This window comes from Psychrobium sp. 1_MG-2023 (assembly GCF_030689115.1).
Taxonomy (GTDB): Bacteria; Pseudomonadota; Gammaproteobacteria; order Enterobacterales; family Psychrobiaceae; genus Psychrobium.
In genome coordinates this window covers 57,672-98,213 of sequence record NZ_JAUYVJ010000013.1, presented here as the reverse complement: position 1 = coordinate 98,213, position 40,542 = coordinate 57,672, and the positions used below count along the sequence as shown (strand labels likewise).

At 41.0% G+C, this 40,542-nt stretch carries 38 protein-coding genes, 1 other RNA gene and 1 pseudogene (1 of these 40 cut by a window edge); 22 read left to right on the top strand and 18 right to left on the bottom strand.

The annotated features are described in order from the left end of the window. Positions 1–164: 164 nt before the first annotated feature. Complete coding sequence (locus Q8W26_RS08980) at positions 165–560, top strand: hypothetical protein (RefSeq protein ID WP_101215164.1); 396 nt, start codon at positions 165–167, stop codon at positions 558–560. A 93-nt stretch (positions 561–653) separates the two neighbouring features. Here the strand turns inward: Q8W26_RS08980 and ssrA are convergent. Continuing rightward, positions 654–1,007, bottom strand: a transfer-messenger RNA (tmRNA) gene (ssrA, locus tag Q8W26_RS08975). A 79-nt stretch (positions 1,008–1,086) separates the two neighbouring features. Then, positions 1,087–1,569, bottom strand: a complete 483-nt coding sequence (smpB, locus tag Q8W26_RS08970; protein ID WP_101215165.1) for an SsrA-binding protein SmpB — start codon at positions 1,567–1,569, stop codon at positions 1,087–1,089. A gap of 202 nt (positions 1,570–1,771) precedes the next feature. Here smpB and Q8W26_RS08965 point away from each other — a divergent pair, with 202 nt between their 5' ends. Together Q8W26_RS08965 and Q8W26_RS08960 are read left to right on the top strand one after the other, a co-directional pair. Then, a complete protein-coding gene (locus Q8W26_RS08965; RefSeq protein WP_101215166.1) occupies positions 1,772–2,203 on the top strand; it encodes an SRPBCC family protein in 432 nt (143 codons plus the stop codon). After that, a complete protein-coding gene (locus Q8W26_RS08960) occupies positions 2,196–2,543 on the top strand; it encodes an RnfH family protein (protein ID WP_101215167.1) in 348 nt (115 codons plus the stop codon). The genes Q8W26_RS08965 and Q8W26_RS08960 overlap by 8 nt, the downstream gene beginning before the upstream one ends. Positions 2,544–2,617: 74 nt before the next feature. On the opposite strand, the gene Q8W26_RS08955 is transcribed toward Q8W26_RS08960, so the two are convergent. From Q8W26_RS08955 to Q8W26_RS08945, 3 genes are all read right to left on the bottom strand, one after another. Then, complete coding sequence (locus Q8W26_RS08955; RefSeq protein ID WP_101215168.1) at positions 2,618–2,986, bottom strand: outer membrane protein assembly factor BamE; 369 nt, start codon at positions 2,984–2,986, stop codon at positions 2,618–2,620. Positions 2,987–3,076: 90 nt separating this feature from the next. Next, positions 3,077–3,814 (bottom strand): UDP-2,3-diacylglucosamine diphosphatase, encoded by a 738-nt coding sequence (gene lpxH / locus Q8W26_RS08950; RefSeq protein ID WP_101215169.1) that lies wholly within the window; start codon positions 3,812–3,814, stop codon positions 3,077–3,079. 128 nt (positions 3,815–3,942) lie between these two features. Beyond that, on the bottom strand, positions 3,943–4,434 hold the full coding sequence (locus Q8W26_RS08945) for a peptidylprolyl isomerase (RefSeq protein ID WP_101215170.1): 492 nt from the start codon (positions 4,432–4,434) through the stop codon (positions 3,943–3,945). A gap of 202 nt (positions 4,435–4,636) precedes the next feature. Between Q8W26_RS08945 and cysS the strand changes: the two genes are divergently transcribed. The 4 genes and pseudogenes from cysS to Q8W26_RS17925 form a co-directional block, all read left to right on the top strand. Next, positions 4,637–6,019, top strand: a complete 1,383-nt coding sequence (gene cysS / locus Q8W26_RS08940) for a cysteine--tRNA ligase (RefSeq protein ID WP_101215171.1) — start codon at positions 4,637–4,639, stop codon at positions 6,017–6,019. 191 nt (positions 6,020–6,210) lie between these two features. Then, a complete protein-coding gene (locus Q8W26_RS08935) occupies positions 6,211–6,927 on the top strand; it encodes a DUF3581 family protein (protein ID WP_101215172.1) in 717 nt (238 codons plus the stop codon). A 216-nt stretch (positions 6,928–7,143) separates the two neighbouring features. After that, positions 7,144–7,689: a PAS domain-containing protein gene (locus Q8W26_RS08930; protein ID WP_101215173.1), complete on the top strand. Its 546-nt coding sequence runs from the start codon at positions 7,144–7,146 to the stop codon at positions 7,687–7,689. Positions 7,690–8,474: 785 nt separating this feature from the next. Further along, a pseudogene (locus Q8W26_RS17925) lies at positions 8,475–9,185 on the top strand (methyl-accepting chemotaxis protein); the annotation flags it as partial. A gap of 157 nt (positions 9,186–9,342) precedes the next feature. Here the strand turns inward: Q8W26_RS17925 and Q8W26_RS08920 are convergent. After that, complete coding sequence (locus tag Q8W26_RS08920; protein ID WP_101215175.1) at positions 9,343–11,445, bottom strand: prolyl oligopeptidase family protein; 2,103 nt, start codon at positions 11,443–11,445, stop codon at positions 9,343–9,345. A gap of 161 nt (positions 11,446–11,606) precedes the next feature. Here Q8W26_RS08920 and metA point away from each other — a divergent pair, with 161 nt between their 5' ends. The 8 genes from metA (at position 11,607) to mmsB (ending at position 21,908) form a co-directional block, all read left to right on the top strand. Beyond that, positions 11,607–12,545 (top strand): homoserine O-succinyltransferase, encoded by a 939-nt coding sequence (gene metA, locus Q8W26_RS08915; RefSeq protein ID WP_101215176.1) that lies wholly within the window; start codon positions 11,607–11,609, stop codon positions 12,543–12,545. Positions 12,546–12,673: 128 nt separating this feature from the next. Then, entirely contained in the window at positions 12,674–14,545 is a 1,872-nt protein-coding gene (locus tag Q8W26_RS08910; RefSeq protein WP_101215177.1) for a diguanylate cyclase domain-containing protein, read from the top strand. An 11-nt stretch (positions 14,546–14,556) separates the two neighbouring features. Further along, positions 14,557–16,344, top strand: a complete 1,788-nt coding sequence (locus Q8W26_RS08905; RefSeq protein ID WP_305473128.1) for a diguanylate cyclase domain-containing protein — start codon at positions 14,557–14,559, stop codon at positions 16,342–16,344. A 191-nt stretch (positions 16,345–16,535) separates the two neighbouring features. Then, positions 16,536–17,720, top strand: coding sequence for an acetyl-CoA C-acyltransferase (locus tag Q8W26_RS08900; protein WP_101215179.1), 1,185 nt, complete (start codon positions 16,536–16,538; stop codon positions 17,718–17,720). 70 nt (positions 17,721–17,790) lie between these two features. Then, positions 17,791–18,948: an acyl-CoA dehydrogenase family protein gene (locus Q8W26_RS08895; RefSeq protein WP_101215180.1), complete on the top strand. Its 1,158-nt coding sequence runs from the start codon at positions 17,791–17,793 to the stop codon at positions 18,946–18,948. Positions 18,949–19,042: 94 nt separating this feature from the next. Beyond that, positions 19,043–19,819 (top strand): enoyl-CoA hydratase, encoded by a 777-nt coding sequence (locus Q8W26_RS08890; protein WP_101215181.1) that lies wholly within the window; start codon positions 19,043–19,045, stop codon positions 19,817–19,819. After that, positions 19,819–20,946 carry an enoyl-CoA hydratase/isomerase family protein gene (locus tag Q8W26_RS08885; protein WP_101215256.1) on the top strand — a complete coding sequence of 376 codons (1,128 nt, stop codon included), beginning with the start codon at positions 19,819–19,821 and terminating at the stop codon, positions 20,944–20,946. The genes Q8W26_RS08890 and Q8W26_RS08885 overlap by 1 nt, the downstream gene beginning before the upstream one ends. 74 nt (positions 20,947–21,020) lie before the next feature. Then, positions 21,021–21,908, top strand: coding sequence for a 3-hydroxyisobutyrate dehydrogenase (gene mmsB / locus Q8W26_RS08880; RefSeq protein ID WP_101215182.1), 888 nt, complete (start codon positions 21,021–21,023; stop codon positions 21,906–21,908). Between the two features lie 84 nt (positions 21,909–21,992). Here mmsB and can read toward each other — a convergent pair whose 3' ends face one another. From can to recN, 11 genes are all read right to left on the bottom strand, one after another. Continuing rightward, the gene (can, locus tag Q8W26_RS08875) at positions 21,993–22,649 is read right to left on the bottom strand and encodes a carbonate dehydratase (protein WP_101215183.1); all 657 of its coding nucleotides are present in this window, start codon (positions 22,647–22,649) and stop codon (positions 21,993–21,995) included. A 154-nt stretch (positions 22,650–22,803) separates the two neighbouring features. Then, positions 22,804–23,775, bottom strand: coding sequence for a lipoyl synthase (gene lipA / locus Q8W26_RS08870; protein ID WP_101215184.1), 972 nt, complete (start codon positions 23,773–23,775; stop codon positions 22,804–22,806). Continuing rightward, positions 23,768–24,418: a lipoyl(octanoyl) transferase LipB gene (gene lipB / locus Q8W26_RS08865; RefSeq protein WP_370694272.1), complete on the bottom strand. Its 651-nt coding sequence runs from the start codon at positions 24,416–24,418 to the stop codon at positions 23,768–23,770. Before lipB ends, lipA begins: the two co-directional genes overlap by 8 nt. A gap of 26 nt (positions 24,419–24,444) precedes the next feature. After that, positions 24,445–24,714, bottom strand: coding sequence for a DUF493 family protein YbeD (gene ybeD / locus Q8W26_RS08860; protein ID WP_101215186.1), 270 nt, complete (start codon positions 24,712–24,714; stop codon positions 24,445–24,447). 176 nt (positions 24,715–24,890) lie between these two features. After that, complete coding sequence (locus tag Q8W26_RS08855) at positions 24,891–26,060, bottom strand: serine hydrolase (protein ID WP_370694271.1); 1,170 nt, start codon at positions 26,058–26,060, stop codon at positions 24,891–24,893. Positions 26,061–26,237: 177 nt separating this feature from the next. Then, positions 26,238–27,029 (bottom strand): septal ring lytic transglycosylase RlpA family protein, encoded by a 792-nt coding sequence (locus Q8W26_RS08850; RefSeq protein WP_101215187.1) that lies wholly within the window; start codon positions 27,027–27,029, stop codon positions 26,238–26,240. A 5-nt stretch (positions 27,030–27,034) separates the two neighbouring features. Continuing rightward, the gene (gene rodA / locus Q8W26_RS08845) at positions 27,035–28,156 is read right to left on the bottom strand and encodes a rod shape-determining protein RodA (RefSeq protein ID WP_101215188.1); all 1,122 of its coding nucleotides are present in this window, start codon (positions 28,154–28,156) and stop codon (positions 27,035–27,037) included. Further along, positions 28,143–30,062: a penicillin-binding protein 2 gene (mrdA, locus tag Q8W26_RS08840; RefSeq protein ID WP_101215189.1), complete on the bottom strand. Its 1,920-nt coding sequence runs from the start codon at positions 30,060–30,062 to the stop codon at positions 28,143–28,145. The genes rodA and mrdA overlap by 14 nt, the downstream gene beginning before the upstream one ends. A 112-nt stretch (positions 30,063–30,174) precedes the next feature. After that, positions 30,175–30,645, bottom strand: a complete 471-nt coding sequence (gene rlmH / locus Q8W26_RS08835; protein WP_101215190.1) for a 23S rRNA (pseudouridine(1915)-N(3))-methyltransferase RlmH — start codon at positions 30,643–30,645, stop codon at positions 30,175–30,177. Continuing rightward, positions 30,645–30,986, bottom strand: a complete 342-nt coding sequence (rsfS, locus tag Q8W26_RS08830; protein ID WP_101215191.1) for a ribosome silencing factor — start codon at positions 30,984–30,986, stop codon at positions 30,645–30,647. The genes rlmH and rsfS overlap by 1 nt, the downstream gene beginning before the upstream one ends. 110 nt (positions 30,987–31,096) lie before the next feature. Beyond that, positions 31,097–32,761, bottom strand: coding sequence for a DNA repair protein RecN (gene recN / locus Q8W26_RS08825; RefSeq protein WP_101215192.1), 1,665 nt, complete (start codon positions 32,759–32,761; stop codon positions 31,097–31,099). 295 nt (positions 32,762–33,056) lie between these two features. Between recN and Q8W26_RS08820 the strand changes: the two genes are divergently transcribed. Then, on the top strand, positions 33,057–33,407 hold the full coding sequence (locus Q8W26_RS08820) for an MmcQ/YjbR family DNA-binding protein (RefSeq protein WP_101215193.1): 351 nt from the start codon (positions 33,057–33,059) through the stop codon (positions 33,405–33,407). A 95-nt stretch (positions 33,408–33,502) separates the two neighbouring features. Here Q8W26_RS08820 and nadK read toward each other — a convergent pair whose 3' ends face one another. Beyond that, entirely contained in the window at positions 33,503–34,399 is an 897-nt protein-coding gene (gene nadK, locus Q8W26_RS08815; RefSeq protein ID WP_101215194.1) for an NAD(+) kinase, read from the bottom strand. Between the two features lie 217 nt (positions 34,400–34,616). On the opposite strand from nadK, the gene grpE reads away from it, so the two are divergent. The 6 genes from grpE to Q8W26_RS08785 all read left to right on the top strand — a co-directional run. After that, positions 34,617–35,216 (top strand): nucleotide exchange factor GrpE, encoded by a 600-nt coding sequence (grpE, locus tag Q8W26_RS08810; RefSeq protein WP_101215195.1) that lies wholly within the window; start codon positions 34,617–34,619, stop codon positions 35,214–35,216. Positions 35,217–35,321: 105 nt separating this feature from the next. Next, on the top strand, positions 35,322–35,576 hold the full coding sequence (nrtS, locus tag Q8W26_RS08805; protein WP_305473127.1) for a nitrate/nitrite transporter NrtS: 255 nt from the start codon (positions 35,322–35,324) through the stop codon (positions 35,574–35,576). Next, positions 35,569–36,462: a methyl-accepting chemotaxis protein gene (locus Q8W26_RS08800; protein WP_101215196.1), complete on the top strand. Its 894-nt coding sequence runs from the start codon at positions 35,569–35,571 to the stop codon at positions 36,460–36,462. The genes nrtS and Q8W26_RS08800 overlap by 8 nt, the downstream gene beginning before the upstream one ends. A gap of 314 nt (positions 36,463–36,776) precedes the next feature. Next, positions 36,777–38,693, top strand: coding sequence for a molecular chaperone DnaK (gene dnaK / locus Q8W26_RS08795; RefSeq protein ID WP_101215197.1), 1,917 nt, complete (start codon positions 36,777–36,779; stop codon positions 38,691–38,693). 201 nt (positions 38,694–38,894) lie between these two features. Next, on the top strand, positions 38,895–40,025 hold the full coding sequence (gene dnaJ, locus Q8W26_RS08790) for a molecular chaperone DnaJ (RefSeq protein WP_101215198.1): 1,131 nt from the start codon (positions 38,895–38,897) through the stop codon (positions 40,023–40,025). A 52-nt stretch (positions 40,026–40,077) separates the two neighbouring features. Next, positions 40,078–40,542 carry the 5' portion of a M48 family metallopeptidase gene (locus Q8W26_RS08785; RefSeq protein WP_101215199.1) on the top strand. The gene runs 342 nt beyond the window's last position, so only the first 465 of its 807 coding nucleotides appear in the window; its start codon is at positions 40,078–40,080; its stop codon lies beyond the right edge, outside the window.

Genomic DNA, 40,542 nt, shown 5'->3' with positions numbered 1-40,542 from the left:
AGCACCTTATTCTTTGAGAATACACAGACTTGAATAACATCTTTTGCCAAATCGACACCAACTGTAGTATTGTTCATCTTTTGAGACTCCAAATTATATTTAATAACAATTGCTTGATAAGTATAGCAATTGGGAGAGGGAGTCTAATTATCTGTTAGGTGAATATGAGAAGCGTAATCGCGGTCATAGTTGGCGCGTTAATTTATTATATTTCATATCACGGTTCTATTGGTGTGTTATATGACATCATTGGTCTAGTCTTTACAGATCAAGCAAGTCAAAAGGGGTTCGTGCGCAGTCCCATTTTTGATGACATTGCAGCATTCAGTGGGTTTATACTTCCGACTATAGTATCAGCTACATTTCTTGGCCTTATGCTCAAAGAACAGCATGCTAAATTTTGTGTCATAGTTTGTGGTTTATATTCCATAGCTCTATGGGCTGCACTGGCATTCTTTTTCGGTGCTGGAAGCGAAATCTGGCTTTCTGATCTAGTAGCTCCGCTGTCAGCATTACCAATTGCTTGGTTTGTTTTTAGTTTGGTGAAGCGCAGTGCCTAAGCTGTTAGAAGGGTGTTATCCTAAGAATTGAAAAAGCCCCGTCACTCATAGAGCGACGGGGCTTTTTAAGGTCTGCGGTAACAGACCCGAATGTGGTGGAGGCGGCGGGATTTGAACCCGCGTCCGAAAAACCTACATCCTCGGTACTACATGCTTAGTCATGTCTTTTAGTTAACCGCAGCTACTCCGACAGACAGGATTAACTTTGGCGAGCCTGATTAGTTTTAACGTTTCAACTACAGACGAAGTTTCCACGCGATCCTGTGTTGGGTGACTTTCCGAATCTCTGCGCACAAGAAACACCTGAGTGGAAAGCTAGCGGCCTAAGCGGCTAGAGAGTACTGTTCGTCGTTTGCGAATAGTTTAAGTGCGGCTTTTTACGAGGCCAACCGCCCCTCGGCATGCACCTTGGGTTTCAAGAATCTCGTCGAATCCTAAATCGCCCCCAAAGCGATAACTTCATTCTACGCGCTGCACTGCAATAGAGCAACCATAGAAATGGCTAACTGAGTGATTTATGCCCAGTTTAGCGTAATGAGTCTTTCATTACGCGTGATTTTTCACGTTCCCAGTCGCGAGACTTACCGTCTTCACGTTTATCGTGTTCTTGTTTACCTTTACCTAGGCCGATTTCGACTTTCGCCCATGGCCCTTTCCAGTATAAATTCAAGGCGATAATCGCAAAACCTTGGCGTTCAACTAAGCCTTGAAGCTTGTCAATTTCACGACGATTTAATAATAAACGACGTGGACGCTCCGGATCACAATGGACATGGGTTGAAGCCGTGTTCAGCGGTGTAATGTGACAACCTAACAATAATGCTTGACCGTTTTGAATGATCACATAGGCATCGGATAAGTTCACCTTACCAATGCGCATTGCTTTAACTTCCCAGCCTTGTAGCTCTAGTCCGCCTTCGGTTTTCTCTGAAATTTTATACTCGTGGGTCGCTTTTCTATTTTTGGCAATGTTGCCGCCACCCGGTTTTTTACCTTTATGCTTGGCCATATAACTCTTTTTACTCGATTAACACGACGCATTTAGCGATTGAAAAGTCATGGAATTGTCCATGAGAAAGGCATCAAAGCGTCTTAAAATTGGGTTAAGTTTACCAGTAAATGTTAGTCAAGCAAGGGATTTAGTGATTGAGCCGCTTTAAGCATTTGAGGTGGCTATGGTATGATAGCGCCGAATGACAAAGGGAAGAAAAATGGCTCAAGTTAATCGCAGTGCTTTGGTGATGTTTAGTGCTGCTCAAATGTATGATTTAGTTAATGATGTTGCATCATATCCGCAGTTTTTACCCGGTTGTGTTGGCAGTAAAATTATTTCTGTTGATGGTAATGTGATGACCGCGAGTGTCGACGTTGCTAAAGCGGGGATTAGCAAGACCTTTACCACCAGTAATACCTTGGTGGCGAACGAGCGCGTAGATATGCGTTTGGTTGATGGCCCGTTTAAGTCGCTACAAGGTGGTTGGCAGTTTACGGCGCTTGATGATAATGCCTGTAAAGTATCACTGGATTTAGAGTTTGAATTTAGCAACAAGTTAGCTGAAATTGCCTTTGGTAAGGTGTTTAAAGATTTAGTGATTAATATGGTAGCGGCGTTTACTGAGCGAGCAAAGGTTGTTTATGGCTAACCAAATAAGTGTACTGGTGGTTTACGCGCTGCCACAGAAGCAAAAAGTGATTGAGTTGAGTGTCGATGAACAGCTGACGGTGGCCGAGATTATCGCGCAATCAGGCATTGAACAGCATTTCCCACAGGAAGATTTTACTAAGCCCAAAGTTGGGGTGTTTAATCGTAGTGTGAAATTAACCGATACTTGTCGTGATGGTGACCGTATTGAAATTTATCGCCCGCTGATTGCCGATCCTAAAGCCGCGCGTTTAAAGCGTGCTGAGAAAGCGAAAGAAGAAGGACGCGCCGATAAAATCACTGGTGGCCGTGTTAACGCGAAACGCAAAAAAGAAGAATAGCGGTGGCGTAAACTACCCTGCCAATAAAAAGCCGCTTCATTTTGAAGCGGCTTTTGTGTGTGTGCTTGAGTTATTTATTTCTCGATTGGCGTATTAAAGTCTTCACTGACTTTGTAATCACCTGCCGCAGTAACTAATTTGTTGCCTTTAAAGGTTAAAATCAATTCTCGATATGTAATTTCTGCATTACGGCCTGATTTAAAGTGATAAACATAACGCCATGTATCACCACCAAAAGTGTCATCAACGACAGGGCGACCGATTAAGTAAGCGACTTGTTCTTTACTCATTTCGATACGCAATTTATCGATATCTTTTTGTTCTAGAAAGTTACCTTGAGGTAAATCTTGCTTGTAAACTAACCAGTCAACAAAGGCACAAGACGGTAATGTAATCGCTAGTGATGCTACAAACAGTAGCTTAGATAATGGCTTAAGACTCATTTTTCCTCAATTTATAACAACGCTGTGTAGAACTTGGATGGCATAATAGCCATTGGGTTCCCTAAAGTAAATTTTATTTATGGGATTTACTTAATCGTTGGCTAAAAATGCTTGATTGATTAAGCTCATACCTTGCGGGGTCACTTCTAATAAACTGCCTTGTTCATACCAGTCACCCAGCACGATACGCTCGAACGTTTTGCCTTCGACATCGAAATTGTGACGGTTCGGGCGATGAGTGTGGCCATGAATTAATAAATCAACATTGAATGTTTGCATTTCACTTACCACTTCACTTTGCGTCACATCCATAATAGTTTGTGATTTTTCTTTATTATTTTCTTGTGAACGTTTTCGTGCATCATTGGCCAATTTTTGACGATAAAACAGCGGTAGGGACAGCATAATGGCTTGCCACCATTTTTTTCGGCTCTTTTTTCTAAATTTTTGGTAGGCAACATCAAGAGTACATAAACTATCGCCATGCATGATCAGCGCGTTGTGACCATAAAGGTCTATGACCATTTTTTCAGGCAAAATAGTCATACCACTGGCTTTAGCAAAACGTTTGCCAACGGTGAAGTCGCGATTACCATGAATAAAGTAAACTGGGACACCAGTATCGGCGAGCTGTTTAATCGCGGCCGCTATCTGATAATTAAATGGGTTGGGGTTATCGTCGCCAAACCAAACTTCGAATAAATCACCTAGAATATATAGCGCATCAGCACCAACGGCGTTATGGGCAAGAAAGTGACAAAATAAATCGCTAATGTCGGTTCTGTCGTCACTTAGGTGTAAGTCGGCTATAAATAAGGTTTTTGGCATGAGATAAGATCTGTGGCTTAAAATAAAGAAGGTGCTAATACCAATTCCATTAATGATCTGGTCACTTAATTAACGAAATTGGTATAAATAGGATAATTTAGCACCTTGAGGCAGAGGTTTGCTAGCGCTTAGCTTAATTCTGCTTTTTCGATGATTACTTCATCAACTGGCACGTCTTGATGGTAGCCGTAGTTACCTGTGCTTACCGCTTTAATCTTATCGACAATGTCCATGCCTTCAACGACTTGAGCAAATACACAGTAACCCCAACCTTGAGTAGACTCATTTTGGAAGTTTAGGAAGTCATTGTTAGACACGTTAATGAAAAACTGTGCGCTTGCTGAATGTGGATCTTGTGTACGCGCCATTGCTAGGGTACCGATTTTATTCTCAAGACCGTTGTTTGCTTCATTTTTTACTGGGTCGCGAGTCACTTTTTCTTCCATACCAGAAGCGAAACCACCACCTTGAACCATGAAGCCATCGATGACGCGATGGAAAATAGTACCGTCGTAAAAACCATCTTTAACGTATTGTTCGAAGTTTGCTACTGTTTCTGGTGCTTTGTCAGCAAAAGTTTCAATTTTGATCTGACCGTGGTTTGTTGTAAGTGTAATCATGATTACTAGCCTTAAATAAATTTAAATTCGGCCTAATTTTACCTTGTTTCTCTGACTTGGCAAAGCCGCTGCTTGAATTAAGGCCTAAAATTGTCCTTTTCTATGAATTTTTACTGATATTAGCCGCTAAACAATTGAGGCAGTGCGGGGCAGCTGATAAACTTGCTTTTTTCAGATTCTATATTCAAGGAAATATTTCCAGATGCTATCGATTTACAACACGCTTACGCGCCAAAAAGATGTTTTTAAGCCCCTTGTTCCCGGCAAGGTTGGTATGTATGTGTGTGGTGTAACGACTTATGATTACTGTCATATTGGTCACGGTAGAACTTATGTTTTCTTTGATACTATCGTTCGTTATCTACGTTTTAGCGGCTACGACGTGACTTATGTGCGTAACATTACCGATGTTGATGACAAAATCATTGCCCGTGCTAATGAAAATGGAGAGACCATTGGTGAGCTGACTGAGCGTTTTATTGCAATTATGCATGACAACTTTAAGTCATTGAATATGGTTGAACCGGACATTGAGCCGCGTGTATCAACTCATATTGATGAAATTATCGCGATTATCGAGCGCTTAATTGAACGTGAACACGCTTATGTGGCTGACAACGGTGATGTGTTGTTCTCGGTGCCAAGCTTTGCGGATTACGGTAAGTTAAGTGGCCAAGATCTTGATAACCTGCAAGCGGGTGCCCGTGTTGATGTGGTTCAAGATAAACGCAACCCAATGGACTTCGTATTATGGAAAATGGTTAAGCCGGGTGAGCCGAGCTGGAGTTCACCGTGGGGTGATGGTCGTCCGGGTTGGCACATTGAATGTTCTGCAATGAATGCCAAGCACTTAGGTGAAACCTTTGATATTCATGGCGGTGGTTCTGATTTAACCTTCCCACATCATGAAAATGAAGTGGCGCAATCATGTTGTGCTCATGGCACAAACTACGTAAATACCTGGATGCATTCAGGCATGGTGCAAGTGGATAAAGAGAAGATGTCTAAATCTTTAGGCAACTTCTTTACCATCGCTGATGTACTTAAAGTGTTTGATGCTGAAACGATTCGTTTCTTCTTATTAAATGGTCATTACCGCAGTCAGTTGAACTATTCTGAAGACAATTTACACCAAGGCCGCGCTGCACTTGAGCGCTTATATACGGCATTGCGTGGTGTAACACCCGCTGAGACAGTTGATCGCGACAGTGATTATGTAACACGCTTTAAAACGGCGATGGATGACGACTTTAATACCCCAGAAGCATTACCGGTGTTATTTGAGCTGGCAAAAGAGATTAACCGTTGTAAAGAGGAAGATGAGAAGAAAGCAGCTGAGCTTGCGGCTATCTTAATTGAGCTTGGTAGCGTTCTAGGTGTGCTACAGTCAGACCCTATTAGCTTTTTACAAGGTGATGCAAGCGAGTCAGATGATGTTGCTCAAATTGAAGCATTAATCGTTAAACGTAACGAGGCGCGTGCTAATAAAGATTGGGCGGCGGCCGATGCGGCGCGTGATGAATTAACCGCTTTAGGGATTGTGTTAGAAGACAGTGCTGGTGTTACCAGTTGGCGTCGCCTATAAACTGGCTAAGTTTATGCGTTAAAATGGAGGCTCTGATGCCTCCTTTTTTGTTTTTGGCGCTTAATAACTTATATTAATAACAGCTGCTAATCAGTTGTGCGCTATTAATATGAGTTGATTGAGCGGTTGAAAGGGGGGCTTGTGTTAATTTGCGCTAATCCCGCCTTTATGAATCTATTAAGAATTTTTCTATGAATATCAATGAATTTTACTCTAGCACGCCGGCTATTGATAACGGCTTTTGTTTTACTCGTGAGCAAGCAAGTCACTTTGCTAAAGATATCGCTGGGGACTTTAACCCGCTGCATGATATCGAAACGAAAAAGTTTTGTGTGCCGGGGGATTTATTGTTTTCTATTGCGCTGGCTAAATTGGGCGTGAGTAAAAAAATGCAATTTACTTTTTCTGGCATGGTAACAGAGGGTGTTAACTTAGGCTTTTCTTGCCAAGAGGCGGATGAAATCAGTGTGGTTGATGAAAATGACAAAGAGTATTTATCAATTAGCCGCAGCGGCGAGTTGAATAAGGAAAGCGAGCTGGCCAGTTCATTGGCTGAGCAATATGTTGCGTTTTCGGGGCATACATTCCCACATATATTAGTACCGTTAATGGAGCAAGAGAATGCGATGATCAATCCTGCGCGTCCTTTGGTAATTTATGAAAGTATGTCAATTGATTTAGAGCGCTTAGATTTTGTCAATCCAACGTTAGAAATTACCGAGACGAAGCTGGAAGTTAATGGTAAACGTGGTCGTGCCACATTACAATTTTGCTTTAAAGTGGGTGATGAAGTTGTAGGCCATGGTGAAAAGAAAATGGCATTAAGCGGTTTACGCGAGTTTGATGCTGCTGTGATTAATGATGTTGTTGTTGATTACGATAAACGTAAACAAGCGTATTCTGCTTAGGCACGTAACCTTAAATAACAGAGGGTTATTGTCTAATAATAGCCCTTATTTTTTTATAAATAATACAAACACTTTCAAATTACAATTCTTTAAATGATAATCAATATCATAAGTTGATGCAGATCAACTGTGCTTCAATCCGCTTGCGCTATTCGTATATTGTTTAATGCTAATTGAGTAATATACACATCATTCAATAGTCTTAAGTTGTAATCTATGCGTGGTCAGGTAGTTGCTCGTGAAGAGCAAGTCTTGTTAGATCAAGATGAATTTATTGTGAGTAAAACTAACTTAAAAGGAGAGATAACTTATGTTAATCGAACCTTTATGGAGATCTCCCTTTTCGCCGAGCATCAAGTGATGCGCCAAAACCATAATATTATTAGGCACCCTGATATGCCCAGAGGTGTGTATCGAATGATGTGGGAGCAGTTAAAACAACGGCAAGAATTTTTTGGCTATGTTAAAAACCTTTGCTCTGACGGGAGTTATTATTGGGTTTTTGCCAATATTACTCCTGAGTTTGATGAGCAAGGTAAACACTGCGGCTTTTTATCCGTCCGTCGCAAGCCACCAAGTGCAGCCGTTGAAGTGATTAAACCTATCTACCAAAAGATGTGCAGTATAGAAGCGAGTACGCCCAATAAAAAGCGTGGTGAAGAGCTATCACTAGCTTATTTTGAAGAAGAATTAGCCGAGCGAAATTCGCTATATCAGCATTTTGTGATTGATTTATTTCAAGAAAATGGCGGGGCAGAATGATGGTTACTAAGCGTAAGTCTTCACGTATCTCAAAAAAACAAAAGTCGTATACAAATATTCCTCTGTTACGCACTCAAGTGGCTTGGGCAATGGGGCTGATTAGCACAATTGGTGGCGCTATGTTTGCTTATACTTGGTTGAGTACAGGCTTTAATTTATTGGTGTGCTTGGGCCTGATGATACTTATTGCGCTATGTCTGCTTACTTATCAACGATTTAATACGTATTTAATGACATTAGATTTGGTTAACGGGGTCTTAATTAAAGCAAATCAAGGGCAACTGGGTTCACGGGTGACAGGAACGAAAGGATTAGGTGAAGTTGGAAAAATAGCCTGGGAACTTAATGAGTTTATGGACATTCTAGAAAATTACTTTAACGAGGTTAATACCTGTTTTGAGTATGCGGCTAGAAATGATTTTTCCCGCCCTACATTCCCAACAGCGTTACCGGGGCTATTAAAATCGTCTCTTGAACATATCAATCGTTCATTGGATGCGATGCATGACAATGTACAGTTTATTTCACGTAACGAGTTAACCAGTAAACTGTATTTGCATAATACTGAACATTTGATTAAAGATTTACAGGGAAGCCAGATGGACTTAAACCGAGTCAATGAACAAATCAATCAAGTGGGTTTACTCGCTGTTGAAAATAATTCATCGGCTAAAAATACTAAAATTGCGGTGGACAATATTTCTTACTCCTTGAGCACTATTACTGATAATGTGACCGAGGCATCTGAGGTGGTGAGTGTTCTCAATCAGGATAGTAGTGCGATTTCAAAAGCACTATCAACCATCACTTCAATTGCTGATCAAACGAACTTACTAGCATTAAATGCCTCGATTGAAGCGGCACGTGCAGGTGTTCACGGAAGGGGTTTTGCCGTGGTGGCTGATGAGGTGAAAGCGTTGGCCTTGCGGACAAAAGAAACTGCAGATGAAATTGCGTTAATTATCGGCTCATTTTCAGAGCGTGTGAATACCATCACTGCCCAAGCTGAACAATCTATTGAGCTCACGTCAAAAGCTAATGGGCTGATTGACGATATGCAAACAAGCATTTCGACTTTGCTTCATACGGCTGAACAAACTACTGGGTTTGCAGCCGCCGCTAAACGGCAAACTGCTGGTTCATTGAGTAAAGTTGACTTAATTGTGTATAAACAAAATGCGTATCGCGGACTATCCAATTCAGAAGAACAAGGCAGCATTGATTTATCGCTTATTGATCATCGCGATAGTTTGTTTGGCCAATGGTATTATGGTGAGGGCAGCGATACTTTCAGTGAGACACAGGCTTTTGCGCAAATAGAGCAACCGCATATTAACTTACATCAGACTGTACATCAGGCGTTTGCAATGTTGCAGCAAGATTGGCAACAAGATAAAAGTGTCCGTAATGCAATTATTGATGAAATTGCGCAAATGGAACAATCGAGTGATACATTATTGCAAGCTATTGATGAAATGGTCCTTGAGCAAGCCTAGCGATAAGCTATGCCCAACACTAAATGACCGCTGAGGTGGATTAGGAAGCGCTCTTAGAATTGACAACCTGTTAGTATTCAAGTGTAGCTTTCAATAAAAAAAGCCGATTAAATACATTAATCGGCTTTTGGTTTAGTTTAAACATTTCTAATAAGAATTAGTTTAATTGCTGCCATAAGTAGCTATAGATTAAGCTATACATTTCAGCTTTTTGAGTATTGTCAGCAGCGCCAGCATGACCACCTTCCATGTTTTCGAAGTAGTAAACATCATGACCTAAGTCTTGCATTTTAGCTACCATCTTACGTGCGTGAGCAGGGTGAACACGATCGTCTTTAGTTGATGTCGTGAAGAACACTTTTGGGTAGTCCGTTTCAGCATCTAGATTATGGAATGGTGAGTAAGTTTTGATGTAATCCCACATTTCTGGTTTGTCCGGATCGCCATACTCAGCAGCCCAACTTGCACCAGCAAGCAGCTTGGTATAGCGCTTCATATCAAGCAATGGCACTTGACAGACAACAGCATTGTAAAGGTCTGGACGACGAGTAAATGCAGCTCCCATTAGTAGACCACCGTTACTGCCACCTTGAATACCTAAATGGTCAGGTGAAGTGATTTTACGGTCGATAAGGTCTTGCGCAATGGCTTCAAAGTCTTCATAAGCTTTATGACGATTTGTTTTTAGTGCTGCTTGGTGCCAACGAGGACCAAATTCACCACCACCACGGATGTTAGATAGGATGTAAACTCCCCCTTTTTCTAACCAGTTTTTACCTAAAGTCGCTGAGTAGCTTGGTTTTAATGAGACTTCAAAACCACCGTAACCATATAGTAAAGTTGGGTTTTTACCATTTAAGTCGATGTCTTTTTTCATGATGGCGAAATAAGGAACTTTAGTGCCATCTTTTGAGGTTGCCCAAAATTGTTCCGTCACTAAATCATCGCTGTTAAATTGTGATTTTTGTGCTTTTAACTGGGTTAGTTTTCCGCTGTTGCCATCAACTTTGTACAGTGTACTTGGCTTAAGGAAACTGGTGTAGTTTAGGAAAAAGTCATCACTGAGTTCATTGGTGTTAAAGACGCTAATGCTACCTTTGTCATCAATGTTTACTGGGTTTGAATTCCAGCTGCCTTGTGATTTGGTAAAACGAAGGACTTTAGATTTTACATTATCTAATACAGTGACCAATAACGCACTTTTAGTCGTACGAATTGAAGAGATTGATAAGCTATCAGAAGAAGCGATTAGCGTCTTGTATTGCGCGTTACCCTTTAAAATTGCTGTTAGAGGGGCGTGAATAACACTGCCTTGGGTAAAGGTTTGGCCATTTACGGTCCATGGGCTTTTTAGTTTGATGAATAGTTCATCGTTTAAGAAAGCACTTAAACCAGCGTCTTTAGGGATAGGTAACTGTACTTTCTTTCCATTATCTAACACAAACACTTTGCTTGAATAGAAAGATGTTGCATCGTAGATAACATCTACAGTGGTATCGCCACTGCGCATGCTGTAACCGCTAGCAGCAACTGAAGACTTTTCTGATTGGTAAACTTTTTGAGCACTTGAAAGTGGTGTGCCACGTTCCCAAATTTTAACGATGGCTGGGTAGCCTGAATCAGTCATGCTGCCAGGACCGAAGTCTGTGCCAACAAATACTGAGTTTTCATCACGCCAGCTGATATCACTTTTCGATTCTGCTAGTTCAAAACCGCCTTCAACAAAGGCTTTTTTACTAATATCAAACTCACGTACGACAACGGCGTCAGTACCACCTGGTGATAGCTTAACTAAGCAGCGGTTGTAGTTAGGGTATAGACAGTTCATGCCTTTATACACCCAGCTTTGTCCATCTTCTTTAGCTAATGCATCAACATCTAAAATAGTTTCCCACTTTGGGTTGGCCGTCTGATACTGTTCAAGTGTTGTACGGCGATAAATACCACGTTGATTATCTTTGTCAGTCCAAAAGTTATAGAGGTAATCACCGTATTGAGTCGCATAAGCAATACGGTCATTTGAGTTTAATAGTGTTAATGTCTCTTTAACACTTTCTTTATAAACTGTTGATGATTTTAATTGGGCAAATGCCACTTCATTTTGTTGGTTAACCCAATCTAATGCTGCTTTCCCTTCAACTTCCTCAAGCCACTGGTATTCAGCATCGGCTTTCTGGATAATTTTTTTCTCTGGCGTACTATTACACCCAGCAAGTACTGCAGTGGTCAGAGCCGCTACAATTAATGGTTTTTTATTCATTATTATATTCCTAGTAAAAACAGTGCATAGTTTGAATATTTGGTATAAACAATGCAAAAAGGATTTGTTTCAAAATATGTAATTAATTTATAGACGTCTAGATGTCTTTGCTGTAAGTTTGCAGTTAATAATTGATTAACAATGTACAAGGGTGTTGTGTTATGCCGATTAATATTCCCGATTTGATACCAGCAAAAAATGTTTTACGTGGCGAAAATATTTTTGTGATGAGTGAAAGCCGCGCAATTAGTCAGCAAATCCGGCCAATGAAAGTTTTATTGTTAAATCTAATGCCAAATAAAATTGAAACGGAAACTCAATTGTTGCGCTTACTAGCAAATACTCCGTTGCAGGTTGATGTTGAATTTTTACGCATTCACAATAAAGAATCAAAGAATACCCCTCAAGACCATATGAATGCGTTTTATCGTGATTTTAACGATATTAAAGAAACAAACTTCGATGGTTTGATCATTACAGGAGCACCCCTTGGGCAAATTGACTTTGATGATGTGAGTTATTGGGAACAAATCAAGGCGGTGTTTGATTGGTCACAGCGGCATGTGACATCGACTTTATTCTTGTGCTGGGCGGCTCATGCTGCGTTTTATCATTTATATGGCTTAGAGCGCCGCATTCGAGATGAAAAGATTGCAGGGGTCTTTTTACATCAACGTAGTAAGAGTCATGACCCGTTACTACGTGGCTTTGATGATGAATTTTGGGTGCCTCACTCAAGGTTTGCGCAAATGAATGTGAGTGACATTGGAGGGCACCCAGAGCTAGAGATTCTGGCAGACTCACCCCAGGCGGGAGCTTACCTTGTTGTGAGCAACGATCGTCGCAACTTATTTGTACTCGGTCATCCTGAATATAATGTCACAACTCTTAATGATGAATACCATCGTGATGTAGCAGCCGGTGAGTCTCCTGATTTACCTCAAAATTATTACCCAGAGGATAATCCAAAAAATTCACCTAAAGGATGTTGGCGCAGTCACGCTAACCTCTTGTTAACAAATTGGTTAAATTATTATGTTTATCAAATTACACCATTTGATCTTAATGACCCTGAATCTAGGACTCCTTGGGAAAATTAACCAAGGCAAATACAGTTAAAAGCTTGATAGCTCTCCCCCTCAATGTGGTATAGTAGCTCGATTCAGCCGTGTAGTTGGCTGATAGTGTTAACTATAATCATGGAGGGTGAGCTATTATAAACGTTGCAATGCATTTTTTTCCCCGCAGCTCAGCATGTGCCTTTCTTTTTCTGATGTTTTTAACTGTCGTAATTGGCAGTGAGCTGATTCAGCCTGCCAATGCCAATGAACCCTCTCAAAGTATTAATTCATCGAGCGCAAAGGAGCTGTTACAACAGCTTATCGCTAATATTGATGCCTCTCCCGATACCGCGGAGTCTTTAATTGAGCAATTAGACTCATCCTATGCCAATTTACCCAAGCCAGAGCGGGCAAAATATTTATTACTAAAAGCAAAGTTCCATATTAGCCACGAGCAATTCGATAAAGCAATATTAGTATTAGAGCAGCTTACATTTTTTAATTTACCTGTTGCTAGTTACTTTAGAAGTCTGTATTTGCAGACACGTGTCGCATTGCATAAGCAGCAATATAAAAAAGCGTTTACGCTTTTGCTTGAAATTGAACAGTTAGAGCTTAATTTAATTTCAAAAGATCACCGCCTTGATTACTTGATGTTGGCGACGAAACTGTATGCCATCGTTGGCGAAGAAGAAAAATCATTAGCTTTAGCAATTGAAGCTAAAGCAGTGGCAGCAGCTTCTACAGATCGTGACTGTGTATGCAGTACTGAGGTGTTGTATACAAACACGCTAGCACACTTCAATAAATTTGAACTGTTAAAGCCTGCCGCACTAAACGCGCTGATTTCGTGTCCTAATAATGAGCGGTATCTTATTCAACGAGCCCATCTATTTGTTGATCTATCGTATTGGTATCGCGATAAAAAACGCTGGCTTGAACATATAGCTTGGTTGGAACAAGCTGTAGAAGTTTATCAGCAATCGGCTATCCAGCCTGAGTTAAATAGTGCTTTACTCCTTTTAGCTAATGCTTATAAGAAAATTGGAAACCTTGAATTACGCCAGCAAGCATTGAGCGGTGTGATGGCGATTGATGTACTAAAGCAGCCGTTAGAACAGCAAGTGGTGTTTAATCAAGCTCGCTATGAGCTATCAACTTTTTCATTCGACGATGAAAAGAAAGTGATGCTTTTTAAAACATTGATTGAGAGCACTAAAGCACTTGAGCAACAAGTGAATGCCAAAAAGCATGCTTTTTTAACGGTTGATTTTAAATCTAAAGTTGAAAGTGCTGAACATGATTTATTAGCTGCTAAGCAACAAAAGCAAGCACTACTTAACAACAAAGATTCAATCATCATCTGGTTATCTGTTATCTCGGCTGTGTTTGCTTTATCAGTGCTGGTATTTTATGTCTTTGTTCTTCGCCGTAAACAATTCATCGCATTAAGTAGTAATATGCAAAAAGATCAACTGACTCAATGTTTCGACCCTACCTCTGGTATGGAACAGGTTAACTCGCTTATTGAACAGCAAATGGATGATAGTTTTTGCCTTGCTTGCTTGCGTCTTAATATCGATAACATGATGCAGTATAATCAAATTTGTAGTTATGAGATTGGCGATGAACTGCTTAGAACTATTGGCCAAAACCTCCTTGATAATGTTCAAGATAATGGAATTGTTATTAGAGACCAAGGGGATAACTTTTTAATCATCTACATTTATCATGACGAGTCGAGGCGACGTGAATTATTTACTCAATTGGTAAAACTGAGTCAAAGTATTCAGTTCAATAGTAACTCTATGACTCTTAGTTTTACGGTAGGTTGGAGTGAAAGACCAACGGATAAATTCAATTTTGAAGCAACATTATTAGAACAGGTACTCGGTGAAGCGGAAGATGCCTTATTATATGCTAAGAAGTATCATAGAGGTGAATGGGTTAACTTCTCACAAAAATGTGAACAAATTATCGCGATGAGAAGTGATGTGCATTTCAATAGCCATAATGACCGTCATATTGAGTATTTGTAGGGATGGCGATAATGTCTAAAAAAGTATTTAGCCTAATACTTACAACGATACTATTCGGTGCAATATTTTTAATCAATATAAACTACTTTGTCAGCGAGAATGAAGCCTCTGTTTCAAAAAGTCACACTCCGATAAATTATGAGCTCGAGCAGGTTGAGCAAGCCTTTTATAGTAGTATCGAAATAGCTGAGCAAAAAATTTCTGAATTATCGCTCGATAAGTTTACTAGTGAAGAAAAGGTTCGTCTTGAGCTGTTAAAGGTTAAGATTGGATTCTATTCTGGAAAGTTTGAAGAGGGTAACTCTAAGTTAAAGGCTCTTCTTAAACGAGAAGGTGTGTCAGATAGTATTAAGAGTAAAATCTACTATTTGTTATCAGCAGGGGCAAGAGCGGAGTTTGATATTGACGCAAGCTTCTATTATTTAAATTTATCCTCCAGACTAAATCAAGATAATTTATCTTATAAGGATAAATTAGATACGTTCAGACAAGCATCGCACTTATTTTTAGAGGCTGGAAATTATGAAGAAGCCGAAAACGCTATTAAAAACGCATTGCTGTTGGCTGAGCGGGATGGTACAGCACTCGAGCTATGTAATACTCATCAAGCGTTACTTTATGTTTATTCATCTAGCTTTGATTATAGGAAGTTAGAAAAAGCCGCTCCTGCCGCGATTGAATTATGTAAAAAAATAAATGCTCATGTCTTATTAGCCAACATTTATATCGATTACTCATTCGTGTATGCAGATAAAAAAGACTATCAAAGACAACAAGCGTTGGTTGAAATGTCTTTGTCTATAGCAAAGGAACATTCAATAACAAATAACCTCCCACAAATGGAGTTGGTTCTTGCTGGTGCATTACTGAACCAATCAAAATTAGAACGAGCTAAAAGCTTATTAGACCGGCTTATCGCTGGTTTTTCTAGCCCACAAAACGAATATGACTTATTTACTGCATACCATTTACTAGCGAGGTATTATGAAAAAAAAGGTCAATTCAGTGACGCCCATAATGCTTACCAAAAATATTTATCTCACTTTAATCGATTTAATGAACAAGCAAATGGTATCCAAGCAAAATACCTCGCTGCTCAATTTCAGAGTACGATTAATCAAAAAGAATCAGAGCTTGAAAGTGAAAGAAATCAGTTAAATAAAAGTGCTTATATTGTTGGGCAATTAGACCTTGCGAGAACGGCATTACTCAGTTTGTTACTGCTGTCATTTTCGGCATTTTATATTTATTCATATCGCAGTACGATTAAACTATCATTAATCGATAATAAGAAAATCGACCAGTTAACGGGACTTTGCAATGTTGATTATGGGATAGCAAAAGCATTCGATTTGATTAAGGTTATTGAAAATCCCAAACAGCGCTATGGACTGATTGTTATTGATATTGATGATTTTACCGTGGTAAATCAAAGCTTAGGTATTGATAAGGGAGATATCGTGTTAGAGCTGTTTTCACGTCGTCTTTGTAATATCTTCAAAAATGTTGGAATGCCAATTTATCTTGGTAATGATAGGTTCGTGGTGTTTACATCTACAATTGATCAAGAACAGGTTCGCTCTTTGTTATTAAAAGTGAAAGATTGTATGGTACAAATGCAGGTAGCAAGTCACACACTTGATCTTACGACAACAGCCACTTGGTATTATATGCAAGGGATGCCTGTCCGTTCTACTCAACATATTATGGACGTGATTGATCTATGTAATGATGCAATGGTTGATGCTAAACATCATCACCGGGGCAAGGCAACGAATATTTCCTCTCACAAACGCTAATTCAAATTATCTTCTTTTTATAAAAACTATCACTCTGTTTATAGCTGAGCAGGCTAGCTATGACTTGTCATTGTTAACGACTCGACTAAAGTACCAAAAAAAACTTTAAGTTTACGTTGGCGTAAACGGAAGATTGATGTAGGGTAATAATAAATTAATGTTAAATTTATTATTGTTGCTGGAGATATCTGATGGCTAATCAAGACCCGATTGTAATTGTTGAAGCACTTCGAACCCCGATGGGTGGCTTTGGTGGAGCGTTAAGTACTGTTGACGCACCGAGTTTAGGCAGTAGTGCAATTGCAGGGTTAGTTAAAAATACTGGTTTAGCAATTGAGCAGATAGATGAAGTCATTATGGGCTGTGTACTACCTGCTGGCTTAGGTCAAGCACCAGCACGTCAAGCTGCGCTAAACGCGGGACTATCAAAAAGTACGCCTTGTACTACGATTAACAAGGTCTGTGGTTCTGGCATGAAAGCAGTCATGATGGCACACGATTTTGTTGCTGCTGGCAGTGCTAATATAGTGGTTGCTGGGGGAATGGAAAGCATGAGTCTATCTCCTTATATGTTACCAAAAGCTCGCGCTGGTATGCGTATGGGGCATGGCGAAGTGAAAGATCACATGTTTCTTGATGGACTAGAAGATGCTTACACTGGTAAGGCGATGGGTATCTTTGCTCAGCAGACAGCGGATGACAACGGGTTTACACGTGAACAGATGGATGAATATGCAATTACCTCGTTAGCACGTGCAAACCATGCAATTGAGAGTAATGCATTTGCTGATGAAATTGTACCTGTAACTATTTCAAGTCGCCGAGGTGACACTGTAGTTGATACTGATGAACAACCGGGTAATGCACGAGTTGACAAAATTCCGAGCCTGCGTCCCGCTTTTGCCAAAGACGGTACCATAACGGCTGCTAATGCGAGTTCAATCTCTGATGGTGCATCAGCACTATTAATAATGAAAGCCAGTGAAGCGAAAAAACAAGGGCTAGCACCGTTAGCAAAAATTGTTGCTCATGCGACGCATGCGCAAGAGCCAAGTGAATTTACGATTGCACCAGTAGGCGCGATGGAATCGGTTTTAAGTAAAGCTGGTTGGCAGGTAAATGATGTTGATCTTTTTGAAATTAATGAAGCCTTTGCCATGGTAACTATGCTGGGCATGAAAGCATTAGAGCTTGATCACAACAAAGTTAATGTTAATGGCGGGGCTTGTGCTTTAGGTCATCCATTAGGCTCTAGTGGCTCACGTATTATCGTTACGTTATTGCATGCATTAAAGCAGCGTCAGTTAAGTAAAGGTATCGCTAGTTTATGTATTGGTGGTGGTGAAGCGACAGCCATTGCGGTTGAAATGATTTAACTTATAGCAAACTAACAGTAATGACTGCTCAACATGTTGTGCTAACAAAATTAAAGGGAAAATAATAACAATGAATTTTAATTTGTCACAAGATCAGCAAATGTTTGCTGAAACAGCGAAACAGTTTGCCGATCAAGAGTTAGCACCTCATGCTGCTCGTTGGGATCAAGAGCATATCTTTCCTAAAGATGTCATGGCACAAGCCGGTGAATTAGGTTTTTGTGCTATTTATGCACCAGAGGAAGCCGGTGGTTTAGGGCTTTCTCGTCTTGATGCTGCGATTATTTTTGAGCAACTTGCTGGTGGTTGTACTGCAACGACAGCGATGCTAACTATTCATAATATGGCTACATGGATGGTCGCGACTTGGGGAACATCAACTGTTGTTGAGCAGTGGTGCCCAACATTAACCACAGGCCAGCAGTTAGCATCTTATTGCTTAACAGAACCGGGGTCTGGCTCGGACGCTGCGTCATTAACCACTAGCGCGAAAAGAGATGGCGATGACTATGTTATCAATGGTTCGAAGATGTTTATCTCTGGCGCCGGAGAAACTGATTTATTAGTCGTCATGGTACGAACTGGCGGCGCTGGACCTAAAGGAATTTCTGCTATAGCTGTGCCTGCTGATAGTCAAGGCATTCACTATGGTAAAGCCGAAGAAAAGTTAGGCTGGAATGCACAACCGACTCGTTTAGTAACCTTTGAGAATGTACGTGTTCCTGTCGCTAATTTGCTAGGCGAAGAGGGGCAAGGCTTTTCAATGGCAATGAAAGGACTTGACGGCGGGCGCATTAATATCGCAACTTGCTCGGTTGGTACGGCACAAGCGGCACTGGATGCAGCAAAAGAATATATGCTTGAACGTCAGCAGTTTGGTCGCCCATTAGCCCAATTTCAGGCACTTCAGTTTAAATTAGCGGATATGGCTACAGAGTTGGTTGCTGCTCGTCAGATGATTCGTTTAGCAGCGTTCAAATTGGATCAAGATGACAGTGAGAAAACCGTCTACTGTGCAATGGCTAAACGGTTTGCAACGGATGTTGGTTTTACGGTCTGTGATCAGGCACTGCAAATATTTGGCGGGTATGGTTATATCAAAGAATACCCGCTCGAGCGTTACTTTAGGGATGTGCGTGTTCATCAAATTCTTGAGGGCACCAATGAAATAATGCGTGTAATAATTGCAAGACGACTCCTCGATGAAGCGTGTGGCGAAATCACCTAATTCACTATTAATACATTTTACGATTGTTGCTTGGCGCAGCTTTATTAGTTGTTGAAAAGCATATGAGCACCTCTCAGAAAAACAAGGAATAGACATGACAGATTTATTAACGGTATCAAAACAGCAGCATACTGCACTTATTACAATTGCTAACCCGCCAGCAAATACATGGACGGCGGACAGCCTCACTCAACTACGTGATATCGTGCTAGAACTGAACGAGGATAAATCCATTTATGCCTTAGTGATCACTGGCCAAGGCGATAAATTTTTCTCGGCAGGGGCTGATCTTAACGTCTTTGCGTCAGGTGATAAAGGCATCGCTTCATCGATGTCTCGAATTTTCGGTGAAGCTTTTGAAACCCTATCAAACTTTCGCGGTGTTTCCATTGCGGCCATTAATGGTTATGCCATGGGCGGGGGATTAGAAGTGGCCCTTGCGTGTGATATTCGTATTGCCGAAGAGCAGGCACAAATGGCTCTTCCTGAAGCAACTGTTGGCTTACTTCCTTGTGCTGGCGGTACACAAAACTTGAGTCTACTTGTTGGAGAGGGCTGGGCGAAGCGAATGATTTTATGCGGTGAACGCTTAAAAGCAGATAAAGCGCTTGCTATCGGTTTAGTTGAAGAGGTCGTAGGCACGGGGACTTCCCTTGATGAAGCTCTGGCGCTTGCTGAAAAAGTTGCGAAACAATCGCCATCAAGTGTTACAGCGTGTAAATCATTAATTCAAATGAATCGTCAAGGTGACATTCAATCAGCATTACCACTGGAGCGTGCAAAGTTCGTGGCGCTTTTTGATACACAGGATCAAAAAGAGGGCGTTAATGCGTTTTTAGAAAAGCGTAAACCACAATGGGTGAATGGCTAATGGCAGCAATTGATGCGGTACTCTATCAGTACCACCCAACCCAAGACGGCAAGCAAATAGTGCAGGCGACTTTAAATAGCGAGAAGTCACTTAATGCGTTGAGTCAGCCAATGGTTGAATCATTATTAACCCACCTGAGCCAATGGCAAGATAACCCTGAGATTGTTGCTATTGTTCTTGAAGGCGCAGGCGACAAGGCATTTTGTGCTGGCGGGGATATTGTGCAGCTTTATCAAGCAATGGTTGAAAACCCGCAAGCCAAGCAGCCCTATGTCGAAGAATTTTTTACTCATGAATATCATTTGGATTATCTAATCCACACCTATCCAAAGCCGATAATTTTATGGGGTAATGGTTTTGTAATGGGAGGAGGCCTTGGTTTGATGGCTGGTGCGAGCCATCGTATTGTGACTGAGACTTCTAAGGTTGCGATGCCCGAAATTAGTATCGGACTTTACCCAGATGTGGGTGCGACTTATTTTTTAAATAAAATGCCAGACAGGTTGGGGCTTTTTCTCGGGTTAACTGCCGCGCAAATGAATGCGGCAGATTGCATGGAGGTGGGTTTAGCTGACCACTTCTTACCTCATCAATGCAAGGGTGAATTTTTATCGCAATTGACTGAGACAAGCTGGCCAACGTCTCATGATGAGATAGAGGCCCAAGTCACGGCGTTGATTCAAACTGTTGGTGAAAGTAAGCAAGGGTTATGCCCTGCAGGTAACATCGCGCAACATAGGGACATTATCAATCAGGTACTTAAGCCTGAGTCATTGAGTGACGTGGTTGATGCAATTCTAGCATTAGATAACCAAGATAAATGGCTGAGTAAAGCTCAGCGCTCATTGGCTAATGGCAGTGCAGTATCTGCATGTATTTTAGAACGCCAATTAAGTGTTGGGGCTGAGTTAACCCTAGAAGAGTGTTTTAAATTAGAGTTGAGTCTGTCGGTTCGTTGTGGTCAGTTGGGCGAATTTAGCGAAGGCGTACGTGCTCTGTTAATTGATCGAGATAATCAACCTAAGTGGCTCTATCAGCAAGTGAATGATGTTGATAGCCAAGTGATCGATGATTTATTTCGTCCAATGTGGGCAGATTTAGAGCATCCATTAAGCTCTTTACTTTAATAAATCGTTCGACGGTCTTAAGGTATGTTCAATGGATTTTATACGCTACAAATAATAATGATTAGGAGTGCAGTATGGCAAAGGTAGGATTTATAGGTCTGGGTAACATGGGGGGGCCAATGGCGTCTAACCTTGTAAAAGCAGGTCATGATGTCAAAGTGTTTGATTTAAGTCAGGCAGCGATGGATAGCGTTGTCACGTTGGGCGCTAGTGCGAGCGATTCTGCCAATGAAGCAGCGACATCAGTGGACTTTGTCGTTACGATGTTACCGGCTGGTAAGCATGTTGCACAGCTGTATTTGGGAGAGCAGGGGCTGTTGTCCGTGGTTGATGATACTACTTTGCTGATTGACTCTAGCACTATCGATGCGACCACTGCACGAACTGTAGCCGAACAAGCTCAAACGCAAGGTATCGCTTTTATTGATGCACCTGTTTCTGGTGGTGTGGGTGGCGCGCATGCTGGTACTTTGAGCTTTATTTGTGGAGGTCAAGCAGCTCATTTTGACTCAGCAAAAACGATTCTCAATGATATGGGAAAAAATATCTTTCATGCCGGTGATGTAGGTGCCGGCCAAGTGGCAAAAATCTGTAATAACATGTTACTTGCTGTGCTGATGGCTGGAACGAGTGAAGCGTTGCAAATGGGCATTGATAATGGGTTAGACCCTAAAGTTCTTTCTGATATTATGCTAAAAAGTTCAGGGCGAAATTGGTGTTTAGAGTTATACAACCCTGTACCAAATGTCATGGATAATGTACCTGCAAGTAATCACTACCAAGGTGGTTTCATGGTTGACCTTATGATAAAAGATCTTGGTTTAGCAGCCCAAGCTGCACAATTATCAAAATCATCGACACCACTAGGTTCGGCAGCATTAAGCTTATATGCTATGCATAGTAAGCATAATAACGGTGAAAAAGACTTTTCTAGTATCTTTGAGTTGTTTAACGAGAAATAGCTTATAGGGCTTTATGCCGAGTTAGCAAACCCACAAAAAAAAGGGGCTATTCAAATGAATAGCCCCTTTTTAATGAGTCAATATTTATGCATCTGACTCAGCTAAGCTTTTTATCGCTGCTTTATAAACAGGAATAGCCTCTTCAGATGATGAAATACAGGTGTTGAGATCACGTAAGCGACCATCTTTTACACTGTAGATCCAGCTGTGCAGTTGTAGTTCTTGACCACGTTCCCAAGCGCCTTGAACGATTGAAGTTTGCGCAACATTCATTACTTGTTCAATCACGTTTAACTCTATTAAGCGATCTTGACGTAGTGGAATATTTTCAATCGCTCGTAATTGTTCTTTATGCTTATATTCAACATCTTTGATATGGCGTAGCCAATTATCAATTAGGCCAAATTTGCCATTGCTCATTGCAGCGATAACACCACCACAACCATAATGGCCTGTCACGATGATGTGTTTTACTTTTAACACATCGACAGCATATTGGATTACTGATAAGCAGTTTAAATCAGTGTGAACGACGGTGTTAGCGATATTACGGTGAACGAAAAGCTCCCCCGGTTTTAAACCGACAATTTGGTTGGCTGGTACACGCGAGTCAGCACAGCCGATCCATAGGTACTCAGGTTTTTGTTGTTCGCTTAGCGCTTTAAAAAAACCTGGTTCTTGTTGCTCAGTATCATGAGCCCATTGTTTATTGTTAGCAAATAATTGAGGTAAAAACTTCATGTAATACTCGTTTGTTAATTAGACTAAAGTAATAGTAACTAGTAACGGACCAATTTAATAGTCTCGTTGAGCTGGTCGGATTGCGAAGCCATTTTAACCAGCCCTGTTTATTGACATAAAAAAAGCAAGATCGTTAGAGCTTGCTTTTTTTGAATTATTTAACTTCTTTGCCTGCAGCTTGAAGATCAGCGTGATAGCTCGACCTCACCATCGGGCCACTTGCAGCATGGGTAAAACCTAATTCTCTGGCAACATCACCTAACTCATCAAATTCCGCTGGGGGCACGTAACGTACAACCGGTAAGTGATGCTTGCTAGGTTGTAAGTACTGACCCAGTGTCAACATATCAACATTGTGAGCGCGCAGGTCTTTTAACACTTCTACGATTTCTTCGTTAGTCTCCCCTAATCCCATCATAAGACCGGATTTAGTCGTGACTTCAGGGTGCATTTCCTTGAAACGTCTTAGTAGCTCTAACGAGTTTTTATAGTGTGCGCCTGGGCGCACTTCACGGTATAAACGCGGTGCAGTTTCAAGGTTGTGATTTAATACGTCTGGTGGCGCGGTGCTCAAGATATCAAGCGCTTTATCCATACGGCCTTTGAAATCGGGAACTAAGATTTCAATGCGAATATTAGGTACGGCTTGACGGATCTCACGGACACAATCGGCAAAATGTTGTGCTCCGCCATCACGTAAGTCATCACGGTCAACAGATGTGATCACAACATATTTCAGTTTCATATCTCGAATAGTTGCCGCTAGTTTTGCTGGCTCTTGCGCATTTACTGGTAATGGTCTGCCATGGGCAACATCACAAAATGGACAACGACGGGTACAAATAGCCCCTAAGATCATAAAGGTTGCGGTACCATGATTAAAACATTCAGAAAGGTTTGGACACGAAGCCTCTTCACAAACCGAGTTCAGATCATGCTTACGCATCGCCTGCTTAATTTCATCAATACGTGCGGTGCTGCGGGGTAATTTCACTCGTAACCATTTAGGCTTACGTAGTACTTCTGCTTTTTCTTGTTCAACAACTTTTACCGGAATATAAGCGAGCTTATCAGCATCTCTTAATTTCTCGCCAGCAACTAGGGTTGACTGCTTTATTTTAGTCATTCATAAATCCTGTAATTGTCTCTATCTGTTGATAATTGAGACGTTGTGCAATGATACGGGTTAAGTCGTCTTGTATGGTCGCCATATCGGATGGGCCACCAAGGTCACTAACCTGAACCATTTCTAACCCTGCATAGCCACAAGGGTTAATTCGTAAAAAAGGGTCTAAATCCATATTAACGTTTAATGCAAGGCCATGAAATGAACAGCCTTTACGAATACGTAGTCCAAGTGAAGCGACTTTCTTCTCATCGACATACACACCGGGCGCATCAGCTTTAGCGTAGGCGTCAATATCATAGCCTTTTAATAACTCGACTAAGGACTGCTCTATTTCTGTAACCAAATCACGCACACCCATTTTCAAGCGGCGGATGTCTAATAAGAAATAAGCAACTAATTGACCGGGGCCGTGGTAAGTCACTTGACCACCCCTGTCGACCTTGACCACCGGTATATCTCCCGGAAGTAACAGATGCTCTTCTTTTCCTGCTTGACCTTGAGTAAAAACGGGTTCGTGTTCCACCAACCAGATTTCATCAGCTGAATTACTATCGCGGCTATCGGTATAGTTTTGCATTGCATGCCATACACTTTCATACTCTCGACGCCCTAATTGGCGAATGAGTAATGTATCTGGCACAGGTGCTAATGGCTTTGTAGGCATAATTATAAAACGTAACGAACGATATCGATGTCTGATAATTCTTTATATAGTGTTTCGATGTGTTCTTTACTCGTCACCTTCACTGTATAAGAAATTGAGTGATATTTGCCTGTTTTACTTTTACGTAGGCCCGGAAGTTGTTTGAAGTCACCCGGTACTTGCACCGTCAAAACTTCATTGACGCGTTCTGGTAAATCGTCTTGCGCAAGGCCCATGATTCTAAAACCGAAGTCACAAGGAAAGTCCAGTATTTCGTCAAATTTCGTGTCCATTATTTTCTCCAACACAAAAAGCTATTATCCATTAGGAAACTAAGGGATTAGCGAAAGGTAGTATATTAGGTGATATTTTATCTTATCCCATGGCAATGAGCTAGGGCTAATCTGAGGAAGGGATAATAAAGAAGCCACGATTAACGTGGCTTCAATGAGAGATTGGGTTATTTAGGCTAGAATAAATTACTAATACTTTGCTTAACGTAATCAGTTGTGCGCTTGAACCAGCTGCCTTGCTCAACTTCATTAAGGGTCACTAACGGGTATTTAGCAATGTCTTTACCATCAAGTTGAATAAAGACAGTGCCGACCGTTTGCCCTTTGCTTATCGGTGCTTCTAACTCTTTAGAAAGCTCAAAGCTTGCTTTAAGGTTTTTACTTTGACCGCGTCGAATGGTTAGTGGTGTATCCGTTGTAATACCCAGTTTAACTTCGTCTGTTTTTCCGTACCAGACTTTTTGGCTAGCAAACTCATGGCCTGCTTTATATGGATTTACGGTTTCGAAAAAGCGGAAACCGTAATTTAAAATCTTTTTACTTTCGCTTGCACGACTGCGAGCACTCTTAGCTCCCATAACCACAGCAATAAGGCGCATGTCATCCTTGGTTGCTGATGAAACTAGACTGTATCCTGCTTGTGACGTGTGACCTGTCTTCATCCCGTCAACATTCATGCTCTTATCCCAGAGCAGGGTGTTACGGTTATATTGTTTAATCTTATTAAAGGTAAAAGACTTCTCTTTATAAAGAGCGTACTCTTCAGGTGTTTCGTGGATAATGGCTCGAGCAAGAATAGACATATCATAAGCAGTCGTTTTATGTTGCGTGCTATCTAAACCATGACTGTTCTCAAAATAGCTATTGGTCATGCCAATTTCAGCTGCAACATTATTCATGATTGAAGCAAAGCCATCTTCAGTGCCCGCAATATATTCTGCCATGGCGACACAAGCATCATTGCCTGATTGAATAACGATGCCCCGGTTTAAATCAGCAACTGAGATCTCTTTACCCACTTCGATAAACATTTTAGAAGAATCAGGGAAATTTTTTGCCCAGGCATTCTCACTAATGGTAACCATATCTGTTTGTGAAATATTACCATTTTTAAGTTCACGTCCAATGATGAAGCTGGTCATCAATTTGGTTAAACTTGCAGGCGCTAACAGGTCATGAGCATTACTCTCAGCGAGTACCTGTCCTGTAGTATGATCGACTAAGATAAAGCTTTTAGCTGCGACCGTCGGTTGGTTTGGAATAATTGTGGTGGCTAGGGTGCTCGTTGAGATAAGCATTAAAGTCGCTGTAGCTGCCAGCTTTGCGCGACCAGAAAAGAAATTAATCAAAATAGAGGACCATCTTTTTATACCTTGTAATCAAAGTAACCATTTGTGATACAACAATGACATCTAAAAGAAAAATTAGTTCAAAGCTGTTTAAAATTAGATAAAATACGTTAATTACAGGCCGTATTAATAAAAACATCCGCGAGAGCGGGAATAACTTTATATAGTAACTTGTTACAAGCGTTTGATAAATGCTTTAGGGTAAATATTTTCAACTTTGCTTAATACGCTCTGACAGCGAGTGAAGGTGTACATTGGGCCTAACTTCATCCGATAAAGCTTGCCAACCTGTTCCAGATAATAGGGCACACCGTTGGTGGTGGCGATGTCCTTAGTCCGTTGCTCTGCTTGAACAGAATCAGAGCTTGCTGCTAATTGAACGGCACAACCCTTCACTGATAAATTATTATGTGCAACTAATGTCAATTCTTGTTGCTTCAAATCGATAATTTCAAGCTTTACACGGGCCGTTCCATGTTTGAGAACACCTAACTTATAAGCGGCACCATAGGATAAATCAATGACTCTGTCAGGGTGAAAAGGGCCACGATCGTTAACGCGGACAATAGTCTGTTTGTTATTTTCTAAGTTAGTTACTTTTACAAAGCTTGGTAGTGGTAGTGATTTATGCGCCGCTGATAAAGTAAACATATTATAGGTCTCACCATTAGAGGTTAGGTGGCCATGAAACTTACTGCCATACCATGACGCTATCCCTTCCTCTTGATAATTAGAGCTATCCTTCATTACTTGATAACTGATGCCACGTACTGTGTAGTCTTTGTTGCCGCCTCTAGAGTATGGCTCGGGCGTTGGTGTTATGTCACGAACCTCTTCAGCTGTTGGCGCACGTTCAGGCGCGATATCTTGGCTGATACTGTATCTTGAACTGGGTGTACTACAAGCTCCAAGTAGCAAAACAAGTGCTAAATGAGGGGTTAATTTATAGAATTTATTACAGGTCATAACTACTACTTATTAAACTTACGATGGGTATGAATTGACATGATAATACCAAAGCCAATCATTAATGAGATCATGGATGTGCCGCCGTAACTAATAAGTGGTAGAGGAACACCAACCACAGGTAACAGCCCAGATACCATACCAATGTTTACAAAAACGTAAACAAAAAAGGTCAGGGTAATAGCTCCCGCTAAGATCCGAGCAAAGGCATCTTGTGCTTTAGCCGCAATATAGAGTCCTCGGCTAATAACGAATAGGTAGACACTTAATAACCCGATAACCCCAACCAGACCAAACTCTTCACTTAATACAGAGAATATAAAGTCTGTATGACGTTCAGGTAAAAATTCTAACTGAGACTGTGTACCATTAAGCCAGCCTTTACCAAAAATACCGCCGGAGCCAATGGCTATTTTTGATTGAATAATATGATAGCCTGAGTTTAGAGGGTCACTTTCGGGGTTTAAAAATGTAAGTACGCGCCGACGTTGATAGTCGTGCATCAAAAAGTACCACAAAACCGGGATGAAAGCAGACACTGCAACACCGAGTGCAGTGATGATGCGCCAACTCATCCCTGCTAGAAATAATGCAAAAATGCCTGAACTGGCGATCAGTATAGATGTGCCCAAGTCTGGCTGCTTTGCAATTAAGAGTGTCGGGATTAAAACGATAATAAAGCCGATCGCTACATGTTTCAATTTTGGCGGTAATGCATAACGAGTAATGTAATGAGCAACAACAATTGGCAAGATTAATTTCATCACTTCTGAGGGTTGAAATTTAAAGAAATGAAAATCAATCCAACGTTGTGCCCCTTTGCCTACGTGGCCAAAGAGTAGGGTGAATACAAGCAATACTACGCCAATAGCAAACACCGGGAATGCCCAGCGCCGCATTGTGCTTGGCGGACATTGCGCCACGATGAACATAATGAATAATGATAGACCTATATGGATCGTTTGGCGTTCAATCATTCGTTCACTTTGGCCACTAGCACCATAGATAACCACCATAGAGATTACCATCAACGCGAGTAAGCCACATAATAGTGGTACATCAATATGGATTTTATTCGCTAATGATTTTGGGCGAGCATAGCCGTGATTTGAGTTATTGTTGCCCATTGATTTGCTCTACTTGTTGATTAACTGTGGTGAGTTTATTGTCAAACGATAAGGTTCGATTATTCATATATTCGTCGAAAATGATTTTGGCAATTGGTGCTGCATTACTGCCACCGCCGCCCGCATTCTCGATAGTAACTGATACGGCAATTTCCGGATTGATATAAGGTGCATAACCCACATACATCGCATTATCACGATGTCTTTCCGCAATTTTAGTCTCATCGTATTCTTCATCTTCAGCCATGCCAATCACTTGAGCGGTACCAGTTTTACCTGCTGACACATAATTTGCGCTTTTGAAGACATTATAGGCAGTGCCGCCTGGGTCATTGACAACATCCCACATTCCTTTTTGTGCGATCCTCCAATGTTTATGCTGCTTTAGCACCACTGGCTGACTATCATCGGCAGGAATTTGTAATAGGCCAAGCTCTCCTTGACTTGCTCCTAATATTTGCGGTGTAAAGACTTCCCCTGATGTGGCGACAATGGCTGTCGATTTTGCTAATTGTAGCGGCGTTGCCGTCCAATAACTCTGGCCAATGCCTAATGATATCGTGTCACCGACATACCACGGTTGATTATGTCTAGCACGTTTCCAGCCCCGTGAGGGCATAATGGCAGATTTTTCTTCATGTATATCGACCCCTGTGTATTCACCAAAACCAAACTGGTACATAAATGAGCTAATTTTATCGATGCCTAAGCGGTAAGCTATGTCATAAAAGTAAGTGTCACAAGATTTAGCCATTGCTTTATAGACATCGACCTTGCCATGACCCCAAGCTAAGTGGTCTTTAAACTTTCGCTTCACATTGGGCAGTTGATACCAGCCGGGATCATCAATTGAGGTATGCTCAGTGACTATATTTTCTTCTAGAGCGACCAGCGCCATAAGTTGTTTGATTGTTGATGCCGGTGGATAAGCGCCTTGAGTCGCACGGTTAATTAATGGCTTATCTGGTGAGAGCAATTTTTTATATTCTTTAGATGAAATACCGTGGACAAACAAATTGGGATCATAACTTGGGCTACTCACCATGGCTAATACAGCGCCATTGTTCGGATCTAGGGCAACGACAGAGCCACGACGCCCTGCTAGCGCCTCATAAGCTTTCTGTTGTATATTAATATCAATATTAAGATACAAATCTTGACCGTGCTCTGGCAATTGCTCATTGAGAACACGGAAGATGCGGCCTCGATTATTCACTTCAACTTCTTTATAACCGGGTTTACCATGGAGTAACTCTTGATAATATTTTTCGATGCCTTGTTTACCAATATCTCGTGTGGCAGCGTAAATCGCTTCTTGCTCTTTATCGATAATCGCCTGCTGCTCTTTTCGAGTTATACGCCCGACATAACCCATGACGTGGGTTAAGCTCTCACCAAATGGGTAATAGCGTTTAAGCCTTGCTTCAATTTTTACCCCGGGTAATCGATGTAATTGAACGCTAATTTTCGCTACTTCCTCAGCAGTTAATCGGCTCTTTAATACGACGCTTTTAAAACGTCTTTGAGCCTTGACGGACTTGAAAAAACGCTGTTTTGCTTCTTCACTTAAAGCAATGATTTCTGCGATTGAGGCAACTGTCTTTTTAATGTCTTTTATCTGTTCTGCTACGAGCTCGAGACTGTGAACTGGACGGTTTTCCGCAAGGATTACACCATTTCGATCAAAGATGACACCACGATTTGGCGGAGTAGGAATAAGCTTGATTCTATTTCCATTGGCGCGAGTTTGGTAGCTCTCGTGCGAGTTAACTTGTATGTTGTAAAGGTTAATTAATAAAATACCAACTAATACACAGACGCCGAAAAAAGCAATAATGGCTCGTCGAGTAAAGAGATTAGATTCAGCGGTATTATTTCTGATGTGTGTACGTTGACGTGAAAACATGAGCCCATAATAGAAAGAAACAGATCATTCATATTTGAACACAAAAAGCCTGATTTCTCTATTAAAAAGATATTGAGAATACTAATTTACAAATCAAATGCGAGGAGTAAGGCTACTCACGATGATAAGGATGATTATTATTGATGCTCCAAGCTCGATAAAGGGACTCGGCAACAATAACCCGAACCATTGGGTGGGGGAGGGTTAGAGGAGATAAAGACCAACGCTGTTCAGATGCTGCAATACAGCTAGGTGCCAGACCTTCTGGTCCACCGACGAGTAAACTTACATTGCGGCCGTCAAGTTGCCATTTCTCAAGGTTCTTGGCTAGCGTTGGCGTAGTCCAAGGTTTTCCTTCGACTTCTAAGGTGACAATTCTATTACCTTTAGGAATAGCAGCGAGCGTTAACTCACCTTCCTTATCTAAAATACGCTTAATATCGGCATTTTTTCCCCGCTTGCCCGCTGGTATTTCTAGAATTTCTAGCGAACAATCACGAGGAAAGCGGCGCAAGTATTCTTGCAGACCGCTTTCAACCCAACTAGGCATCTTTGTGCCAACAGCGACTAGTTGAATTTTCATTAGGTGTTAAGGTGCTTTGATTCGCCATTCCATAACTGTTCTAATTTATAGAACTCACGGCTTTCGTCATCCATCACATGAACGACAACTTCATTCATATCCACTAAAACCCAACCACCTTCTTTTAAGCCTTCAATACCTAATGGTGGAATACCTGCTTTCTTCGCTTCAACAAGTAGGTTATTTGCAATAGAACGGCAATGACGAGAAGAGGTACCTGAGCAGATAATAAGCTTATCGGCCATAGGTGATAGATTAGTAACGTCTAGAGTAACTAAGTTTTTTGCTTTCATGTCTTCTAAGTTATCGACGATAAAATCAAGTAATTGAGTGCCTTGCAAAGTAATACCCTTAATTGGTGCAAAATAAAGTGGGCTATTTTAGCACTCTATGATGCAACCTAACAGCTCTGTCTGCATATTATTATAAATATGTGCTGGTGATCCTAAAATTAGTTGGCGACAAGAAGCTCGTTAGCATTGGCTAATGTCGCATCACTTATCTTATTTCCGCCTAATAAACGGGCAAGCTCAATGACTCGCTCTTCTTGTTTTAGAGGTGACATCGTCGTATGGGTTGATTTTCCGTCGGTCTGTTTGATGACTTGCATTTGTTGGTGGCCACAACCTGCCACTTGCGGTAAATGTGTAACACAAAGGATTTGAGTCGATTCACCTAATTCTCTTAGCATGGCCCCGACCGTTGCCGCCGTTGGTCCACTGATCCCAACATCAACTTCATCGAAAATGAGGGTAGGGGTTGCTACTTTCTGTGCGGTGATAACAGAAATAGCCAGGCTAATTCGGGATAGCTCACCCCCAGACACAACTTTATGTAATGGTTCCAGAGGCTGGCCGGGGTTAGTTGATACTTTGAATTCGACTAAGTCAACACCATACTTACTCAAAGTTTGTGTGGAATTTGGACTAATTGAGATCTCAAACTGGCTATGCTCCATCGCAAGGCGGCGCAATGATTTAGCAATTAATTTATCTAATTTTTTAGCAAATTTCTTTCTGCTTTCACTCAATTTTTCTGCGTCAATGTAGTATTGCTTTTCTATTTCTTTGAGCTGTTGTTCAAGTTCGGTAATACGCAGTTCACATCCACTTAAATTTGCTAACTCCGTGTGCATTGATTGGTGAAGACTAGGTAGTTCACATGCTTCAACGTGATGTTTTCTGGCAAGTTGCATTGCTTTACTTAGACGTTGTTCAACTTCTTGCAAGCGCTGTGGGTCTTGCTCGATGTTTTCATTATAATGGCGAACCTCATTTACACTCTCTTGTACTTGAATCAGTGCCCCTTGAAGCATTTCGGTACATTCACTTAATGAAGAATCTTGAGCTAATAGCTGTTCTAGAGTCGCTACTGCGCTGTGCAGAGACGCCTCAATGTTGTGCTCACTGTCGGCTAGCTGGTCTAATAACTGATGAGATTGATATTGTAGTGTTTCACTGTTTGATAAACGCTGATGTTCTTGTTCGATCTGTTCAAACTCGCCTTCAACGAGTGCAAAAGTATCGAGCTCTTCCACTTGATACTCTAACAGCTGAACTTTGGCAGCATATTGTTGCTGGTTAGCAATGAGTTGGTTAAGTTCTTGGCGAATTGCTTGGACATTTTTAAAGGTTAATTCGACTCTGCTAAGTAATGACTTATGGCCTGCATATTGGTCTAACAATGTCAATTGAAGTGAGCTATCTAATAAACCTTGGTGTGCATGCTGGCCGTGAATGTTCAATAAATACTTCCCTAGCTCTTTTAATTGACTGACGGGAACAGCACGGCCATTGATATAACCTTTAGAGCGACCTTCCGAAGAGATCGTTCGCCTGACAATACATTCGTTGGCGTTATCTAATTCGGAATGTGATAAGAACTTTAGGGCAGCGCTGTTAGTTTCAATGTTAAATGTTGCACAAATGTCGGCACGTTGCCCTGTTGGACGTACCATCGAGGCTTCGGCCCTAGCACCTAAACACAATGATAAGCCGTCAATAGCGATAGACTTACCCGCACCAGTCTCACCGGTGATAGTCGTCATACCACTATTTAATTCGATGTCTAAATGCTCGACAATAGCAAAATCATTAATAGAAAGTTGAGTTAACATAAACTGCTCCAAATTGTGCACGGGTAAACTTATACAGTGCTTTATACAGTGTCTGTTTATTTATACAGTGTTTTGTGTTTATTGCAAGTTAGCGTAGCATTTTTATTCACAAATAATAAAACTTAGAATATTTATTAGCATTTGCTTTATTAGCTAAATGCATGATCTGTTAGCTTTATTTAGAATTGATAAAACTAGGTGCGTAAAAAAGTAAAAAAAATTCCTTTAAAAAAATTCTTTTTGACTATAATCAGCTCGAACACAGGTATTTTTAACGGATTAAAAAGAGGCTAATATGGAAATATATATCAATTATATTATGGCTAAACACTTCTGCTTATTGGATTATCCATTTGGGCGGGAACTTAAGGTTTTTAAAGTAAAGGGTAAAATTTTTGCCATTGTTGCAGAAGGTAATGAGAATCAACGACCCAATATTTGTTTAAAGTGTACGCCTGAGTCAGCCATAGAGCTAAGAAAACAATACCAAGCTATTGTTGCGAATAGTCAATATAATGAAAAACACTGGAATACTGTTTTTATGGATGATTCGATAAGCGATCAGCAAATAAAAACAATGATTGATACATCGTATGATCTTGTTGTCGCAGGCTTACCAAAAAAAGTGAAACGCTTGATGAAGTAATCTTGGTTACTGGCCGACACTTTTAAAGTCTCGGCCTAAATATTGCTGAAGTGAAGATGGATGATTTTATTTTTGGAAACGTGGGAACTTTAGGTTCATATTTTCTTCGTCACACGTTGCTCACTCCAACTAAGCTTACTTCTTAGCACTTCATAATAGCTATAACCGATTGGGTGAATTAAGCGTAACTGGCTGTCACTTTTTTGGATCATGATTTGATCGCCAGGGAGCACTTCTAAACTGACTTGCCCGTCACAGCTAACTTGAATAGTCTGATCTAAGTAATGAGGGATTTTAAGCTCGATTTGACTATTACCGTCGATAACTATTGGGCGTGAACTTAAGGTATGAGGGAACATTGGAACGAGAGAAATTGCATCCATATTGGGCGTTAAGATGGGACCGCCACCTGACAGCGAGTAAGCTGTGGAGCCTGTTGGAGTCGATGTAATTAAACCGTCTGAACGTTGGTGATAAACAAACAATCCATCAATAAACAATTCAAATTCAATCATGTTTGCTACTTTAGCTGCATGGAGAACCACTTCATTCATGGCAGTGTTACAACTTTTTAATACGCCGTGCCTAAAAATTTGTGCTTCAAGCAAGAAGCGCTTTTCAGTAATAAATTTACCATCGAGTATAGCGAGTAATGGCTCTTGGATATTATCGGGATCAATATCAGTTAAAAAACCTAAGTTACCGCGATTTACACCGACTACGGCGATATCATATCGCGCAAGTACCCTAGCAGCGCCAAGCATATTGCCATCACCACCAATAACAATGGCTAGATCACAGCGCTCACCAATTTCGATAAGCGGGGCTTTAGTGACATTTAATGTTTCAGCAATCGCAATGGCTGAACGTTCATCAACAATGACGTCATAGCCATTCTCACACAATAACTGATGTAATTGTTCTATAGTCTGGCTTGTTTCGCTATGATTGGTTTTACCAATTAAACCGATGCAATTAAATAAACGTTTCATTTGATACTATTCACTAAAGTTGGTTGTTTTGAGTATACGGCTAGACGATTAATATAAGCAATCAAAACAACAAGCTATTTCTTATCTTCCGGTACTTGAATATAACCATTGGATCAATAGAAAGTAAGAAAATTATGCTTAAGGTCTTGAATCATACAATTTCGACCCCATAATAGCATTCATTAGTACGAAAATTTATATCTATAGTGGAAGAGAAATGAGTAAAGAAGACTTAAACGCTAAAAATGTTGAACAAGAGATTGTTGAAGATGTTGAAACAGTAGAAGAAGTAGCTGTTGAAGTTGAAGTAGATGATTCTGCTGCACGCATTGCTGAGCTAGAAAAGGCATTAGCCGAAAGTGAAGCAACAGTTGCTGCTCAAAAAGACGGTGTACTTCGTGGTAAAGCAGAAGTTGAAAACATGCGCCGTCGTGTAAGCCAAGATGTAGAAAAAGCGCACAAGTTTGCCTTAAACAAATTTGCAAACGAGTTATTGCCTGTTGTTGATAATCTTGAGCGTGCATTAAGTGCAACGGATAAAGACAACGAGCAAATGACTGCGATTGTTGAAGGCATCGAAATGACACTGACTAGTTTTGTTGGTGCGTTAGAGAAATCTGGTGTTACACAAGTTAACCCTGTCGGTGAACAATTCAACCCTGAACTTCATCAAGCGATGACAATGGTTGAAGTGCCTGGCGCTGAGCCAAATGCTGTGATTGATGTCATGCAAAAAGGCTACGAATTAAACGGACGCTTGTTAAGACCTGCGATGGTTGTGGTTGCTAAAGCTGCAAGCGTCGATACGAATGCTTAAGAATGAAATAGTCTAACAATATGCTTGCTTTATCATATTGATGCTATATCGTCACAGGGCCATCGAGATAACTCGATGGCCTTTTTATTTTGAGGCCATAGCTTGATGAAGATTCAATTATGGATAGGTTATGCAACACAGCGAACTTTGCTGCTACGTTCATTTAAAGTCTCTGCAATCGTGGGTAGTTTGCTAGTCCTGATTAATCAGGGTGATGTTATTGCCAATGGTCAACTAACAGTAATTCATTACCTCAAAATTTTATTAACTTATTGCGTTCCATTTTGTGTTGCTACCTACTCCAGTGTTGCAGCATTGCTAAACCAGCAAAACGCACAAGGAAAGGACGATCATGTTTAGCTTTTTAGCAGGCGATAAAATTCCAGCCGGTAGTGTCATTATCGAACAATCAGAGCTCAATCAACTTAGACAACAAGCACAAACTCTTGAAACACTAGAGCAAAGCGGTGCATTAGAGATTGCTCAACAAATTACATCAAATGCACAGCAAGTCAATCAAGCGTCTTCTAACCGTTTAATGCAGATACAAGAGAGCTTTGATCTCATTCAATCTTTCATCGAACAATCTGAGAGCATTGAGAACTTGTCAAATGAGTCTTTTTCAGCTGCGCAAAATACGGCGCAAACCTCACTATCAGGAATCGAACAACTAAAACAGTTAACGACTAATATCTCTGAGTCCGCCACTTATATCGGTGAGTTTACGCAGTTACTTAATAGTCTTGATGAGAATAACCAAAACATTGGGCAACTAGTTGACTCAATTAAAGGGATTGCCGATCAAACAAACTTATTAGCACTAAATGCTGCGATTGAAGCGGCTCGTGCTGGGGAACATGGACGTGGCTTTGCTGTCGTTGCAGATGAAGTTCGGTCATTAGCGAATACTGCTAATCAATCAGCCGAGCAAATCCAAAACGAAATGAAGAAGATTATGGATATTTCAGGTTCCATTATTAGCAAACAAAAACAGGTAACAGCGATTATTGATGGCAGCGTTGATATTGCATCACACACAATGACGTCACTTGATGACATGGTTAATCTTGCGCAGATGAGTTCAAGTTTGGTTGAACAAACCATTACTCAGGTACAACAACAATTAAGTAGTTCTGAGGCGATTAAACAAAATATGCACCAAGTGGTTGATGATACGAAACAGGCCGTCGATGGTTCATCGACTAACGTTAACTTAGGTGAGCAGCTAATTACCCGCCTTAGTTAAGGATAACTTGGGGTATTTGGCTAAGCTCTTAGTCAATTACCCTTTACTGATATTAATCGTTTAACGCAGTGTCTTGTTATCATTTCATCAATACAAGTGATTTAAATAAAAAAAAGTAAAAAAATATTACTTTTTCCCTTGGCATTTAAAAAAGCATCCCCATATCTATTTTTAAGCAAAGCATGAACAGATAATCATGTGATTGTATAAAACAATTACTTCGTTCTTGCTTAAACCAATGGCATATTTGCTATTGGTAAAATAACCCCTAATTTTTTTAGTCATTGTTTTGGCATAGTTTGGAGATTTACCCGATGGGCAAAATTATCGGTATCGACTTAGGTACAACTAACTCATGTGTTGCTGTTTTAGACGGCGAAAAGACACGAATCATTGAAAACGCTGAAGGCGATCGCACAACACCTTCGATCATCGCTTACACTGAAGGCGAAGTATTAGTTGGTCAACCTGCAAAACGTCAAGCGGTTACTAACCCACATAACACATTATTCGCTATTAAGCGTTTAATCGGTCGTCGCTTTCAAGATGAAGTTGTTCAACGTGATGTAAAAATCATGCCTTACAAGATCGTTAAAGCTGACAACGGTGACGCTTGGGTTGAAGCACAAGATAAGAAAATGGCTCCACCACAAATTTCTGCTGAAATCTTGAAAAAAATGAAGAAGACTGCAGAAGATTACTTAGGTGAGTCAGTATCTGAAGCTGTTATCACAGTACCTGCATACTTTAACGATGCACAGCGTCAAGCAACTAAAGATGCTGGCCGTATCGCGGGTCTTGAAGTAAAACGTATCATCAATGAGCCGACGGCTGCTGCACTAGCATACGGTATGGACAAAAAAGCGGGCGACAACGTTGTTGCTGTTTATGACCTTGGTGGTGGTACATTTGATATCTCAATCATCGAAATCGATGAAATGGATGGCGAGCACACATTCGAAGTATTAGCGACTAACGGTGACACTCACTTAGGTGGTGAAGATTTCGATAGCCGTCTAATCAACTACTTAGTAGAAGAGTTCAAAAAAGAGCAAGGTATCGACTTAAACAACGATCCACTTGCACTACAACGTCTGAAAGAAGCAGCAGAGAAAGCAAAAATCGAACTTTCTTCAACGCAACAAACAGAAGTTAACCTACCATACATCACGGCTGATGCAACAGGTCCTAAACATTTAGCGATTAAAGTGACTCGTGCAAAACTTGAGTCTCTAGTTGAAGATTTAGTACAACGTACACTTGAGCCATTAAAAGTAGCATTAGCTGACTCTGATTTAAGTATCAGTGACATCAACGATGTTATCTTGGTTGGTGGTCAAACACGTATGCCGCTAGTACAAGAGAAAGTAACTAACTTCTTCGGTAAAGAGCCACGTAAAGACGTTAACCCTGATGAAGCAGTAGCAATGGGTGCTGCAGTACAAGGCGGTGTATTAGCGGGCGACGTAACTGATGTATTACTACTAGACGTTACTCCTTTATCGCTAGGTATCGAGACTATGGGTGGTGTGATGACTACGGTTATTGCTAAGAATAGCACGATCCCTACGAAGCAATCTCAAACGTTCTCTACCGCAGAAGACAACCAGTCTGCTGTAACCGTTCATGTTGTACAAGGTGAGCGTAAGCGTGCTGCAGATAACAAATCATTAGGTCAATTTAACTTAGAAGGCATCCGTGCAGCAATGCGTGGTACGCCTCAAATCGAAGTTACTTTTGATATCGATGCTGATGGTATCCTACACGTATCTGCGAAAGATAAAGACACTGGTCAAGAACAGAAAATTACGATTAAAGCATCTTCTGGTTTAGATGATGATGAAATCGAAAAAATGGTTCGTGACGCTGAAGCAAATGCTGAAGAAGATGCGAAGTTTGAAGAGTTAGTTCAATCACGTAACCAAGCTGATGGCATGGTTCACGCAACACGCAAGCAAGTTGAAGAAGCTGGTGAAGCATTAGCAAGCGACGAAAAAGAGAAAATCGAAGCGGCTGTTGTTGAACTTGAAACTGCAATTAAAGGCGACGATAAAGAAGCGATTGAAGCGAAAACTCAAGCGTTAATGGAAGCGTCTGCTAAATTAATGGAAATCGCACAGCAACAAGCACAAGCGCAACAAGGTGCAGGTGAAGGTGCTCAAGAGCAAGCTCAACCACAAGATGATGTTGTTGACGCTGAATTTGAAGAAGTTAAAGACGACAAAAAGTAATATTTGTCGGTAAGTAACAATGTAGCGGGCGTTTGGGGAAACCTTAACGCCCGTCCTTGTTAACAGATACTGAGATTTAGTAGCAATTCCAATAACTAATTTAACTTATAAATCATGCTGTTAATTAATGGAATTGGTTTAATTAAATTGTCTATCAGGCAAGTAAACCTGATGTAGAAGAATAAGTGGAAAGCAATCACCATGTCTAAACGTGACTATTATGAAGTATTAGGCGTTTCTAAAACGGCTACTGAGAAAGAACTGAAAAAGGCGTACAAACGCTTAGCGATGAAATGTCACCCTGACAGAAATCCTGGGGATGAGTCTGCTGTAGAGACATTTAAAGAGCTGCAAGAAGCTTATGATATTCTTGGCGATGCTCAAAAGCGTGCTGCGTACGATCAATATGGCCATGCAGGAGTTGATCCTAGTCGCGGCGGCGGTGCAGGCGCACAAGACTTTGGTGATATCTTCGGCGACATGTTTGGTGATATCTTCGGTGGCGGTGGCGGCCGTGGTGGACGCCAACGCGGCCCAGCACGCGGTGCAGATTTACGTTACAACATGGAGCTAAGCCTCGAAGAAGCGGTTAAGGGTGTCAGTAAAGATATCCAAGTACCATCCTTACAAAGTTGTGATGATTGTCATGGCTCTGGCGCGAAAAAAGGTACTTCGGCAACCACTTGTGGAACCTGTCATGGACAGGGTCAAGTCCAAATGCGTCAAGGTTTCTTTGCCGTACAGCAAGCTTGTCCTACGTGTCGTGGTAAAGGTAAGATAATTAAAGACCCATGTCGTACTTGTCACGGCGAAGGTCGTTATGAGAAAACGAAAACGCTATCAGTTAAAATCCCTGCCGGTGTTGATACTGGCGACCGTATCCGTTTAAGTGGTGAAGGTGAAGCAGGTGAAGCGGGCGCTGGTAACGGTGACTTATACGTTCAAGTGCATGTAAAAGATCATAACATCTTCGAACGTGACGGTAATAATCTTTACTGTGAAGTCCCTATTAGTTTTGCCCATGCTGCGCTTGGTGGTGACATTGAAGTACCGACACTTGATGGTAAAGTGAAGTTAAAAGTTAGTAGCGAAACTCAGACGGGTCGTATGTTCCGTTTACGTGGTAAAGGGGTGAAGTCGGTTCGCAGTCATTCTACCGGTGATTTAATCTGTAAGGTTGTTGTTGAAACTCCAGTTAAACTGACTGAGCATCAAAAGAAACTACTAAAAGAATTTGATACGGCCGTTAATGGTTCATCAAAAGAACACAAGCCAAAAGCTGAAGGTTTCTTTGATGGGGTAAAAAACTTCTTTAACGACTTAAATGGCTAATCAATAGCAGGTTATTTTGTTAACCTGCTTTAATTTGATGAGGGATTATATAATGAAGAAAACTATTTTAGCGGTAGCTGCACTGTCGGTACTAGCAGGTTGCCAAGTTACGAAAAGCCCTACAGGACGCACACAAGCTTTAATGTACTCTTCGGCTGATATGAACACGTTAGGTGCGCAGTCATTTGAAGAAATAAAAGCCAAAGAAAAGGTCGTCACTGACGCTCGTGTTAATGGTTATGTTGCATGTATTACCGATGCAATTACTGCTCATGTCCCAAGTTCTTACGGTGTTAAGCAATGGGATGTTGTGGTATTTGACTCACCACAAGCCAATGCGTTTGCATTACCAGGTGGTCATATCGGCGTTTATACGGGTTTAATGAAAGTTGCCAAAACACCTGATCAACTGGCCGCGGTTATCGGCCATGAAATTGGCCACGTGCTAGCGAATCATTCAAATGAACGTTTATCACGCAACCAACTTACCGGCATGGGCATGCAGATTGCTGGCGGG

Bases quoted from the DNA above. Each gene is read 5' to 3' on its own strand.
- Q8W26_RS08945 (WP_101215170.1), bottom strand. From the start codon at position 4,434: ATGATTACACTTACAACAAACCACGGTCAGATCAAAATTGAAACTTTT.
- Q8W26_RS08890 (WP_101215181.1), top strand. From the start codon at position 19,043: ATGACAGATTTATTAACGGTATCAAAACAGCAGCATACTGCACTTATT.
- Q8W26_RS08935 (WP_101215172.1), top strand. From the start codon at position 6,211: ATGAATATCAATGAATTTTACTCTAGCACGCCGGCTATTGATAACGGC.
- rlmH (WP_101215190.1), bottom strand. From the start codon at position 30,645: ATGAAAATTCAACTAGTCGCTGTTGGCACAAAGATGCCTAGTTGGGTT.
- mrdA (WP_101215189.1), bottom strand. From the start codon at position 30,062: ATGTTTTCACGTCAACGTACACACATCAGAAATAATACCGCTGAATCT.
- rodA (WP_101215188.1), bottom strand. From the start codon at position 28,156: ATGGGCAACAATAACTCAAATCACGGCTATGCTCGCCCAAAATCATTA.
- nrtS (WP_305473127.1), top strand. From the start codon at position 35,322: ATGAAGATTCAATTATGGATAGGTTATGCAACACAGCGAACTTTGCTG.
- Q8W26_RS08820 (WP_101215193.1), top strand. From the start codon at position 33,057: ATGGAAATATATATCAATTATATTATGGCTAAACACTTCTGCTTATTG.
- Q8W26_RS08965 (WP_101215166.1), top strand. From the start codon at position 1,772: ATGGCTCAAGTTAATCGCAGTGCTTTGGTGATGTTTAGTGCTGCTCAA.
- metA (WP_101215176.1), top strand. From the start codon at position 11,607: ATGCCGATTAATATTCCCGATTTGATACCAGCAAAAAATGTTTTACGT.
- smpB (WP_101215165.1), bottom strand. From the start codon at position 1,569: ATGGCCAAGCATAAAGGTAAAAAACCGGGTGGCGGCAACATTGCCAAA.
- Q8W26_RS08895 (WP_101215180.1), top strand. From the start codon at position 17,791: ATGAATTTTAATTTGTCACAAGATCAGCAAATGTTTGCTGAAACAGCG.
- grpE (WP_101215195.1), top strand. From the start codon at position 34,617: ATGAGTAAAGAAGACTTAAACGCTAAAAATGTTGAACAAGAGATTGTT.
- Q8W26_RS08980 (WP_101215164.1), top strand. From the start codon at position 165: ATGAGAAGCGTAATCGCGGTCATAGTTGGCGCGTTAATTTATTATATT.
- Q8W26_RS08960 (WP_101215167.1), top strand. From the start codon at position 2,196: ATGGCTAACCAAATAAGTGTACTGGTGGTTTACGCGCTGCCACAGAAG.
- ybeD (WP_101215186.1), bottom strand. From the start codon at position 24,714: ATGGACACGAAATTTGACGAAATACTGGACTTTCCTTGTGACTTCGGT.
- can (WP_101215183.1), bottom strand. From the start codon at position 22,649: ATGAAGTTTTTACCTCAATTATTTGCTAACAATAAACAATGGGCTCAT.
- nadK (WP_101215194.1), bottom strand. From the start codon at position 34,399: ATGAAACGTTTATTTAATTGCATCGGTTTAATTGGTAAAACCAATCAT.
- Q8W26_RS08800 (WP_101215196.1), top strand. From the start codon at position 35,569: ATGTTTAGCTTTTTAGCAGGCGATAAAATTCCAGCCGGTAGTGTCATT.
- dnaJ (WP_101215198.1), top strand. From the start codon at position 38,895: ATGTCTAAACGTGACTATTATGAAGTATTAGGCGTTTCTAAAACGGCT.
- recN (WP_101215192.1), bottom strand. From the start codon at position 32,761: ATGTTAACTCAACTTTCTATTAATGATTTTGCTATTGTCGAGCATTTA.
- Q8W26_RS08920 (WP_101215175.1), bottom strand. From the start codon at position 11,445: ATGAATAAAAAACCATTAATTGTAGCGGCTCTGACCACTGCAGTACTT.
- dnaK (WP_101215197.1), top strand. From the start codon at position 36,777: ATGGGCAAAATTATCGGTATCGACTTAGGTACAACTAACTCATGTGTT.
- Q8W26_RS08955 (WP_101215168.1), bottom strand. From the start codon at position 2,986: ATGAGTCTTAAGCCATTATCTAAGCTACTGTTTGTAGCATCACTAGCG.
- Q8W26_RS08905 (WP_305473128.1), top strand. From the start codon at position 14,557: ATGTCTAAAAAAGTATTTAGCCTAATACTTACAACGATACTATTCGGT.
- Q8W26_RS08900 (WP_101215179.1), top strand. From the start codon at position 16,536: ATGGCTAATCAAGACCCGATTGTAATTGTTGAAGCACTTCGAACCCCG.
- lipA (WP_101215184.1), bottom strand. From the start codon at position 23,775: ATGACTAAAATAAAGCAGTCAACCCTAGTTGCTGGCGAGAAATTAAGA.
- lpxH (WP_101215169.1), bottom strand. From the start codon at position 3,814: ATGCCAAAAACCTTATTTATAGCCGACTTACACCTAAGTGACGACAGA.
- Q8W26_RS08910 (WP_101215177.1), top strand. From the start codon at position 12,674: ATGCATTTTTTTCCCCGCAGCTCAGCATGTGCCTTTCTTTTTCTGATG.
- Q8W26_RS08885 (WP_101215256.1), top strand. From the start codon at position 19,819: ATGGCAGCAATTGATGCGGTACTCTATCAGTACCACCCAACCCAAGAC.
- cysS (WP_101215171.1), top strand. From the start codon at position 4,637: ATGCTATCGATTTACAACACGCTTACGCGCCAAAAAGATGTTTTTAAG.
- mmsB (WP_101215182.1), top strand. From the start codon at position 21,021: ATGGCAAAGGTAGGATTTATAGGTCTGGGTAACATGGGGGGGCCAATG.
- Q8W26_RS08930 (WP_101215173.1), top strand. From the start codon at position 7,144: ATGCGTGGTCAGGTAGTTGCTCGTGAAGAGCAAGTCTTGTTAGATCAA.
- Q8W26_RS08850 (WP_101215187.1), bottom strand. From the start codon at position 27,029: ATGACCTGTAATAAATTCTATAAATTAACCCCTCATTTAGCACTTGTT.